We start from the raw sequence: 55247 nt of genomic DNA, 5'->3' as shown, positions 1-55247 counted from the left end.
ACACATTCCCCAAGGTGGGGCGAGGCATGGGGATGCTTCGCTCCACCGCCCACCCCTTGTCGCGACAGGAATCGAAGCGCGACACGCCCGGGTTTGCGTAAGTGAAATCAGGCATGGCAGAATAGACAGGTTCCACATTCCGCTGGTGCACTATGTGCGCTCGACGGATCACCATCATGGCAGTGCATAGGCGGCGTCCTCTCCTCGGAGAAGGATGCAGGGTTCTAGGCCGCGGGTGGCAGAACAGCTACCACCTCCTCACGGAGGTGCTGTCGTGCGTTGAAAGACGTGCGAAAGGCGTGAACAGCGCCGTCATGCGTCCAATGCCCCTGAGTCACCCGGCCCAGGTTGGTAAGACGCTTTATAGAGAGTGAACAGACAATGGCGGGACAGAAAATCCGCATTCGCCTGAAGTCGTATGACCATGAGGTCATCGACTCGTCGGCACGCAAGATCGTCGACACCGTGACCCGTGCGGGCGCGACTGTCGTCGGACCAGTGCCGCTGCCGACCGAGAAGAACGTCGTGTGCGTTATTCGGTCGCCCCACAAGTACAAGGACAGCCGCGAGCACTTCGAGATGCGCACCCACAAGCGTCTGATCGACATCGTCGACCCGACGCCCAAGGCTGTCGACTCGCTGATGCGTCTCGACCTTCCTGCTGACGTCAACATCGAGATCAAGCTCTAAGGATCGACATGGCTGACATCAACGCAAAGATTTCCAAGGGACTGCTGGGCACCAAGCTCGGCATGACCCAGGTGTGGAACGCGGATGGCAAGATCATCCCCGTCACCGTCATCGAGCTGGCACCCAACGTGGTCACTCAGATCCGTACCCCCGAGAAGGACGGCTACAACGCTGTTCAGATCGCGGCTGGTCAGATCGACCCCCGCAAGGTGAACAAGCCGCTCTCCGCTCACTTCGAGGCTGCCGGCGTTACGCCGCGCCGCCACCTCACCGAGATCCGCACGTCGGATGCTGCTGAGTACTCGCTTGGTCAGGAGCTCACAGTTGACGGTGTGTTCGAAGCAGGCCAGCTGGTCGACGTAGTCGGCACCAGCAAGGGCAAGGGCTTCGCCGGTGTCATGAAGCGTCACAACTTCAAGGGCGCCCCGGCATCGCACGGTGCACACCGCAACCACCGTAAGCCCGGCTCCATCGGCGCATCGTCGACTCCGAGCCGCGTCTTCAAGGGCATGCGCATGGCTGGCCGTATGGGTGGCGAGCGCGTGACCGTCCTCAACCTGACGGTGCACGCCATCGACGCCGAGAAGGGACTCATGCTCGTCAAGGGCGCCGTCCCCGGTGCTCGTGGCCGCCTCGTCTACGTCCGCAACGCAGTGAAGGGTGCCTGAACATGGCTGACTCGACTCTCGCGCTCGACGTTGTCTCGATCGATGGCAAGAAGGCTGGCTCCATCGAGCTGCCCGCCTCGATCTTCGACGTCAAGACGAACATCCCGCTGATCCACCAGGTCGTCGTCGCGCAGCTCGCGGCGGCTCGCCAGGGAACCCACTCGACCAAGCGTCGCGGTGAGGTCTCCGGTGCAGGCCGCAAGCCCTTCAAGCAGAAGGGCACGGGTAACGCCCGTCAGGGTTCTATCCGCGCGCCGCACATGACCGGTGGTGGCATTGTCCACGGCCCGAAGCCTCGCGACTACTCGCAGCGCACACCCAAGAAGATGATCGCCGCAGCCCTCCGGGGTTCGCTCAGCGACCGCTTCCGCGGTGACCGCCTGCACGTCATCGAGTCGTTCGGCATCGACGGCGCACCTTCGACCAAGAACGCCGCGAAGTTCCTCGCGACCGTTGTTACGTCCAAGCGCGTCCTCATCGTGATCGCACGCGATGACAACACGACGGTCAAGAGCATTCGCAACCTTGACCACGTGCACGTCATCACGTACGACCAGCTCAACGCGTACGACGTTCTCGTCTCTGACGACATCGTCTTCATCCAGGCCGCACTCGAGGGCTTCATCGCCTCGAAGACCGGTACAACCGAGGAGGTCTCGGCATGACCGAGCAGGCAAGCGCCCTCCAGCCGGCGTTCAACAAGGACCCCCGCGACATCATCCTGAAGCCGGTCGTCTCTGAGAAGAGCTACTCGCTGATCGACGAAGGCAAGTACACCTTCCTCGTCGACCCGCGTGCTACGAAGACCGAGATCAAGCTCGCCATCGAGAAGATCTTCGGCGTCAAGGTTGCGGGTGTCAACACGATCAACCGCGTCGGCAAGACCCGTCGCACCCGCTTCGGCACGGGAAAGCGCAAGGACACCAAGCGCGCCATCGTGACCCTGAAGACGGGCACAATCGACATCTTCACGGCAATCGGCTGATCCGGGGGATAAGGACAATAATGGCTATTCGCAAGTACAAGCCCACGACCCCCGGTCGCCGTGGCTCGTCAGTGGCTGACTTCGCTGAGATCACACGATCGACGCCTGAGAAGTCGCTGCTGCGCCCACTGTCAAAGACCGGTGGCCGTAACAACCAGGGCCGCATCACGACCCGTCACATCGGTGGTGGCCACAAGCGCCAGTACCGTGTCATTGACTTCAAGCGCAATGACAAGGACGGCGTCAACGCCAAGGTCGCTCACATCGAGTACGACCCCAACCGCACCGCACGCATCGCACTGCTGCACTACTTCGACGGCGAGAAGCGATACATCATCGCGCCGAACAAGCTGAACCAGGGCGATGTCATCGAGTCGGGTGCTGGCGCTGACATCAAGCCCGGCAACAACCTGCCTCTGAAGAACATCCCGACCGGAACGGTGATCCACGCGATCGAACTCCGTCCCGGTGGCGGTGCCAAGATGGCTCGTTCTGCTGGTGCATCCGTTCGTCTCGTTGCCAAGGAAGGCATCTACGCGCAGCTTCGTCTGCCGTCTGGTGAAATCCGCAACGTCGACGCACGCTGCCGCGCAACGATCGGCGAGGTCGGCAACGCCGAGCAGTCGAACATCAACTGGGGCAAGGCTGGCCGTAACCGCTGGAAGGGCATCCGCCCGACCGTCCGTGGTGTCGCCATGAACCCGGTTGATCACCCGCACGGTGGTGGTGAGGGTAAGACCTCCGGTGGACGTCACCCTGTTTCCCCTTGGGGTCAGGCAGAGGGTCGTACCCGTCACGCCAACAAGGAAAGCGACAAGTACATCGTTCGTCGTCGCACCGCGTCTAAGAAGCGTAAGTAGGAGTAGAGAAGATGCCACGGAGTCTCAAGAAGGGCCCCTTCGTCGACGAGCACCTGCTTCGCAAGGTTGTCGTGCAGAACGAAGCTGGTTCCAAGAACGTCATCAAGACCTGGTCACGTCGGTCCATGATCATCCCGGCCATGCTGGGTCACACGATCGCGGTCCACGACGGTCGCAAGCACATCCCCGTGTTTGTCACCGAGACCATGGTCGGTCACAAACTGGGCGAGTTCTCGCCCACCCGCACCTTCCGCGGCCATGAGAAGGACGACAAGAAGGGCCGTCGCCGCTAACGCGGGGACGATAGAGGAGAGAGAAATGGTGGAGTCCATCGCACGCGTGCGACACATCCGCGTGACCCCTCAGAAGGCTCGTCGTGTCGTCGCGCTCATCAAGGGAAAGCAGGCCGAAGAGGCCCTCGCAATCCTGAAGTTCGCAGCGCAGAGCGCCAGCGAGCCGATCTACAAGCTTGTCGCGTCGGCCATGGCCAACGCACAGGTGAAGGCAGATCGTGACGGCGAGTACCTCGACGCGGCCGACCTGTACGTGGCTAACGCTTACGTAGACGAGGGTGCAACGCTCAAGCGTTTCCGCCCCCGTGCACAGGGTCGCGCTTTCCAGATCAAGAAGCGCACGAGCCACATCACGGTCGTGCTCTCGACCCCGGAGGTTGCTACGGCAACCGAGGGCGACAGCAAGAAGAAGGCGAGCAAGTAATGGGACAGAAGGTAAACCCGTACGGCTTCCGCCTCGGAATCACTACGGATCACGTGTCACGTTGGTTCTCAGATTCGACGAAGAAGGGCCAGCGCTACTCTGACTACGTCGCAGAAGACATCAAGATTCGTCTTCTGCTGCAGAAGCAGCTTGACCGCGCCGGCGTTTCGAACATCGAGATCGAGCGCACCCGTGACCGCGTCCGCGTCGACATTCACACCGCCCGTCCGGGCATCGTGATCGGTCGTCGTGGCGCCGAAGCAGAGCGCATCCGTACTGACCTCGAGAAGCTCTCAGGTAAGCAGATCCAGCTGAACATCCTCGAGGTCAAGAACCCCGAGGCTGACGCTCAGCTCGTCGCACAGGGCATCGCCGAGCAGCTTTCTGCTCGTGTGGCGTTCCGTCGTGCGATGCGCAAGGGCCTCCAGGGCGCACAGCGCGCTGGAGTCAAGGGCATCCGTATCCAGGTCTCCGGCCGCCTCGGCGGCGCCGAGATGAGCCGTTCGGAGTTCTACCGCGAAGGCCGTGTGCCGCTGCACACGCTTCGTGCGAACATCGACTACGGCTTCTACGAGGCAAAGACCACCTTCGGCCGCATCGGCGTGAAGGTCTGGATCTACAAGGGTGACCTCACCGCTAAGGAGCTTGCTCGCGAGCAGGCTAACGCACCGAAGTCCCGTGGCCGCGATGACCGTGGCGGCGACCGCCGTCGCGCTCCGCGCAACGAGGCTCCTGTTGCAGAAGGAGCGTCGGCATAATGCTCATCCCCCGTAAGGTCAAGTTCCGCAAGCAGCATCACCCGGGTCGTTCCGGTCAGGCTACTGGTGGCACGAAGGTCTCCTTCGGAGAGTTCGGCATCCAGGCACTGACTCCGGCTTATGTGACCAACCGTCAGATCGAGGCAGCTCGTATCGCGGTTACCCGTCACATGAAGCGCGGTGGAAAGGTGTGGATCAACATCTACCCGGACCGTCCGCTCACGAAGAAGCCTGCTGAAACCCGCATGGGTTCCGGTAAGGGTTCGCCCGAGTGGTGGGTCTCGAACGTCAAGCCGGGCCGCGTCCTCTTCGAGGTCGCCGGTGTCTCCGAGGAAATCGCTCGCGAGGCTCTGACCCGAGCAATTCACAAACTGCCGCTCAAGGCACGAATCATCAAGCGCGAGGAGGGCGACGCGTAATGGCGATCGGAACCAAAGAGCTCGCTCCTACGGAGCTAGACACGTATGAAGACCAGCGCCTCGTTGAGGAGCTGCGCAAGGCCAAGGAGGAGCTTTTCAACCTCCGTTTCCAGTCGGCCACCGGCCAGCTGGAAAGCCACGGCCGCATTCGCGCCGTCAAGCGCGACATCGCACGCCTGTACACCGTGATCCGCGAACGTGAGCTGGGCATCCGTGCGACGCCTGCTCCGGTCGAGGCCCCGGCCAAGAAGGCGTCCAAGTCGAAGGCGAAGAAGACCGAGGATGCCTCGGCTGACGCTGAAGGGAAGGCTGAGTAATGGCCACCAAGAAGGAAGCGGAAGCTCCCGTCTCGCACGATGTGCGCGATGAGAACGCTCGCGGTTACCGCAAGACGCAGCGTGGCTACGTCACCAGCGACAAGATGGACAAGACCATCGTCGTTGAGGTCGAAGACCGCGTAAAGCACCCCCTGTACGGCAAGGTCATCCGCCGCACAGAGAAGCGCAAGGTGCACGACGAGACCAACTCGGCGGGCATTGGCGACCTCGTTGTCATCACCGAGACTCGTCCGCTCAGCGCCACGAAGCGCTGGCGTCTGGTCGAAATCGTCGAGAAGGCCAAGTAAGCCTCCCGGCTTACTTAAGGAGCAATAGTGATTCAGCAAGAATCCCGCGTCAAGGTCGCCGACAACACCGGTGCGAAGGAACTCCTCACGATCCGCGTTCTCGGTGGCTCACGCCGCCGTTACGCAGGTCTGGGTGACACCATCGTGGCCACGGTCAAGGACGCGATCCCCGGCGGAAACGTGAAGAAGGGCGACGTCGTCAAGGCGGTCATCGTCCGTACCAAGAAGGAAGTTCGTCGTGCGGACGGCTCCTACATCAAGTTCGACGAGAACGCTGCCGTCCTTCTGAAGACTGACGGGGAGCCTCGCGGCACCCGCATCTTCGGACCGGTCTGCCGCGAACTTCGTGACAAGAAGTTCATGAAGATCGTCTCGCTGGCGCCGGAGGTTATTTAATTATGGCGAACATCAAGAAGGGTGACCTGGTTCAGGTCATCACTGGCCGTAAGCAGGCCAAGGGCGGAGACCGGGGCAAGCAGGGCAAGGTCCTCGAGATCTTCTCTGACCGCAACCGCGTCATCGTCGAAGGCGTGAACTACGTCACCAAGCACAGCCGCGTCGGCCAGACGCAGCGCGGCACCAAGACGGGTGGCATCGAGACGATCGAAGCCCCCATCCACATCTCGAATGTCGCACTTGTCGACCCTTCGACCAAGAAGCCGACTCGCGTCGGTCACCGGGTCGAGGAGCAGACCAAGGACGGCGTCAAGCGCACCGTCCGCGTGCGTTACGCGAAGACGTCAGGTAAGGACCTCTGATGAGCACCGACACTGCCGCGCCGGCTGGCAAGATCCAGCCGCGCTTGAAGCAGAAGTACCGGGCCGAAATCCTGCAGAAGATGCAGGAAGAATTCGGCTACACCAACGTGATGCAGATCCCCCGGCTGGTCAAGGTCGTCGTCAACACCGGTGTCGGTGAAGCGGCTCGCGACAGCAAGGTGATCGACGGCGCGGTTGAGGATCTCACGAAGATCACCGGCCAGAAGCCGATCGTTACGAAGGCCCGCAAGTCCATCGCGCAGTTCAAGCTGCGTGAAGGTCAGCCCATCGGTGCGCACGTCACCCTCCGTGGAGATCGTGCGTGGGAGTTCATCGACCGCCTTGTCTCGCTCGCACTGCCCCGTATCCGCGACTTCCGCGGTCTTTCGGGCACGCAGTTCGACGGTCACGGTAACTACACCTTCGGTATCCAGGAGCAGAGCGTGTTCCACGAGATCGATCAGGACAAGATCGACCGCGTTCGCGGCTTCGACATCACCGTCGTCACCACGGCCAAGACGGATGACGAGGGTCGTGCACTTCTGCGTCACCTCGGCTTCCCGTTCAAGCCCGAAGACGCCAAGGCGTGACACTGTGGACCCCCGCCCGTCGGGCGGGGGTCCCGTGTGCGCTTACAATTGAAGATTGCATCTCATAGAAGGTCGTCTGTCGTGTAACGGCAGCCGAAACCTCGTGAACAAAGGAAAATAAATATGACAATGACAGACCCGGTCGCAGATATGCTGACCCGTCTGCGCAACGCGAACTCGGCACACCACGATTCCGTGTCCCTGCCGTCGAGCAAGCTCAAGACGCACATCGCTCAGATCCTCGAGCAGCAGGGTTTCATCGCCGGCTACGAGGTCACCGACGCTCGCGTCGGTGAGACGCTGACCATCACGCTGAAGTACGGCCCCACCCGCGAGCGTTCGATCGTGGGCATCAAGCGCGTATCGAAGCCCGGACTGCGCGTTTACGCAAAGTCCACGGAGCTCCCCACGGTCCTTGGCGGCCTTGGCGTGGCCATCCTGTCCACTTCCTCCGGACTCCTCACGGACCGTCAGGCTTCGCAGAAGGGCGTAGGCGGAGAAGTTCTCGCCTACGTGTGGTAATTCGAAATGTCGCGTATTGGACGACTTCCCATCGAGATTCCTGCGGGCGTGACCATTGCGGTCAACGGCCGTGCAGTCGCGGTGAAGGGCCCCAAGGGTGAGCTCACCCTGAACCTGGCCAGCCCCATCGAGGTCGCGGTCGAGGACAACCAGGTGGTTGTTTCCCGTCCCGACGACGAGCGTGAGTCACGGTCGCTTCACGGCCTGACCCGCACGCTCATCAACAACAACATCATCGGCGTGACCCAGGGTTACACCAAGGGCCTTGAGGTCGTTGGTACCGGTTACCGCGTGCAGCAGAAGGGCGGCTCGGTTGAGTTCGCGCTTGGCTTCTCGCACCCGGTTGTCGTTGCGCCGCCCGCCGGCATCACTTTCGCGGTCGAGGGCAACAACAAGCTCGTCGTGAGTGGTATCGACAAGCAGGCTGTCGGTGAGGCAGCTGCCAACATCCGCAAGATTCGTAAGCCTGAGCCGTACAAGGGCAAGGGTGTGCGTTACGCCGGCGAGATCGTGCGTCGCAAGGCCGGAAAGAGTGGTAAGTAACCATGGCTGTCAAAACAAAATCTGACGCCCGCGCGCGTCGTCACGCCCGCCTTCGCAAGAAGGTCGTCGGCACTGAGGCGCGTCCGCGTCTGGTCGTCAACCGTTCGGCCCGCCACGTCTTCGTCCAGCTGGTCGACGACAGCAAGGGTCTCACCGTTGCATCGGCATCCACACTCGAGACCGAGCTGCGCTCGTTCGACGGTGACAAGACCGCTAAGGCCCGCAAGGTTGGCGAGCTTCTCGCAGACCGTGCGAAGGCTGCCGGATTCTCAGAGGTCGTCTTCGACCGCGGTGGCAACCGTTATGCAGGTCGCGTTGCGGCCATCGCAGACGGCGCCCGCGAAGGAGGGCTCGCACTGTGAGTGACAACAAGGAGAAAGAAGTGACCGAAACGGCTACTGCCGCTCCCGAAACGGCTGCTGCTGAGGTTGCCGCTGTCGTCTCCGAGACGGCTGCCGGCACGACCCAGGCAGAGCCCGCGCGCGAAAACCGCCGCGGCGGTGGCCGTGGCGATGGACGCAACCAGGGTGGACGCGACCGCAACTCGCGCGACCGTGGCGAGAACCAGTTCATGGAGCGCGTTGTCACCATCAACCGCGTCTCGAAGGTCGTGAAGGGTGGTCGTCGCTTCAGCTTCACCGCTCTCGTGGTCGTCGGTGACGGCAACGGTCTGGTTGGCGTTGGCTACGGCAAGGCTCGTGAGGTGCCCCTGGCTATCGCCAAGGGTGTCGAAGAGGCCAAGCGGAACTTCTTCCGCGTGCCCCGCGTCGCCACCACGATCCCGCACCCCGTGCAGGGTGAGGCCGCTGCTGGCGTCGTTCTGCTGCGTCCGGCTGCTGCCGGTACCGGTGTTATCGCCGGTGGTCCGGTTCGCGCCGTACTCGAGTGCGCTGGCATCCACGATGTCCTCTCGAAGTCGCTGGGCTCGTCGAACACGATCAACATCGTGCACGCGACCGTTGCGGCGCTCAAGAGCCTCGAAGAGCCTCGTGCAGTCGCGGCTCGCCGCGGCCTGCCGTACGACGCCGTTGTTCCGGACATCATCCTCCGTAACGAGGCAAAGGCCGCAGCTGCGGCTGCTGCGAAGGTAGGTGCCTGATGGCCGCGCGTCTGAAGGTCACCCAGATCAAGTCCAAGGTGAGCGAGAAGCAGAACCAGCGTGACACGCTGCGCAGCCTCGGTCTGAAGCGGATCGGCGACAGCACCGTCCGCCCCGACGACGCGCAGGTGCGCGGCTACGTCAAGACCGTCGCACACCTCGTCCAGGTTGAGGAGATCGACTAATGGCTGAGAAGAACGACACCGTCGAGGCTGAAAAGGCCCCGAAGAAGGTTGCCGCTCCCAAGGCTGCTGCCGCGAAGAAGGCTCCGGCTAAGGCCGCTGACAAGGCTCCGGCCAAGGCAGCTGCGAAGAAGCCGGCCGCCAAGAAGGCTGCTCCGAAGGCGGATGCTCCGGCATCCCGTCCCGGTGTGCTCAAGGTCCACCACCTGCGTCCGACCCCCGGCGCCAACACTGCGAAGACTCGTGTCGGTCGCGGTGAAGGTTCCAAGGGTAAGACTGCTGGTCGCGGTACCAAGGGTACGAGGGCACGCAACACAGTTCGCGTCGGCTTTGAGGGTGGGCAGATGCCTCTGCACATGCGCACCCCGAAGCTGCGCGGGTTCAAGAACCCGTTCCGCGTCGAGTACCAGGTTGTGAACCTGGAAAAGCTCGCGGAACTGTACCCCTCGGGCGGCGACGTCACCATTGTCGACTTGGTCGCCAAGGGTGCTGTTCGCAAGAACGAGAAGGTCAAGGTTCTCGGAAACGGCGACATCGCCGTGAAGCTCACCGTCACGGTTGACAAGGTCTCTGGCTCTGCCGAGCAGAAGATCGTGGCTGCGGGCGGATCCGTCAAGTAACCACGTCAGAGAGGGGTCGGAGATTCTCCGGCCCCTCTCTGCGTTACGCTGGTCTTTCGGCCGCCCATTGCGGGTTGGCAACCCTTTTCAGGAGGAACGCCCTTGTTTAGCGCTATCGCGCGGATCTTCCGCACACCCGACCTGCGTCGGAAGATCGGTTTTACACTGGCGATCATCGCCATTTACCGGCTTGGTTCGCATGTCCCGTCTCCGTTCGTGCATTTTCCGAACGTCGAGGAGTGTCTGCGCGTCAGCGCGGGTACCGACGGACTACTGAGTCTGGTCAACCTGTTCTCAGGTGGAGCCCTGCTTCAGCTCTCGATCTTCGCGCTGGGCGTCATGCCCTACATCACCGCGACGATCATCACCCAGCTGCTGCGCGTGGTCATCCCGCACTTTGAGGCGCTGCACAAGGAGGGCCAGGCCGGTCAGGGCAAGCTCACCCAGTACACGCGGTACCTCACCATCGCTCTCGCGCTGCTGCAGTCGACGACGCTCGTCACCGTGGCACGCAGCGGTCAACTCTTCGGCACCACAGATGTCGCGGCCTGCCAGCAGCTGCTGACCAATGACGTCTGGTGGGCGCAGCTGCTCATCATCATGACGATGACAGCCGGCACCGGCCTGATCATGTGGTTCGCCGAGCTCGTCACCGAGCGTGGCATCGGCAACGGCATGTCGCTGCTGATCTTCACGTCCATCGCTGCGACGTTCCCGTCGGCAATGTGGGCCATCTTCGAGTCGAACGGCTTCGAAGTGTTCCTCTTGGTCCTCGCGGTCGGCATCGTCGTCACTGGGCTCGTGGTCTTCGTTGAGCAATCGCAGCGACGTGTCCCCGTGCAGTACGCCAAGCGCATGGTTGGCAGGCGCACCTACGGTGGCACGAACACCTACATCCCGATCAAGGTGAACATGGCGGGTGTGATCCCGATCATCTTCGCGTCGTCGCTGCTGTACATCCCGATGCTCATCGCGCAGTTCAACACTCCGCAGGACGGCTCAACGCCGGCCGCATGGGTCGTCTGGGTCTCGCAGAACCTCACCACCGGTGACCAGCCGCTCTACATGGCGATCTACTTCCTGCTGATCGTCGGCTTCACCTACTTCTACGTCGCGATCACGTTCAACCCTGTTGAGGTCGCCGACAACATGAAGAAGTACGGCGGGTTCATCCCCGGTATCCGTGCCGGGCGTCCGACGGCCGAGTACCTCGATTTCGTCATCACCCGCATCACGTTCCCAGGGTCCATCTACCTGGGTCTGGTTGCGCTCATCCCGCTCATCGCTCTCGCGACTGTCGGAGCGAACCAGAACTTCCCGTTCGGTGGCGCCTCAATCCTCATCATCGTCGGTGTGGGTCTTGAGACCGTCAAGCAGATCGACGCACAGCTTCAGCAACGTCACTACGAAGGGCTTCTCCGTTGACAGCATCCGCACGACTTCTCATCGTTGGCCCGCAGGGCTCCGGCAAAGGCACGCAGGGCGTGCGCATTGCTTCGGCCTTCGGCATCCCGGTGGTTTCCACCGGTGACATCTTCCGCGCGAACATCAAGGGCGGCACGGAACTGGGCCGCCAGGTCACCGAGATCCTCGATCGCGGCGACCTCGTGCCGGACGAGCTGACGAGTGAGATCGTGCGCGACCGGCTGTCGCAGGACGATGCGGCGAAGGGCTTCCTGCTCGACGGGTACCCGCGTAACGCTGTCCAGGTCGGACACCTCGACGAGTTCCTCACCGCTCGCGGTGAGGCTCTGGATGCAGTCATCCTGCTGGATGTTCCGCGTGCGGAGAGCATGACGCGTCTGACGCTGCGTGCCGAGGAGCAGGGCCGCTCGGACGACACCGAGGAAGCCATCGCGCACCGCCTCGACATCTACGAGAACGAGACCGCACCGATCCTCGCTGTGTACCGTGAGCGTGGCATCGTCGATGCCGTCAACGGTGTGGGCTCGCTCGACGAGATCACCGTGCGCATCTCCGCGGCGCTGGGCGCCCGCGGACTGCACGCTGCGCTCTGACATGTTCCGCCGCTCTATCTACAAGACGCCAGCGCAGCTGCGGTCGATGGTCGAACCCGGCCTCATCACCGCTGCATCGTTGGATGCTGCTGCCGCTGTCATTCGGGCTGGAGTGACCACCGCCGAGGTGGATGCTGCGGCATTCGCCGCTGTGGTTGCTCGCGGCGCGGAGTCGAACTTCAAGCTCGTGCGTGGATACCACCACACCACCTGCATCTCCGTAAACGACGAGGTTGTCCACGGCATCCCCGGCTCCCGCGTGCTGGAGGCCGGGGACATTGTCTCGGTCGACAGTGGTGCGCAGTTCCAGGGGTGGAACGGCGACAGCGCTCGGACATTTATTGTGCCTGGTTCTGACTCTGTCGATTCTGTGGTTCTCGCGCGGCGCGAGGAGCTTTCGCGAGTGACCGAGGGTTCGATGTGGGCGGGAATTGCCGCCATGGCATCCGTTGGTTATATCGGCGATATCGGCGCAGCGATCCAGGAGTACATCGAAGCGCAGGGCCCCTCTGAGGTTTCTGGGCAGCACTACGGCATCCTGCGTGAGTACGTCGGCCACGGCATCGGACGCAAGATGCACGAGGCCCCCAGCGTCTTCAACTACCGCACTCCCGACCCGGGCGCCGCAGTCAAGGCAGGTCTGGTGCTCGCGATCGAGCCGATGGTCACCGCCGGGGGAGAAGAGACCCTGGTCGAGGACGACGACTGGACCGTTTCGACGGTCGACGGCACCGACGGCTCGCACTGGGAGCACAGCGTCGCCCGCCACGAGGGTGGCATCTGGGTTCTCACTGCGCCGGATGGCGGCGCCGCCGGCCTCGCCCCCTTCGGCGTGACCCCCGTCCCCCTGGCTTAGGCCCGCCCCGGTCGGCCTAGCCCCTTCGGACTAGGCCCTTCGGCCTGGGCCCTCCGGACCCTTCGGCCTAACTCCTCCGGCCCCTTCGGTCTAACTCCTCCGGCCCGCCCGGCCCCTCTGAGTTCCGGCATCCGCTCGCGCGACACCTTCGTCGTGAGACAACATGCCCGGTGCCCGGCATCCGCTCGCGCGACATGTTCGTCGTGAGACACCATGCTGGGCTTGGTGTCTCACGCTGAGCATGTCGCGGACGCGTGAGCGGTGACTCAGGGGCGGGATGTTGGAGGCGGAACAGCGCGCGGATTGATTGAGAGCGTCTTGAGCATTCGCATCTGAGGGGGCGCGATGCGGCGGACCTTCGCCGCGAGCAGTGCCTCCACCAGCGGCTTCACCTTTCGCGCGCCGGCGAACTCCCATCTGGCGAATGGATGCCCGTTGCGCCGGAGCCGATCCTCTCGTCGTTTCTCATCGGCGAGTAACACTGCAGCCTTCTTGGGATCCTTCAGCTGATATTTCTCCCACCCGTCGGCCTCGCCGATCGCGCCATTTGAGGGGAAGAAGAAATCGGTACGATCGAGCTCGCCCTCATAGTGGAACTTCCGCTGCAGTTCGGGCTGCTCGAACCCGCTCCACTCGATCACGGCGCGACTCACACTCTCGGACGGCGACTCCGACAGGCCATCTGCACGAGCCCACACCCAACGCAGCAGCGACCGTCCCCGCCGATTCTCCTGAGTCTCGGATTCCGCGCGCAACTGGTCGAGAGTGAGCAGCCCTCCCTGCACCGGGGAGATCGCACTGTCCGCGATGGTCAACGCATGCGCGGGCGGAAGCACACGGCATAGATCGATCACGGTATCCAGGAAGCTGGTGGTGAGAACCCCGCCGATCCGACCGACCTCCCTCTGCTCGATGCTGGTGTGCACGAAGACGTCGCCGAACTTCCGAGATCTCGAGCGGTGAGGATCATAGACATGGATGTACTCCGTCTGTCCGAAATGCGGCAAGCCGTGCGGGACTGCCGCAGACTCCAGGCAGAGGGCGGCGTCGGGATGAAGCCGAGCGAAGGCATGGACGCGAACGGAATACTTCGTCCACGGCAGGAGCTTCTCGTACGCCGCGCGGTTGACGTAGATGCCTCGACGCAGGCGACGCCAGACCGTCGGCGTCAGTACGATATGGAGCATCCGCGCCTCGGCGGTGGTGACGAGAGCGAGAGGCGAGACGACGACGGCGCGATCTTTGAGGAGCAGAGGCATTCCAGCATCCTTGCGCAGCGACACCCGCGATTACGCGTTCGGTGGATAGCATCCGTTTTGGCGTACCTGTGCAGAACAAGTCGGGGGCCGGAGGAAGGTGGACACCACCCGCAGCCGCCCGCGAGGCACCACCCGCCGCCCGCGACACGTTCGGCCGATGGCGACACGCTCAGCGTGAGCCACCATCGCCAGCGTGATGTCTCACGCAGAAGATGGTCGGGCACGCGAAAGTGGATGCCTCATACCTCGGGGCGGCGTGCTCACAACGGGCGCATAGAAAAAACCGGCAGGATTGATCAAGTACGGGTGCGCACAGCACCCCTCATACTCCCGGACTCGCGCGCGACGTGAGCCTCGATAGATCGGAATGAAATGGCTGCTGCTGCCAAGAGCAACACCAACTGGTTCGCCGTCGGAATCTCGATTGCGGTTGTTGTCGTCCTCGTCGTTCTCGGCGGCCTGGTCGTGTTCCTGAACAACCAGGCCAGTGCTCCCGGTACCGCGCCGGAGAGCAGCGCACTGGTCAATGACGAGACTGGGGCGATCAGCTTCGGTGAGGGCGAGACCGAGGTCGACGTCTTCGTCGATTTCATCTGCCCCATCTGCGGCGACTTCGAGGACATGCACGGCGGCGCACTGCAGGAGGCCGCAGCGGCTGACGAGATCACGCTGAACATTCACCCGATCTCTATCCTGAACCGCTACTCGACGACGCAGGAGTACTCCTCCCTCGCTGCTGGCGCCATGTACTGTGTCGCTTCCGAGGCTCCGGACTCCGCGCTGAACTTCTTCAACTCGCTGTTCGAGAACCAGCCGGCGGAGAACACTGCGGGCCTCAGCGTCGAAGAGCTCACCGCCATGGCGGAGGAGGTTGGTGCGGGATCCGCGGCCGACTGCATCGCCGACGGCACCTACATGAAGTACTCCGAATCGCAGGCCGATGCGCACGAGATCCAGGGCACCCCGACGCTCGAGATCGATGGCACGCGCGTCGAGAACGCGTTCACGGGCCCGGAAATCACGGCACTGATCGCAGGGCTGAAGGGCTGACACTTCGGCTGATACTTCAGCTCCAGAAAGCGGGTCGTTCCTTCGGGAGCGGCCCGCTTTCGCGCTCAAGTTGCCGGATGGCATCCGGGCGGATAAGATAGAGCGTTGGTGCCTCTGTGCCCGGTTTCGGCGTGTCCGTCCGGTGCGGCACCGCAATCATCTATCCACCGCAGATCGACCGGTCTGCAAAAGCGTCAGCGAGGCTATGGCTAAGAAAGACGGTGTCATCGAGATCGAGGGCGTGATCTCGGAGGCTTTGCCCAACGCGATGTTCCGCGTTGAGCTCAGCAACGGGCACAAAGTCCTGGCAACGATCTCCGGCAAGATGCGGCAGAACTACATCCGCATCATCCCCGAAGACCGCGTGGTCGTGGAGCTCAGCCCCTACGACCTGACTCGCGGCCGTATCGTCTACCGCTACCGCTGATCGGTCGAGAAGTAACGATCGTCTTCGTCCATTGACTTGTTCAGCGGGCGAAGAAGACACGAAGACAGCGAACAGGAAACATCATGAAGGTCAAGCCCAGCGTCAAGGCCATGTGCGATCACTGCAAGGTGATCCGTCGTCACGGCCGCGTCATGGTGATCTGCAAGAGCAACCCGCGCCACAAGCAGCGCCAGGGCTGAACCCCCGGCGTCAGGGCCATTCTTCAGGTCTGACTCACAACTCAATACGCAACTAGGCAGGATCAAGAACCCACGTACGTGGGGGACACCTCGGGACTGAGGCCCGGGTCCACATCCTGCTCCACACCTCTACTCATCCAGGAGAAACCGCATGGCACGTCTTGCCGGCGTTGACATCCCGCGCGATAAGCGCGTGGTGATCGCCCTTACCTACATTTACGGCGTTGGCCGTACCCGCTCTGTCGAGATCCTCAAGGCGGCCGAGATCGACGAGTCGATCCGCGTCAAGGACCTCAGCGACGAGCAGCTGATCATCCTTCGTGACTACATCGAAGGCAACTACAAGGTGGAGGGTGACCTGCGCCGCGAGGTTGCAGCCGACATCCGCCGCAAGGTTGAGATTGGCTCCTACCAGGGCATCCGCCACCGTCGCGGCCTGCCCGTGCACGGTCAGCGCACCAAGACCAACGCACGTACCCGCAAGGGCCCGAAGCGCACCGTCGCCGGCAAGAAGAAGGCCCGCTAAGTAGCGGCCAGGAAATAGGAGAAGAATTTCATGGCTGCACCTAAGGCCGCCGCGCGCAAGCCGCGCCGCAAGGAAAAGAAGAACATCGCATTGGGCCAGGCCCACATTAAGTCGACGTTCAACAACACGATCGTCTCGATCACCGACCCGTCTGGCGCTGTCATCAGCTGGGCATCCTCCGGTGGCGTGGGCTTCAAGGGCTCGCGCAAGTCGACCCCGTACGCCGCTGGTATGGCTGCCGAGTCGGCCGCCCGCCAGGCTCAGGAGCACGGTGTCAAGAAGGTTGACGTCTTCGTGAAGGGTCCGGGCTCCGGCCGCGAGACCGCGATCCGCTCACTCACGGCCGCTGGCCTCGAGGTGGGTTCGATTCAGGACGTCACTCCGCAGGCGCACAACGGATGCCGCCCGCCGAAGCGCCGTCGCGTCTGATCTGGCTGCTGCGAGGGATGCTTCGGCATCCCTCGCTCCGCCCGTTACCGGGCACCTGACTTCCAAAACTCAAAACCTCACCCACCACATGTCATATAGCGGATATGTGATCGAAAGGAACACAGAGTGCTTATTGCACAGCGTCCCACACTGACCGAGGAAAAGATCGCCGAGGACCGCAGCCGGTTCATCATCGAGCCGCTCGAGCCCGGTTTCGGTTACACGATCGGTAACTCGCTGCGTCGTAGCCTGCTCTCGTCGATTCCCGGCGCTGCTGTCACCAGCATCCGCCTCGACGGTGTGCTGCACGAATTCAGCACCATCCCCGGTGTGAAGGAGGATGTCACTGAGATCATCCTTAACATCAAGAAGCTTGTCGTCTCGAGCGAGCGCGACGAGCCCATCACCGCTTACCTGCGTAAGACCGGTGCGGGCGAAGTGACCGCCGCTGACATTTCGGCTCCGGCCGGTGTCGAGGTGCACAACCCCGAGCTCGTCATCGCAACGCTCAACGACACCGCCAAGTTCGAGCTCGAGCTCACCATCGAGCGTGGACGTGGCTACGTGTCTGCGACCCAGAACCGTAACGAGTACGCCGAGGCCGGTCAGATTCCTGTCGACTCGATCTACTCGCCGGTCCTCAAGGTCAGCTACCGCGTCGAGGCAACTCGTGCCGGTGAGCGTACCGACTTCGACAAGCTCATTCTCGACGTCGAGACGAAGAACAACATCGCCCCGCGCGATGCTGTCGCTTCGGCTGCGAAGACCCTGATCGAGCTGTTCGGCCTCGCACACGAGCTGAACGTCGAAGCAGAGGGCATCGAGATCGGCCCGGCACCTGTGGAGCCTGTGCTCTCCAGTGAGCTGTCCATGCCGATCGAGGACCTCGACCTGTCGGTTCGTTCCTACAACTGCCTGAAGCGCGAGGGCATCAACTCGGTGTCTGAGCTCGTGGCACTGTCGGAGACGCAGCTCATGAACATCCGTAACTTCGGCCAGAAGTCGGTCGACGAGGTGCGCGACAAGCTCATCTCGCTCGGTCTGTCGCTCAAGGATTCGGTGCCCGGTTTTGATGGCGCCCACTTCTACAGCGGCAACGAAGACGAGTCCTTCTGACCTCCCCGAAATTCTGACCAGGAGTTAGATCAATATGCCTAAGCCCACTAAGGGTCCCCGCCTCGGAGGCGGCCCCGCACACGAGCGTCTGATGCTTGCCAACCTGGCAGCATCGCTCTTCACCCACAAGTCGATCAAGACGACGGAGACCAAGGCCAAGCGCCTGCGTCCCTACGCCGAGCGACTGGTTACCTTCGCCAAGCGCGGAGACCTGCACGCGCGTCGTCGCGTTCTGGCCGTCATCGGTGACAAGAGTGTCGTGCACACTCTGTTCACTGAGATTGCCCCGCTGGTCGCCGAGCGTGAGGGTGGCTACACCCGCATCACGAAGGTCGGCTTCCGTAAGGGCGACAACGCCCCGATGGCAGTGATCGAGCTCGTTCTCGAGCCCGTCACGCCGAAGGTCAAGAAGTCTGCCAAGGCTGCTCCGGCCGCCGAGAAGGCTGCCCCGGCTACCGAGGCTGCCGATGTCGAGTCGCAGGAGGAGGGTGCAGCTGTTGAGGCTGCCGCCCCCGCTGCACTCGTCGACGGCGACTTCGGTGCGGATTCCGCTGCTCCCAACGAGGACGGCTCCGCACCCGAGGGCTTCGACATCAAGGGCAACAAGGACTCGATGAAGTTCCACCGTCCCGATGGCCAGTGGTACGACGCGACCGTTGCTGAGGTCTGGTTCCGCACCGCTGAAGCCGCTGAAGCCGCAGGCTTCGTCGAGGCCGGCAAGTAATACCGCTTAAAAGAAGGCCCGCCATCCCGATTTAGGGAGGGCGGGCCTTCTTCGTGCGCTAGAGTTGGTCCGTAGATGGGACACTGTCCCAAACTACGGGACACATACTTTTCCATCACCCTCACACTGGAGTCCAAAGGTGAACTCAAAATCTGCAACTGTGACACCGCAGCAGCGCAACACCGTCTTCGCGAGCGTTTTCGGGTCGGTGATCGAGTGGTACGACTTCTTCCTCTACGCCACCATGGCCGCGCTCGTCTTCAACTCGCAGTTCTTCCCGGAGTTCGACCCGCTGATGGGTACTCTCGTGGCGTTCGGTACGTTCGCAGCCGGCTTCATCACCCGCCCCATCGGCGGTCTCATCTTCGGCCACTTCGGTGACCGTATCGGCCGCAAGAAGATCCTGGTCATCACGATGCTCATCATGGGCATCTCGACATTCCTGATGGGCTGCCTGCCTACCTACGAGCAGATCGGCGTCGCGGCGCCCATCCTGCTCCTGATCCTCCGGATGCTGCAGGGCATCGGTCTCGGCGGAGAGTGGGGCGGCGCTGCCATCCTCACCTTCGAGCACGCGCCACGCGGCAAGCGCGGCCTGTTCTCCTCCTGGCCGCAGACCGGCGTGCCCTTGGGTCTGCTGCTGTCGACCGTCGCGGTCAACCTCGCCTCGATGCCCGGCGATGACGCTCTGCTGGCATGGACCTGGCGCATCCCGTTCCTCGCCAGCATCCTGCTCGTCGTCGTTGGCCTCATCGTGCGTCTGCAGGTCAGCGAGCCGAAGGCATTCACTGACATGGTCAAGACCGGTGAGCGCGTCAAGGTTCCTGTATTCGAGGTCATCCGCCACTACCCGAAGCAGATCCTCATCGGCATCGGCGCGCGTTTCAGCGAGAGCATCACCTTCAACGTCTACAACGCGTTCATCCTCACCTACACGACCACGGTGCTCGGCCTGTCCAGTACTTACGCGCTCAATGGTCTGCTCGTCTCCAGCGTGATCGGATTCTTCGTGATCCCCTTCGCCGGGAAGCTCTCCGACAAGTACGGTCGCCGTCCGGTCTTCGCTGCCGGTGCGGCCGTGGCCTTCGTCACCGCCTTCCCCGTGTTCGCACTGATCGACAGCGGTGTGGAGCAGCTCATTTGGCTCGCGATCATGCTGGGCTGGGCGCTCGGCGCCTGCACGATGTTCGGTGCAGAGGCCGCGTTCTTCGCAGAGCTCTTCCCCGCTCGCATCCGCTACACGGGCATGTCGCTCGTCTACCAGCTCGGCGTGCTGCCCTCCGGTGCGATCGCGCCGATCATCGCGATCTGGCTGGTGTCGATCTCCGGATCCTCGTGGCCGGTCGCCGTCTACATCATGGTCGCCGCGGCCATCGCCCTGGTGTCGTTGTACTTCGCCAAAGAGACCGCCCACGATGACGTCGATGCCGACCTGCGCGAGCGCGCTGAGCGCGCTGAGCGTGCCGAGCGGCAGACCGAAACCGTTTCGCAATGACGAACGACTCAGAACCGGAAGAGAAGATCATGACCAGCCCCGCACCCACTGCCCCGAACGTCGTCCTCGTCCTCGTCGACGACATGGGATTCTCTGACATCGGATGCTTCGGCGGAGAAGTCCAGACGCCGAACATCGACGCTCTCGCCGGTGGGGGAGCGACGCTCACCCAGTTCTACAACACCGCGCGGTGCAGCCCGTCGCGCGCGTCGCTGCTGACCGGACTGCACCCGCATCAGACCGGCATCGGCATCCTGAACTACGACGACTCACCCGAGGGTTATGCGGGCAACCTCAACAAGGACTGCCTGACCATCGCCGAGGCACTCAAGCCCGCCGGGTACCGCAGCTACATCTCCGGCAAGTGGCACATGGCCGGCAGCATCCATCACCCCACGGATGCCTGGCCTACGCGCCGCGGATTCGACGAGTTCTTCGGCACGCTGGAGGGGGCGGGCAGCTTCTTCCAGCCGCGCACGCTGACCCGCGGTGAGGAGAACGTCGAGGCCGAGACCGAGGCGGAAGACTTCTACTACACCGACGCGATCAGCGATAACGCCGTTACGTTCCTGCAGGATCACCACCGCGATCACGAGGACGACCCGTTCTTCCTCTACGTCGCATACACCGCACCGCACTGGCCGCTGCATGCCCTCGAAGAGGACATCGCCAAGTACGCCGGACGCTTCGACGCCGGCTGGGACACGCTGCGCGCCGAGCGGCTGGCTCGCCTCGTGGCATCCGGCATCATCGACGGCCAGTGGGCACTCACCGAACGTGACGCACGCATCCCGGCATGGGACGACGTCACCGACAAGGAGTGGGAAGCCATGCGCATGGCGGTATATGCCGCACAGATCGATCGCATGGACCAGGGCGTCGGCCGGGTCGTCGACGAGCTCAAGCGTCAGGGCACGTTCGATGACACCCTCGTCATCTTCCTCTCCGACAACGGCGGATGCGCAGAGGAGATGCCGTTGGAGACGGCGAAGGAGTTCGTCACGACGTACGTCACCTTCGACGCCATCACCCGTGACGGCCGAGAGGTGCGCCCCGGCAATGACCCGAGCATCTTCCCCGGAGGCGAGGACACCTATGCGACTTACGGACGGGCCTGGGCGAACCTGTCCAACACGCCGTTCCGGGAGTACAAGCACTGGATCCACGAGGGCGGGATCTCCACTCCGCTGATCGTCAGCTGGCCGAACTCGATCGATGCGGGCGTCATGCGCACGCAGCCGCACCAGCTGACCGACGTCATGTCGACCGTGCTGGAGGCAGCCGGCGTTGAATACCCGGACACCTACACGGACCGCACGCCGCTGCCGCTGGAAGGTACGAGCATGCTGTCCACGCTGCGCGACGACGCGAAGGACGAGCAGCGCTTCCTGTACTGGGAGCACGAGGGCAACTGCGGTGTGCGCCGCGGCAAGTGGAAACTGGTGAAGAAGTACAGCCAGCAGTGGGAACTGTACGACATGGTCGCAGACCGCACCGAGCTGCACGATGTTGCGGCGGACCATCCCCGGCTGGTTGAGACGCTGTCCGCGGCATACGACGACTGGGCGATTCGCTGCGGCGTGATTCCCCGCGAACGTGTGCTCGCGCTGTATGAAGCGCGCGGCAAGGGCCTGCCGTCCGAATGAGCGGTGCTGAGGGCGGTAGTCTGACGTGATGGAGGGAACTCAGGACAACGCCATTTCCAAGGCGATCCAGATTCTCTCCGCCCTCCGCGCGAGTGGTGACGGGGCGAGCGCGCGAGAGCTCGCCCCCACCACCGGCTTCGCTCGCAGTACGGTGCAGCGCATCCTCGCGACGCTCTCCGCGAGCGGGATGGTGATCCAGGATCCCGCGACGCAGAGATACCGGATCGGCCCGCAGGCGCTGGTGATCGGCCTCGGCTACAACGGCGGCAACGTGCTCGTGAATGAGGCGCGGCCGTACATGTTCACGCTGCGTGACGAGAGTCTCGAGACGGTCGGGTTGTCCGTTGCCGTCGGGAACGCCCGCGTGTTCCTCGAAGAAGTGCAGAGCAACGCGCAGATCCGATTCGCTTCCGAGATGGGCCGGCTGTACCCCCTCTGGTCGGGTGCCAACGGTCGCGTACTCATGAGCGGTCTTACGGATGCCGAAATCGATCGCGTGCTCGCCGATCACGAGCACGATGCGACTTTGCACGAATCGTTGACACCGGATGAGATCAGAACGCGTATCTCCGAAGTGCGAGCGCACACCTTCGCCATGGCATCCAATGAGACGATCGCGAACGTGAGTTCGGTCGCGGTTGGAGTGCGTGACGGATCGGGGCAGACCGTGGCGGCATTGTCGGTGTCGGGGCCTGCCGATCGGTTCACCTCCGCGCGCATGGACGAAGTGGTGCCACGACTGCAAGACGCCGCATCGGCGATCAGCGCGCGACTGGGCGCGAGACGAGGAACGAAGTGACAGACTCCGCCACTGCGAGGATCCGCGGCCCGCGGGCCTACGTGACCTTCGTTCTCATCGGTCTCATCGCAGGCCTGCTCTCTGGACTCTTCGGTGTCGGCGGCGGAACGGTCATCGTGCCCCTGCTCGTCCTGCTGCTCAGCTTTGACCAGCGCATCTCCGCCGGAACCTCGCTCGCGGCGATCGTTCCGACCGCGAGCGTCGGCGTGATCTCGTATGCCGTCTCCGGAGCGGTGGCGTGGATCCCCGCGATCATCCTCGCCGCCGGCGCGGTGATCGGCGCGCAGATCGGTACGCGACTGCTGCCGAAGATCTCACAGAGCGCGCTGCGCTGGGGTTTCGTCGGCTTCCTCGTCATCGTGATCGTCACACTGTTCCTCGTGGTGCCTTCACGCACGGCAGAGCTTGAACTCGGATGGCTGAACGGCACGGGCCTGGCACTGGTCGGCGTCGGCACCGGCATCATTGCCGGGCTCATCGGCGTCGGCGGCGGAGTCATCATCGTCCCGGTGCTGATGCTCGTCTTCGGTACCAGCGACCTCGAAGCCAAGGGCACGTCGCTGATGATGATGATTCCGACGGCGATCTCCGGCACGATCGGAAACCTCCGCCATCGCAACGTCGATCTGCTCGCCGCCGGCATCATCGGCCTCTCGGCCTGCACAATGACCGCGCTCGGAGCGTGGCTGGCCACGCTCATCGACCCATTCCTCGGCAACATGCTGTTCGCCGCATATCTCGTCGTGATCGCCGTGCAGATGGCTATCAAGGCGCTGCGGTCGCACAAACGCCGAGGGTGAGGCATCCGGTCGGTAGACTCGACGGGTGCCTGTGAACTCCGAATTGGTCGGCCGGGAATTCCCGCCGACGCCGCCATACCTGGTCGGCCGAGAGAAGGTGCGCGAGTTCGCGCGTGCCGTCTTCGCCGATGCTCCGCTGCATGTCGATGTGGATGCTGCCCGTGCTCTGGGCTACGCCGATGTCGTGGCGCCGCCGACGTTCGCGATGGTCATCCAAGACCTCACGCTGCAGCAGTTGCTCGGCGAGCCGGACTCCGGCATCGTGCTGGCCCGCACCATCCACGCCGAGCAGCGCTTCGCGTATACCCGCCCCATCGTCGCGGGCGATGAGCTCACCGCGCGGCTCAAGGTCACCAGCATCCGCATGATGGCAGGCAACGCGATGATCAACAGCGAAGCCGAGATCACGGATGCTTCGGGCAGCCACGTCGTCACCGCGACGAGCGTGCTGCTGGTCGGCTCAGACGAGGAGGATGCAGCATGACCGGTTTCTCTGACCTCTCCGCCCTGTCAGTCGGCGACGTGATCGCCGAGCGCACCATCCACCTCACCCGCGAATCGCTGGTCCGCTATGCGGGAGCTTCCGGCGACTTCAACCCGATCCATTACCGTGATGATGTCGCGGCATCCGTCGGCCTTCCCGGCGTTCTCGCGCACGGCATGCTCACGATGGGAATCGCCTCGTCGGTCGTCGTATCGGCGCTCGGTGACGTCGCGAAGATCACCGACTACGGCGTGCGCTTCACGCGGCCCGTCCTGGTCGACCCCGAGACCGGAGCGGATGTATCCGTGCTGGCGAAGGTCGGCGCGGTCGACGAGACCACTGTGCGCATCGACCTCACCGTGAAGCACACGGACGCGACCGTGCTCGTCAAGGCGCAGCTGCGCGCCGCGCTCTGAGTGCGCATGACTGAGATCACCCCGATCCCGCTCGCGCAACTGACGACGCTGCGCACCGGCGCCGCCCCCGAGCGGATGCTGGATGCCACGACCACACCGGAGCTCATCGACGCACTGCGCGAGACGTGGGCTCGAGGAGACGAGTGGTTCGTGCTCGGCGGCGGATCGAACCTGTTTGTCGGCGACGAGCCGTTCGAAGGCGCAGTCATCCGCGTGCTGACCTCGGGAATCTCGCTGATCCCGTCACCGCACCCGGGGCGCATGCGCGTGCGGGTGCAAGCTGGCCACAACTGGGATGACCTGGTCGCATACACGGTCGAGCACGGGCTTGCCGGCATCGAGGCGATGAGCGGTATTCCCGGAACGGTCGGCGCTGCCCCGGTGCAGAACGTCGGCGCGTACGGTCAGGAGATCCAGGAGACGCTGGTCGAAGTCGAGTTGATCGACGAGTCCACCGGCGAGGTCTCCACGGTTCCGGCATCCGAACTCGGACTCGGTTTCCGCACCTCCGTGCTCAAGCATCACTATGACGGTGTGCCGCTGCGTCGCGGCGTCATCCTGTCGGTCACCCTTGATCTCGCCGAGGTCGGCGAAGCCGGACGCGTGGTGCGTGGCGAGCAGCTACGCCGTGCGTTGGCTCTCACCGGCGAGGATGCTGTGCCGATGAGCTGGGTGCGTGAGCAGATCCTCCGCATCCGAGCATCCAAGGGCATGCTGCTGGACCCGTCGGATCACGACACCCACAGCGCTGGCTCGTTCTTCCAGAACCTGATCGTGCCGGAATCGGTGGCGCTGCAGCTGCCGCCGGAGTGCCCGCGGTGGCAGGTCGCGCCCGACCTCGACACGGTGACGGTCATTCCGCTTGCGACATATGACGGCTACGTGCCGCAGACGCCCACCGTGCGGCCGGAGGTCAAGGTCAGCGCGGGGTGGCTCATCGAGCATGCCGGAATCTCAAAGGGATTCAAGCTGCCGCGATCGCGTGCCGGAATTTCGACCAAACACGCCCTGGCCCTCACGAACAGGGGAGGGGCGACCGCGACTGAGCTGGCCGAGCTCGCCCGGTACATCCAGGCGCGTGTGCACTCCGAATTCGGCTTGTTGCTGCAGCCGGAGCCGGTGTTGGTGGGCGTCGGGCTGTAGGCGGGCTCTGATTCGGCTCTGATTCACCCGCCCGAAATCAGGACCTTGTCCTCAGCGCAGGAGGAATCTCAGCATCCGTCCTGATCTGGGGACGTCCTCCTGTTTTCGGACGGTGCGCTGGAGTACACTCGCTCGCATGTCTGGACTCGTCCCATACCTGTTCTTCCCTGGCAACGCCGCTGAGGCGCTGACCTTCTACAGCGGTGTCTTCGGCGGTGAGCTGACGCTGTTCACGTACGAGCAGTTCAGCCGCACCGACGGGCCGGGCGATGCGATCGCGCACGGCATGGTTTCCGGCGCGGTCGAGCTTTTCGGCGCGGATGCCGGACCGAATCAGGATGCCGTGCACATCGTCGGTGCGACCTTCTCGCTGCTCGGCACGGCCGAGCCGGACGTGTTGCGGGAATGGTTCGATGCGCTCGCTGTCGGGGGTCGCATCGTCGATCCGCTGCAAAAGCGCCCATGGGGCGACTTCGACGGCCAGGTCACTGACCGCTATGGCATCCGCTGGCTGATCGGGTACCAGGAACCCGCCGACTGAGCGCGCGCCCAGCGTGCCGAAATCAGGACGTTGCCCCCAGATCAGGACGGATGCTGAGATTCCTCCTGCCCTGGGGACAGGTTCCTGATTTCGGGCGGGCGGGCGGGCGGGCGGGCGGGCGGGCAGGCGGGTGGGGCAGGCTGCGCGCGCCGACCTAGCCGAACAGGCGCTGCAGCCGCTGCACGCCCTCGAGCAGCTGGTCATCGCCCAGCGCGTACGACAGGCGCAGGTAGCCGGAGGGGCCGAAGGCCTCGCCAGGAACCACTGCGACCTCGGCCTCGTCCAGGATGAAGTCCGCGAGCTCAAGCGACGTCGTCGGAGTGAAGCCGCCCCCTGCTCGAGTGGGCCAGGTGCGGCCGAGCAGGCCCTGCACATCGGGGTACACATAGAAGGCGCCGAGCGGGTTCGGTACCCGCACGCCGTCGATCTTCGACAATTCGGACACGATCAGGCGGCGACGACGGTCGAAGGCCTCGCGGAACTGCTCCGACTCGGTCTGCGGTCCGGTGAGGGCGGCGATCGCCCCGTACTGCGCGACGTTGTTCACGTTGCTCGACAGGTGCGACTGCAGGTTGCCGGCGACCTTGATGGCGTCGGCGGGGCCGACCATCCAGCCCACGCGCCAGCCGGTCATGGCATAGGTCTTGGCGACACCGTTGACGAGGATCGTCTGGCCCGCGAGTGCCGGAACGGCCTCGACGATCGAGGTTGCCTTGACGCCCTCGTAGGTCAGGTTCTGGTAGATCTCATCCGAGATGACCCAGATTCCGTGCTCGAGCGCCCATTCGCCGATGGCCTTGGTCTCCTCGAGCGTGTACACCGAGCCGGTCGGGTTGGAGGGTGAGACGAAGACCAGGGTCGTCGTGCGCGCGGTGCGCGCGGCCTCGAGCTGTTCGACGGTGACCTTGTAGTCCTGGTCTGCGTCGGCGAACACCTCGACCGGGACGCCGTCGGCAAGAGCGATCGCTTCCGGATAAGTGGTCCAATATGGCGCGGGCAGCAGCACCTCGTCGCCGGGATTCAGCACAGTCTGGAACGCCTGGTACACGGCCTGCTTGCCACCGTTGGTCACGATGATCTGGCTCGGTGACACCTCAAGACCCGAGTCACGGAGCGTCTTCGTCGCAATCGCCTCGCGCAGCGCCGGGAGTCCGGCCGCCGGCGTGTAGCGGTAGTTGGCGGGGTTGGCGAGAGCCTCGGCCGCGGCATCCACGACGAACTGCGGGGTCGCGAAATCGGGCTCACCAGCGGCATACGAGATGACGGGTTTGCCCGCGGCCTTCAGCGCCTTGGCCTTGGCGTCGACCTTGAGGGTCGCCGATTCGGCAATGGCGGACAACTTGCGAGAGAGAGGAGCGCGTTCGGTCACGCCTCAAATGCTACTCGGCTGCGTCACGCTCCGTAACTCGACGGCAAAGTCACGCTTCGTAACTCGACGGCAATGTCACGCTTCGTAACTCGATGGCAACGCGCAGTAGTCCGCGAAGCGCCGCGTCGGGTTCGCGGGATCCGTGACATCCACCAGATCGGATGCCGCGGCGTGCGGCGGCTCGTCGCCGGCGAGCTGCCACAGCGTGAAGTGCCACATTCCGCGGGCGCTCTTGCTGAGTAGTTCTGCGGGACCTGACACCACCAGTACGGCATCCGTTGCCGCAGCCGCCCGAAAAGGCGCGATGACCGCGTCACGCAGTTCGCCCTCATCGCCATCGGCGCTGTGCGCACGTTCGACTGTTTCCCCGGCATCCGTCAGCGCGATCGCGAGGGAATCGGCGACCTGACGGGAGCGCTCGGCATCTACCCCGGCGACGGCCAGCAGCCGGCGGCCCTTCTTGTAGTGCTGCAGGAACTGCTCGGCGATGTCATCCCAGACTCCGGTCATGCCCACAGCGTACGCCCGGTCAGTCGAAGGCACAGCGCGCAGACTCTAGTCGTGGCACTCAGTCTCAGATATGATGACTCGGAGTGTCTAACCTTCGGGAGTGAATGATGTCTGCTGCAGTTCCTTACACGCCGCCCGTCGCGGACTACGCCTTCCTCTACGGTGAGGTCTTCGGCCGCGATATCGTCGCCACGGCATCCGACGGAGCGCTCAGCGCCGAAGATGCCGCCGAGATCCTCGCCGGCGCTGGTGAGTTCGCAGCCGAAGTGCTCGCGCCTCTCGATCGTGTGGGCGACGAGGTCGGCGCGCGACTCATCGACGGGCAGGTCCACCTTCCCGAGGGCTTCGCCGACGCGTACCAGGCGCTGGTCGAAGCGGGCTGGGTGAGCGCGACCGCTCCGGAATCCGCCGGTGGCGACGGCTTGCCCGAGTCCGTTGCCGCGGGACTCGGTGAGATCTGGAACGCCTCGAATGCGGCGTTCGCGCTGTGCTGGATGCTCGGATCCGGCGCCATCCACGCGCTCGATGCCGCGGCATCCGATGAGCTGCGCGAGACGTACCTGACCAAACTTGTCAGTGGTGAGTGGACCGGCACGATGAACCTCACGGAGCCGGAGGCCGGCACCGATCTCGGCGCGATCCGCACGATGGCGACTCCGCGCGAGGACGGCACGTACGCGATTCGCGGTCAGAAGATCTTCATCACCTGGGGTGACCACGACGTCGCGGAGAACATCGTGCATCTCGTGCTCGCCCGCACTCCGGATGCTCCGGACGGGGCCAAGGGGCTGTCGCTGTTTGTCGCGCCGCGCCTGCTGGTCGGCGCCGACGGATCGCTGGGGCAGCGCAACCAGATTGAAACTGTCGCGATCGAGCACAAGCTTGGCATCCACGCCAGCCCCACCTGCGTGCTCTCTTATGAGGACGCGACCGGATACCTCGTCGGCGAGCTGCACGGTGGCCTCGCCGGCATGTTCGTCATGATGAATTCCGCCCGCGTCGGCATGGGCCATCAGTCCACCGGCATCTCGGACCGCGCCTACCAGGGTGCCGCTTCGTATGCAGCCGGACGCCTGCAGGGACGCGTTCTTGACCACCCCGCAGGCGCGTCGATCGCGGAGCATCCCGATGTGCGTCGCATCCTGCGCTCCATGTCGAGCCAGGTCTTTGCGATGCGTGCGCTGTCGGTGTACGTCGGCGACCTGTTCGACCGCGCGTCCGCCGACGCAGAGGCGCTGCGGATGGCGGAGCTTTTCGTCCCGATCCTCAAAGGCTGGGCGAGCGAAGAGGCGCTGCGCGTCACGAGTGACGGCATCCAGGTCTATGGCGGCATGGGCTTCATTGAAGAGACCGGCGCAGCCCAGCACTACCGAGACGCCCGCATCGTGCCGATCTATGAGGGAACGACGGCGATTCAGTCGAACGACCTCATCGGACGCAAGGTGCTGCGCGATCGGGGCGCGACCGTCGCCGAGCTGTTCACGCAGATCGAGCAGACCGTCGCAGTGCTCGGGGCCGTCGACTCGGACGTCGCCGCGGACGTCGCCGCGCGCATGGCGGACCGGCTGACCCGCGCGATTGCCGCTGCGCGCAGTGCGACCGACAGCATCCTCGGCTTCGCTGATTCGGCACGTGACGCCTATGCCGTCAGCGTTCCTTATCTCATGCTGCTCGGTACGCTCGCCGGCGGCTGGATGCACGCGCTCGCCGTGGTCGCGGTGTCCGCACATGCCGCGCCGGCAGAGGCGGATGCCGCGCGTCTGACTGACGCCGACTTCTACACCGCCCACCACCTGCCCCGCGTGCAAGCACTGTCCGAGACGGTGTCAGCCGGCGAGATCGCCTGAGCCACTCCTCTTCCAGCCACGAGAAAGGTCCTGCCGCATGAAACACATGCGGGCAGGACCTTTCTCATGCAAGAAAGCAATTCTCGCGGCTAGTCGGCCTCAACCAAGAACTTCGAGTACGCCGACAGGGTCAGGAAGGCCGGGAACTCTTTACCCAGCGACACCTCGCGGAACACCTCGGCCGCATCGTCGAAGCGGTCGCCCGCGGAACGGGTGGCCTGGGCCAGCACCTCGCCGATCAGGCGTTCGATGTACTCGGCTGTGATGCGGGTGCCATCCTCGGTGGAGCGATCCTGGTGGATCCACTGCCACACCTGCGAACGCGAGATCTCGGCGGTCGCGGCATCCTCCATCAGGTTGTCGATGGCCACCGCGCCGAGCCCACGCAGCCAGGCTTCGATGTAGCGAATCGCGACCGACACGTTGCCGCGTACGCCGGCCGCGGTGATCGGGCGTCCGATGCGCAGATCGAGCAGGTCGCTTGCGCTCACGTTCACGTCGTCGCGCTGACGGTCGATCTGGTTGGGTCGGTCGCCCAGCACCGCGTCGAACTCTGCCTGAGCCGTGGGGATCAGGTCGGGGTGCGCCACCCAGGTGCCGTCGAATCCGTCTCCGGCCTCGCGCTTCTTGTCTGCGGAGACCTTCTCGATCGCGGCCGCCGTCACCTCTGGATCGCGGCGGCTCGGGATGAACGCGCTCATGCCGCCGATCGCGAAAGCGCCGCGCTTGTGGCACGTCTTGACGAGCAACTCGGTGTACGACCGCATGAACGGGACGGTCATCGTGATCTCGCTGCGGTCCGGCAGCACGAAGCGTGCGCCGCGGCCGCGGTAGTTCTTGATGATCGAGAAGATGTAGTCCCAGCGTCCGGCGTTGAGTCCTGCGCAGTGATCGCGCAGCTCGTACAGGATCTCGTCCATCTCGAACGCGGCAGGCAGCGTCTCGATGAGGACGGTCGCGCGGATCGTGCCGTGTTCGATGCCGATGTAGTCCTCGGAGAAGGTGAACACGTCGTCCCACAGCTTCGCCTCTTCGCTCGATTCGAGCTTGGCGATGTAGAAGTAGGGGCCACGACCGTTCTCGATGAGGGCCTGGGCGTTGTGGAAGAAGTAGAGCCCGAAGTCCACCAGCGATGCGGATGCCGCCATGCTGCGGCCCGTGCGATCGACGAAGGTCAGGTGCTTCTCGACGAGGTGCCACCCGCGCGGACGCATCACGATCGTCGGGGTCTGCTCTGCAGTGACCTCGTAGCGCTTTCCCTCGGGGGAGGTGAAGCTGAGCTCGCCGCGGATGGCGTCGCGCAGTGACAGCTGGCCGCCGATCACGTTCTGCCAGGTGGGGCTCGTGGCATCCTCTTGGTCGGCGAGCCAGACCTTCGCACCGGAGTTCAGCGCGTTGATGGTCATCTTCGGGTCGGTCGGTCCGGTGATCTCGACGCGGCGGTCTTCGAGGCCGGGACCGGCGCCGGCAACGCGCCAGTCGGCGTCGTCGCGGATGTGCCGGGTGTCGTCGCGGAAGCTCGGATCGTGGCCGCTGCCGATCTCGAAGCGGCGACGCATGCGGTCGGCGAGCCGGTCGTGGCGGCGTGAGGCGAAGCGGTGGTGCAACTCGGTGAGGAACGCGATCGCCTCGGGAGTGAGGATCTCATCGAACCGTTCGCGCACAGGCCCGGTGACGTGAAGGGCCGGCCCCTGCTGGATTGTCTGGGTGGGTGCGGTGGTAGGTGTTGATGTGTTCACGATGAGGTCCTTTCTTGAGGTGCGTCTCGGAAGAGGCGGGTGCGGCTGGAGCGGAGCCGCGTGGTGTGCTGCGTGGCTTGACACCTACTCTGCGTGAAGTTCTGGCATCCAACCGAACATTCTTGGGGTGAAGAAGCGCTGAACTTCTGTTTTTGTGACAGAATCGGCCGAATGAGCACCACTGACGTTGCAGAAGACACCGACGCTCTCACAATCGGACGGCGCATCCGCCAGCTCCGCACGGCCCGAGGGATGACGCTCGAAGACCTGGCGACTGCCGTCGATCGCGCACCCAGCCAGCTGTCGATGATCGAGACCGGCAAGCGCGAGCCGAAGCTCACGCAGCTGCAGGCCATCGCGAAGGCGCTCGGTACCGGCATCGATGCGCTGCTGGAGGGCGAGCCGCTCGATGAGCGCAGCGCCGTCGAGATCGCACTGGAGCGTGCCATGAAGGGGCAGACTTTTCAGGCGCTCGGCATCGACCCGTTCCGCATCGCGAAGAGTGTGCCGACGGATGCTCTGAAAGCTCTTCTCGCGCTGCACGGTGAGATCGACCGGCTGAAAGACGAGCGGGCTGCGACGCCGGAGGAAGCCCGTCGCGCAAACGTCGAATTGCGACACCTCATGCGCCGGCAGGACAATCACTTCGCAGATCTCGAGGCGAAGGCGGCCGAGATTCTCGCGGCGGTCGGGCATCCTGGTGGTCCGCTGACTCAGCGCACGGCATCCGAGATCGCCGCCTATCTGGGATTCACGCTGCACTACGCGCCAGACCTGCCGCAGACCACGCGCAGCGTCGCCGATCTCGCGAATGGCCGGCTGTATCTGTCGAGTCGCGTGCCGGCCAAGGGGGATGCGCGAACCGCCGTGCTGCAGGCACTTTCTTCTCGGATGCTCGGGCACGCCGAGCCGCGCAGCTATGCCGAGTTCCTGCGCCAGCGGGTGGAGACGAACTACCTGACCGGCGCGCTGCTCATTCCTGAGGCGCACATCGTGCCGGCGCTGAAGGCCGCGAAGGAGCGGCGGGCGATCTCGATCGAAGACCTGCGCGATGCGTACTCGGTGTCATACGAGACCGCGGCGCACCGGTTCACGAACCTCGCGACCCGGCATCTGGATATTCCGGTGCACTTTCTCAAGGTGCATGAGTCGGGAACGATCACCAAGGCGTACGAGAACGATGACGTGAACTTTCCGACCGACCGGCTCGGCTCGATCGAGGGGCAGATGTGTTGCCGCCGGTGGACGAGTCGCGTCGTGTTCGATGAGGATGACCGATTCAATCCGTACTACCAGTACACCGACACCGGCAATGGCACCTATTGGTGCACGGCCAGGGTGGAGTCCTCGAGCGAGGGGCTGCACTCGGTGAGCGTCGGCGTGCGCTTCGACGACACGAAATGGTTCGTCGGGCGCGACACGACGAACCGTGGCGTGTCGAAGCACTCGGTGGAGACGTGCTGCCGTCGCGCGCCCGCCGGCCTGGAGGAGCGCTGGCGCGAGCACTCCTGGCCGAACGTGAAGACTCCGCGCACGCTGCTCGCGACCCTGCCGACCGGCGCGTTCCCCGGGGTGGACACGACGGATGTGTACGAATTCCTGGAGGCGCACGCGCCGCGGTGAGGCTGGCCCTGCCGGATGGCGCTCCGCGCGCCGAGAATGGATTTGCCGCACGAGGCTGGCGCTGCGCGGGCCATTCTCATGCGGGAAAGCCATTCTCGACGGCTGGGGCCGAGCCCGCGCGGCCGGGGCCGACCCCGACCCCGGCTCCGGACCCCCGCCCCGCGTTAGGTCACGCGGCCGGGATCCAGGATGCGGCGGTGGCGGCGCAGCGCCGTGATGATCAATGCCATGCCGACAGCAGCATGGACTCCGCCGATCACGAGCCAGGAGAGCGCAGCATCCACCTGTGGAAGCCCGATCACCGCGGCCGCATAGCCGAGATGAAAGCCACCGTGCACGCCGATGGCTGCCCAGAGCGACTGCGTCCACAGCAGCATCCCCATCGCCAGCAGTGAGAATCCGAAGGGGAGTGCGAGATAGAGCACGTACTCGAGCGGAGACTGCTGCCCGCCGTTGGAAATGAGGTGGATGACGGTGAACACGAGTGTCGTCACGGCGATCGCCAGCACGGGGCGGGCGCGCAGTGCTGACAGCAGCCACCCGCGAAATAGCAGTTCCTCCGGGATCGCCTGCAACAGGAATGCCTGACACAGCAGCGCGACGATGCTGAACCAGACCGGTGCCGTGGACCCGAGATCGGCCTCGGTGAGGTTGGGGCCGGTTGACGGCAGCACAGCGACCGCCGCGAATACCAGGCCGCCCGACACAACGATCGACAGCGTCAACCAGAGGGCCGACCACCTGGTCCACACCCAGCCGGCATCGCGCAGGCGTCGGCCTTCGACGAACCGCATCCAGAGCCAGACGGCCATGACGACGAAAGCGAGCATTGCCCCCTGCAGGAGGATGAACACGATCAGCGACGTGAGGTCAGCGCCGTTCATCAACTCGGATCCACCCGGCACGAGCATTAGCAACGCAGAAAGCGCGCCAACGAGCAGGTTGCCGCCCATCAGGATCGCGACGGCGATGACGGCGCGTATTGCGATGCCCAGCGGGCCGAGGCCCAAACGAGACCGCGAGGCAGAGGCAGTGCCATCGGCAGAGGCAGGCGAATGAGGCTGTTTGGTATGCATACTTCGCAGATTATGTTCGCGAGCACGAGAGATCGGCACGCCAGAGTAATCGGATGCGGTGACCGCAGTCACTGTGTCAGGTGGAGAGACATGACCCGAGTCACGTCTCTCGTGGCGGGATGATGAATACGCTGGAGGCATGCCCGATTCTTCTTCTCGTCGTGCCGCGTTGATGGACTGGGCGGCCATCGTCGGGCTGGCCGGTCCCGTTCTCGTGTTGTTGTCGTCGTTCTTCGAACGCCCCGCCGCGATCACATGGGCGTTGTGTGCAGCGCTCGCATTCAGCATCGCGGCGTGGATGGTGTGGCGATGGATGCCGCGATTCGCTCGCACAGCCGCTGTCGTGTTTGCCTTCGGAGCATCCGCCGTCATCTTCTTCGGTGATGGACCGCTCACATTCGGTGCCGCGTGGGTGGCGTGCCTCGTCCTCGCGCGAGTGTTCCGCGCTGCCGTGACGGTGGCGTACGCGGTGCTGCTCTGCCTGATGGCGGCAGGCATCCACCTCATCGCCGGAAACGGGTGGGAGATTGCAGCGATGGAATCGGTGAGCACCGCAGTTCTCGCCGGGTTTGGTGCTGCGTTCGCACTGCTGATGAAGGATGCTGATCGCGTCGATGCCGAGCGGGCGCAGCTGAGTGAAATCCAGAGTGACACGCTGGCGCAGCTTTCTGAAGCCAACGGCGAGTTGCAGCGCCGGCTCGGTTCCGAACAGGATCTTGTGCTCGCCGAGGAGCGCGCACGCGTCGCGCGTGAATTGCACGACGAACTGGGGCATCGCCTCACTGTCATCGGCCTGTCCCTGGATTACGTCGAGCGGATGCGGGGCAGAGACGCACAACGTGCTGACGCGGAGCTCGTCCGGGCGCGCTCCACCGTGAGCGATGCGCTCGCGGCCATGCGCAAGGTCGTGCGGGCGATGCATCCGGTGGAACTGGGATCCCTGCGCGGTGCGGCGGCATTCCTCGCGGTCGCGGAGGCATTCCGATCGACGGGACTCGATGTCAGAGTCGACGTCGACGGCGGCGAGGAACTCTCCCACGAGCACTCGTTGCTGATCCTGCGGTTTGTGCAGGAAGGTCTGACCAACGTCGTGCGTCATGCCGACGCGACCCGGGTCAATATGTGCATCCGCACCGGTAACCAGGGGGTTCGCGCAGTGATCGAGGATGTCGGCGGCGCAGGTGGCGTGTCGATCGTGGAGGGGTTCGGGCTGCGGTCGCTGCGCGCTCGTGCGGAGTCGGTCGGTGGGTCGCTCGTGGGCGAAGCGGTGCCGCGAGGCTTTCGGCTGGAGATCGTGCTTCCACTCGACGCGCGGGTGGCGGCATGAGCGATATTCGGGTACTGATCGTCGATGATCAGGAGCTGCTGCGCCGGGGACTGCGCATGCTGTTGGAGACGGAAGACGGCATCGAAGTCGTCGGAGAGGCGGATCACGGGGCGCATGCGCTCGCCCTCATTCCGCAGGCGAAACCGGACGTCGTTCTGGCGGATGCGCGGATGCCGGTGCTGGATGGACTGGGGCTGGTCGAGCGCTGCCGGCGTGAGCATCCGACGCTTCCCGTGTTGGTGCTCACCACGTTCGATGACGCGCTTCTCGTGCGGTCATTGCTCGACGCGGGAGCAGCCGGCTTCCTGCTGAAGGACATCTCCACGGACGCGCTCAGCGAAGCCATCCGACAGGTCACGGCGGGCGGGCTCGTCATCGATCCGAGAATCGCGCGGCAGGCCGTCACCGCCGTGGCGCAGATTTCGGAAGCGCCCACACTGTCGGATGCGGAGACCGCCGTGGCCGAGCTGGTCGCAGACGGTTTCACGAACGCAGAGATCGCTGCGCGGCTGATGCTCGCGCACGGGACGGTGAAGAACACGGTGTCTGCGCTGCTGCGCAAGTTCGCAGTGCGCGACCGCACGGCCCTCGCTCTGCGCCTCATTCGTTAGGCCGGCCGCCCTCGAGATTGGCGCTTCCACATGAGACGGATGCTCGGCTGCCACCGCTGTGCGTGAACCACCATCTAGGGCATGGTGTCTCACGTAGCGGATGTCGCGGGATGGCCGGGATGATGCCTAGCGGTAACCTGACGCCATGATGGCGACGGATACCGAGCGGGACAAGACCTGGCTCGGGATGCGCATGTCGGATCGGGTGCTGCTCGTGGCATCCGTCCTGATCGGCGCATTGTCGCTGGTGCTGGCGGCGCAATCCCCGGACAGCGGCGCATGGTTCTGGATGACGATGTTCGCCCCGGCGATCTTCGCCGTATGGTGTGCGCTCGCGGCAATCTGGCGGCTGCGTGAGGAGCGCAACCCTGTGGCGATCATGGTGTTCAGCGCGCTCATCGCTCCCGCCTTCGTCGCCGTGCCGCTTGGGGTCGTTGCAATGTTCCTCCGGCCGACGCGCGCCGTCGGGATCTGGGAGGACGGCACGCTCCTCGCATCCATCGGCGTCGTCACCGGCGGATGGGGATACGGGATGCTCGTCGCGCTGGTGGTCTGGATCGTGATCGTGATGCCGGGGACCTGGTTCGTGTCCCGGGGAATGCATTCCCGGTAGCCTGGCTGCGGATTGGGGAGGGGCATATGACGGAACTGAGCGACGACGCAGTTGACGATGCGCGTCTGTGGCGTGGCGAAATCCGGTCGCTGGTCAGCGGGGCGAACCTGGTGGTGCTGATCGCGGCGATCGCTCTGGGAGTCTGGGGCGTCTTCGATTCGATGACGGATGCTGATGGCGACCGCGTGTGGGGGACTTCAGTGGTCGTCGCACCGGGCATCTATGCGGGATGGTGCATGCTCGAGGCTTCGTGGCGCAGCGGCGATATGACCTCGCTGCTGCTGAGGCTCGTCTCTGCGTGCTTGATCGCTCCGCTGATCGCGCTCATCCCCATCGCCGTCGTCCAGGCGATCGCCGTGGCATTCCCCGGCGTGCGCGACACGATCGCGCAGGCAGCCGCGCAGAACAACGGCTTCCACTATTTCTGGGATGAGGGTGTGGTCAGCCAGCTGTATCTGGTGCCCATCGCTGGCTATGCGATCGGGGCCGGCATCGGCTTGGGCGTCGCACTGATCATCACGCTTCCCATCCTCTCGATCCGCAGCCCAGGTGTGGTGAGCGCCGGCTCGCACATCGAAAAGGTCGACGGGGCCAGGCGCAGCTCGACCACAGCCTTCGTCTTCGTCGGACTCGGCATCACAGTGCTCGGCATCGCACTGTGGGCCTTCGGCGAAGGTGGCAGCATCCTCGAATTTCCGGAGGACTTCGGGCGCCTGATGAACACGCTTTCACACGGGTACTTCCACTGGGATCAGGCGATGTGGCTGATCGGGGCGGTCCTCGTCGTCGCCGGCGTGCTGGCGATGGGCTGGGGCTGCGTGCGGGTGCTCACGGCGAGGGTCCGCGAGAATGGGCCTACAGCATGAGGCGGCGCAGGGGAGTCCTGCGACGTACGCCGCCGCGAGAATGGCTTTGCAGCATGAGACAAGGGTTGTGAAGGTCCGTCTCATACGGGAAACGCATTCTCGTGGCTTAGTGGCTGGCTGCGCGTAGCAGCGCCCACAGTTCCGCTCGGGCCGGGAAGGTGCTCAGGTCCATCTCTAGCAGCTTCGATGCCTGCGCTACGCGCGAGCGGAGCGTATGGCGATGGATGCCGAGAGCCGACGCGGCGGATTCGAACCGGGCGTCGTGCTCCAGCCAGACCCGCAGCGACTGTTCGAGATCCGCATCGCCCGAGCGCAGCGGTGCGAGCCGTGACTCGGCGATCAGGCGCGCATCATCGGTGGTGAGGGCAGACAGGATGCCGGATGCCGCCGTCTCGGCGAAGCGAATTGCCCCACCCGCACCACTCGCAACCGCACCACTCACGCCGGCACCACTCCCACCCGCGCCACCCGCAACCGCACCTCGACGCAGCGCACTGAGCGCTTGCGCATGCGCGCGGGAGAACGCCGAGTACGAGGTCGCTTCCGAGACCCCGATGCGGATGCCGAAGCGTTCCGCGGCTTCGTCGAGCAGCACAGCATCCGCCTCTGGCAGGCAGATCACCATGCCGTTCGTAGAGCCCGACCCCTCATCCGACACCGCGAGGAACGACCGCGATCCGCGCTCTGCGCGCCGTCGCTCCCACCATTCCTCGAGCGCTTCGGGGAGGGCATCTACTGCCACCGCCACGATGACCTGCCCGGTCGGCAGCGACGACAGCACGCGCTGGGCCAGCGTCTCATCGTCGAGCAAGAGGGACTGAAGCAGCTGTGCGTGCAGGCGGCGACGTTCGCTGACGAGCCGATCGGTCTGCTCGAGGGCCAGCCCCGCCATCGCGATGACCGACGTGACAACGGCGCGCGCCTCGGCATCCAGCGAAGCCGCGGCGATCGCGATGACGCCACGCAGTCCTCGCCGCCGGCCGAGCGTGAACAGCTGCATCGTCTGCTCGTCGACCACGATCGAGCGACCGGTCTCTGCTCCTCGTGTCAGCACTTCCGCGACGTGCCCTGCAACGACCTCTCGCGTCGTGGCGGAGACCCCGCCCGGCGGATGCTCGATTGTGAGTGTGCCGGATGCATCGAACATCGCCACCCACGCGTCGAGCCGGCGACCGAGTTCGCTGATGATCGCGGCCAGCCCGTGCCGGCGAAGGGCCGCCACGGCCAGTGCCCGCTGTGTGTCCAGCGCCCAGCTCCGTCGGGCATATGCCTGCGCAGCAATCGCCTCGGCATGCGCACGGGCAACGGCGATGAACGGTGTGCGGTACGGCACCTCGAACAGCGGCAGCCCCGCCTCGTCGCACGCGGCGACCAGGTCGGACGGAAGCTCAGGATGCTGAACCCCCGTGCCGAACCCGAGGCCGACAACACCCCGCGCAGTCAACTGCGCGACATACGCAGATGCCGTGACCGATCCGTCGAGCTGGCTTCCGGTCGTCAGCAGCGCCAAATCGTCGGCGAGGAAGGGCGTCGGATCGGCGAGGTCGGTGGAGTGCACCCAGCGCAGCGGGCGCTCCAGAGCATCCGGAGGTCCCGAGACCAATCGCAACCCAAGCTCTGGATTGCGCAGCAGTCCGCGCAGCGTCGGCTGATCCATCGGCCTCCTCATCGAGCTGTTATACGAACCGGTTAAGTCGTATCAAAGATTGTACGAGCAGGCGAATGCTTTCCGCACGTCACAGGCATACGCTCACGAGCATGACCCTCATCGATGTCACCCCTCTCGGCGGACCCGCCCTCGCCCAGGAGCGACGCCTCATCACGGCGCTGCCCGGCCCCCGCTCGTCAGAGATCCTCGCGCGTAAGGCTGAAGCAGTGCCCACGGGCGTCGCACACACCGTGCCGATCGCCGCCGTTGCCGCGGGCGGGGGAGTAGTGGTGGATGCCGACGGCAACTCCCTCATCGACCTGGGCAGTGGCATCGCCGTCACGACGATCGGCAACGCGCATCCGAAGGTTGCAGCGGCGATCGCCGCCCAGGCCGCGCGCTTCACGCACACGTGTTTCATGATCTCCCCGTATGAGGAGTACATCGCCGTCGCCGAGGCACTCAACCGCCTCACACCCGGAAGCTTCGCGAAGAAGACCGCGCTGTTCAACTCCGGCGCCGAGGCAGTCGAGAACGCCGTCAAGATCGCCCGTAAGCACACCGGACGCCCCGCCATCATCGCCTTCGAGCACGGCTACCACGGCCGCACCAACCTGACGATGGCGCTCACGGCGAAGGCTATGCCGTACAAGAGCGGCTTCGGCCCGTTCGCCCCCGAGGTCTACCGTGCGCCCCTGTCGTACCCGTTCCGCGACGGACTCTCCGGTGCTGAGGCCGCCGCCCGCGCGATCGCCGTGATCGAGAAGCAGGTGGGCGCCGACAGCACTGCTGCCGTACTGATCGAGCCGATCCAGGGGGAGGGCGGCTTCATCGTCCCCGCAGACGGATTCCTGAACGCCATCGTCGAATGGTGCCGCGCGAACGGCGTCGTCTTCATCGCCGACGAGGTGCAGACCGGCTTCGCCCGCACCGGCACGATGTTCGCCAGCGAGCAGTTCGGCATCGAACCAGACCTCATCGCCACCGCGAAGGGCATCGCGGGTGGACTCCCGCTCGCCGCCGTCACCGGGCGTGCCGAGATCATGGATGCCACCCACGCCGGCGGACTCGGCGGCACCTACGGCGGCAACCCGATCGCGTGCGCTGCTGCCCTTGCCGCGATCGACGTCTTCGAAAACGACGGGATGCTACAACGCGCACAGCAGATCGGCACACTGCTGCACCTGCGACTGAACGCCCTCCAGGTTACGGACCCCCGAATCGGCGACGTCCGCGGACGCGGGGCAATGACGGCGATCGAGTTCGTCGATCCCGCCACGAATGCCCCGGATGCCGCACTCACCGCCGCTATCGCGAAGGCGTGCATTGCCGAGGGCGTGATCGTCCTCACCTGCGGGACCTTCGGCAACGTCATCCGCTTCCTTCCCCCACTGTCCATCGGCGATGACCTGCTGAACGAGGGCCTTGACGTCGTCGCCGCCGTGCTCGCCGCACACTGAAGACACACCGCCCCACCCGAGGAGTGATCATGAGTACCATCGCACCGAATGAGCACGCTTTGCTCGACAGCATCCCGACCGGCCTCTTCATCGGCGGAGAGTGGGTCGAAGCCGAAGGTGGTCGCACCTTCGACGTGCACGACCCGGCGACCAATGCCGTGATTCGCTCGATCGCCGATGCGACCCCTGCCGACGGCATCCGCGCCCTTGACGCAGCGGTCGCCGCTCAAGAGGCGTGGGCGCAAACCCCGGCGCGGGAGCGCAGCAACATCCTGCGTCGCGCCTTCGATCTTGTGCAGGCCCACAAGGAAGACCTCGCCCTGCTGATGACGCTCGAGATGGGCAAGCCGCTCGCCGAGGCGCGCGGAGAAGTTGTCTACGGTGGCGAGTTCCTGCGCTGGTTCAGTGAAGAGGCCGTGCGCATCTCGGGCCGCTACGGCAGCAACCCGGAGGGCACGGGGCAGATGATCGTCTCGCAGCGTCCGGTCGGGCCGTCGTTCTTCATCACGCCGTGGAACTTTCCCTTCGCGATGGCGACGCGCAAGATCGCACCCGCGCTCGCCGCCGGCTGCACCGTCGTGATCAAGCCGCCGGCGCTCACGCCGCTGACGACGATCTTCTTCACCAAGCTGCTCCAAGAGGCGGGGCTCCCCAAGGGCGTCGTCAATGTCGTGCAGACCTCGACGTCGTCGAAGGTGTCGGCGCCGATCATCGCCGACCCGCGGCTGCGCAAGCTCTCATTCACCGGATCGACCGAGGTCGGGCGCAAATTGATCGCGCAGGCGGCCGAGGGCGTGCTGCGCGTCTCGATGGAGCTCGGCGGCAACGCGCCGTTCGTTGTCTTTGAGGACGCCGATCTCGACAAGGCAGTCGACGGCGCCATGGCGGCGAAGTTCCGCAATATCGGCCAGGCCTGCACGGCCGCGAACCGCTTCATCGTGCACGCATCGGTCGCCGCGGAGTTTGCGGATCGGGTCTCCGAACGGGTCAAGGCGATGACGATCGGACGCGGCACTGAGGACGGTGTCACGATCGGTCCGCTGATCGATGCGGATGCTGTGGCCAAGGCATCCGCTCTTGTGGATGACGCTGTCAAGCGGGGTGCCCGCCTGCTTGCCGGCGGATATGCCATCGAGGGAGAAGGCACCTTCTTCCAGCCGACCGTGATCACCGATGTCGTCGCGGGCAGTGACATCCTGCGCGAGGAGATTTTCGGCCCGGTGCTGGCGATCGCCACCTTCGAGACCGAAGAGGAAGGTGTGCGCCTGGCGAATGACACCGAGTATGGCCTGGTCTCGTACGTCTTCACCGAGGATCTCGCCCGCGGTCACCGCATGATCGACGCGCTCGAGACCGGCATGATGGGCCTCAACGTCGGGGTCGTCTCGAACGCGGCCGCGCCCTTCGGCGGGGTCAAGCAATCGGGCATCGGCCGCGAGGGCGGTGCCGAGGGCATCCACGAGTACCTGTCCACGAAGTACACGCTCATCCCGAACAGCTGAGGGAGAACGCCATGACCGAATACGCCGTTGTGAATCCGGCGACGGGGGAGACCCTCGCCACGTATGACACCTTCTCGGATGCTCAGATTGAGGATGCTGTCGCGCGCGCGCATGCGGCAGCATCCGTCTGGGGTGCCAGGTCGCCCGCAGAGCGCGCCGTCGTGATTCGTCGGATCTCCGCGCTGCACCGCGAACGCAGCGCGGAGCTCTCCGCAATCATCGTGCGCGAGATGGGCAAGCCCATTGCCGCGGCCGAGGGCGAGGTCGACTTCGCCGCCGACATCATCGAGTACTACGCCGACAACATCGAGCAGATCACTGCCGATCAGCCGCTGCAGATCCTCGGCGATGGCACGGCGGTGATCCGCCGCTCGCCGCTGGGCGCGCTGCTGGGCATCATGCCGTGGAACTTCCCGGCCTACCAGGTCGCACGCTTTGCGGCACCGAACCTCGCGCTCGGCAACACGATCATCCTCAAGCATGCGCCGCAGTGCCCGGAGTCGTCGGCCGCGCTCGAGGCGATCTATCGGGATGCCGGTCTCCCCGACGGTGCCTACATCAACGTCTACGCGAGCAACGAGCAGGCGGCGACGATCATCGCTGACCCGCGCGTGCGAGGAGTGTCGGTCACCGGATCCGAGCGCGCCGGCGCCGCCGTCGCCGAGGTCGCCGGACGCCACCTGAAGAAGGTCGCGCTCGAACTCGGCGGGTCAGACCCGTTCATCCTGCTTTCCACAGACGATCTGGATGCCGTGGTGCAAGCCGCCGTGGATGCGCGCCTCGACAACAACGGACAGTCCTGCAACGGTGCCAAGCGCTTCATCATCATCGACGGGCTATATGACGCCTTCGTGGAAAAGTTCGTCGCCGCGCTCGCCGCAGTGCGCCCCTCGGACCCGATGGAGGAAGACACCGTGCTCGGTCCGCTGTCGTCGCTTGCCGCGGCCGAACGGTTGCAGTCGCAGATCGGTCGTGCGCTCGTGCAGGGAGCGACGTTGCTCACCGGCGGCACCCGCAGGGGTGCGTTCTTCGACCCGACCGTGATCGCAGATGTCACGCCCGAGATGGACGTGTATCGCGAGGAGCTGTTCGGCCCCGCGGGCGTCGTATATCGCGCGGCAGATGAGGACGCGGCCGTCGCGATCGCGAACGACACGCCCTTCGGGCTCGGCTCCTACGTCTTCACGACCGACGCCGCACAGGCCGAGCGCGTGGCAGATCGCATCGAGGCGGGCATGGTCTACGTCAACCTCGTGCTCGCCGACAGCCCGGAACTGCCCTTCGGCGGCGTGAAGCGCAGCGGCACCTCGCGTGAGCTGGGGATGCTGGCCGCCGACGAGTTCGTCAACAAGAAGCTCATCCGCACGGCGTGAGCTCCTGAAACCTGAAACCTGAAACCTGAAACCTGCACACTTGCAGGGCGATCGAACGGATGCAGGGCCAAAACGCGGCGTGTCGCCCTGCATCCGTGCATCCGCCCTGCAAGTGTGCGGCGCGCGAGAACCCCGCCCACCGCGCTACCTTGGATGCATGAAGCCCGAACGCGTCTCCCGCACGCAGTCCGTCGTGGACGGCTTGCTCGATGCGATCATCGCCGGGCGCCTCGTGGCGGGTGAAACGCTGCCCGCCGAAGCAGACCTCGCCACCCTGCTCGGGGTCTCGCGGCTGACGCTCCGCGAAGGCGTGCGGCTGCTACAGGCACAGGGCGTCATTGTGCCAGTGCCCGGCAGTCGGCACCGGGTAGCTCCGGTGGATGAATGGACAGGGCTCGAAGCCGTCGTCCGGTATTCGCGCAGCGGGGGAGCACGTCGGCGCTCCTCGCTCGACCTCATCGACATGCGCGTGATGTTCGAGACAGGCGCAGCCGAGCTCGCCGCGCCCAAGTGCACTCCCGCCCACCTCGCACAGTTGACGACCCACCTGGAGAAGATGCGCTCGGCGCACGCGCACGGCGATGTCCCCGGATTCGTTGACGCCGACCTCGCCTTTCACGACGTGATCTTCGCGGCCGCAGACAACCGCATCCTTGTGGCATCCGTTCGTCCGCTAACCGCGATGCTGGAGGACTCGCGCAGCGAGACCAGTTCGGTGCGCGATATCCGCGAGCACGCGATCGTCGAGCACGCCGCCGTGTTGGACGCCATGCGCACCGGTTCTGCGGATGCTGCGCGCGAGGCGATGGTCAGCCACATGCGCCAGACCAGGGCTGACCTGCTGCACTACGTACTCGGCGAGTAGAAGGCGAACCGCCGAAGTGTCAGGCGAACAGCCAGGCGCGCCCGGTTGCCAGGGAACAGATTTAGGCGTAACCTCGTTATCTGATATCGGATAGCCCCGCCGAATCCGGCCAAATCCGGCCAAATCTCGTCGAATCCCGCCGAATCCCGCCGAATCATCAGAATCATCTCTGAACGAAGGAGTTCCTGTGCACGTCGATGCGCTTCTCGCCTCGCTGCCGGCACCTGTCGAAATCGACGCCGCCGAGGTGCGCGCTTCTCTTGATCCGCGCGGAGTGCTCGTCGTCCTGGACGATGACCCCACCGGCACGCAGTCGGTCGCGAATCTCCCGGTGCTCACCCGCTGGGAACACGAGGACCTCGCCGGCGCATTCGCCACGAGCGCTCCCGCCGTCTACGTGCTCACCAACACTCGCTCCCTTGATGAGGAGACTGCCGCACAGCGCAACCGCGAGGTCGTCGCCGTCGCGCTGGCCGCGGCATCCGAAGCGGGGCGAAACGTGACCTTCGTTTCGCGGGGTGACTCGACGCTGCGCGGTCACTTCCCGCTCGAGACCGACGTCCTCTCGGCAGAGATCGTCGCCCACGGCGGCGCCGCCCCCGAGCTCACGCTGATCGTCCCCGCCTTCCCCGACGCCGGTCGCATCACGGTCGACTCCGTGCACTACTGGGTAGTGGACGGTGAGGCGACGCCGGTAGGGGAGACCCCGTTCGCAAAGGATGCGACCTTCGGTTTCGCATCGTCCAACCTGCGTGATTGGGTCGAGGAGAAGACCGGAGGGCGCATACCGGCAGATCAGGTCGCCGCCCTCACGATCGACATCATCCGTGCCGGCGTCGACGCCGTGGCATCCTTTCTGCGAAACGTGCCGTCCGGCTCCGTCATCGCGGTCGATGTCGTGGAGGAATCCGACATGCGTGTCGTCGCCCTCGCGCTGCACCGGATGCAGGATCGCGCAGTGCTGCTGCGCGTGGGCCCGCCGTACGTGCGTGCCCACATCGGCCAGGACATCGCCGAGCCAGTGCGAGCTGAGGACATCCCGTTCGCCTACGACCGCGGCGGACTCGTCGTGGTCGGCAGCCACGTGCCGCTCACCACCCAGCAGCTCGATGAGCTGCGCCGGCAGCGCCCGGACACGGCGACGATCGAACTCGACGTGCGCAGCCTCATCGACGACCGTCGTGAGGCACATCTCGATGCACAGGCGGATGCCGTCGCGGCAGCCCTCGCGAACGGATCGGTCATCGTGCACACCACGCGCGAACTCGTGACCGGCGCCGATGGTGATGAGAGCCTCGAGATCGCCCGCAAGGTCTCCAGCGGTGTCGTCGAACTGGTCCGCCGCGTGCTGGCGATCGCGCCGCCGCGGTTCGTGATCGCCAAGGGCGGTATCACTTCGAGTGATGTCGCCAGTGAGGCGCTCGAGATCCGCCGTGCCACCGTGCTCGGCCCGATGCTCCCCGGTCTCGTCTCGCTCTGGCAGCCCCAGACCGGACCTGCCGTCGGCATCCCGTACATCGTCTTTGCCGGCAACGTCGGCGATCCTGACTCGTTGGCCCGCGTCGTCGCGACGCTCGCCGACGCCAAGTGAGAATCGCCAAGTGAGAATCGCGAACTGAGAATCGCGAACCGAAGAATTGAAAGGAACTGAAATGACCTCTACTGTCGCCGTTATCGGCCTCGGAGCCATGGGCCTGCCGATGGCAACCCGCCTCGCCGAGCGCTTTGAGGTGCGCGGTTTCGACATCGCAGCCGAGCGCATCACTCTCGCCGCTGAGAAGGGCGTGAAGCCGGCGTCATCTGCAGCCGAAGCCGTGGCAGACGCCCAGGCAGTGCTCGTCGCCGTGCGCAACGGGTCGCAGCTGAATGATCTGCTCTTCGGCGAGACAGCACTCGCTTCGCACCTTGCGGAGGGTGCAGTGGTCATCCTCACCAGCACCGTCGGCACCGACGGCATCGGCGAGATCGCCGATCGCCTCGCCGAGCATGGCGCCGAGCTGGTGGATGCTCCGCTTTCCGGCGGTCCCGTACGCGCTGGTGAAGGCGACCTGCTGATCGTGGTCGGCGCGACCCCGGCAGCCCTCGCGGTTGCACGCCCGGTGCTCGACCAGCTCGCCTCGACGCTGTCGATCGTGGGCGAGAAGCCGGGCGACGGCCAGGCGCTGAAGACCGTCAACCAGCTGCTGTGCGGTGTGCACATCGCCGCCGCAGCCGAGGCGCTTGCCCTCGCAGATGCTCTCGGCCTTGACCGTGAGAAGACCCTCGAGGCGCTCACCGCGGGTGCGGCGAACTCGTTCATGCTCGGCAACCGTGGCCCGCGCTCCCTGCAGGCCTACGACGAAGAAGGTGCCGAGGTGCTCAGCCGCCTGGACATCTTCGTCAAGGACATGGGCATCGTCGGAAACGCGGCACGCGCCGCGCACCTGTCGACTCCTGTCGCAAACGCCGCCGAGCAGCTGTTCCTGCTCGGTGAGGCCCAGGGCCTCGGCGCATACGATGACTCCGCTGTGATCCGCGTGATCGCCCCCAACCGTCTTTCCTGAACCAACCCGACCCTGGCGCGACCGCGCCACAGACAAACTCGGCGCACTCACGCCGGATTAACTGAAAGAAGAGACCCAGTGACGCTCCCTCTTCCCGCGCTGATCGCGATCGGAATCGCAGGCCTTGCCCTGCTGCTCCTGCTGATCATCCGCTTCAAGATGCAGGCCTTCTACGCCCTGATCCTCGTCTCGATCGTGGTCGGCCTCGCAGCCGGTCTGCCGATGACGACGATCGCCGCGACGGAAAGCGACCCCGAACAGCTCGGCATCATCCAGGCGATCATCGCCGGTGTTGGCGGAACGCTCGGCTCTGTCGCCGTGCTCGTCGCTCTCGGTTCGATGCTCGGCAAGATCATCGAACTCTCCGGCGGCGCAGACTCGCTCGCCGGCAAGTTCACGAAGTGGCTGGGCCCGAAGCGGGTCGGTGTTGCGCTCGTCGCAGCCGCCGCCATCCTGGCGATCCCGGTGTTCTTCGATGCCGGATTCATCATCCTCGTGCCGATCATCTTCGCCTTCTCGAAGGTTGCGGGGCTCAACCCGATCAAGTTCGGCCTCCCCGTGGCCGGCATCATGCTCGCCGTGCACGTGGCTGTGCCGCCGCACCCCGGCATTGTGGGAGGCGCAACGATCCTCGGCGCCGACGTCGGCTGGGTCACGATCTTCTCGCTGCTGATCTCAATCCCGCTCGCCGTGCTGGCGTTCTGGGCTGGCAAGTTCCTCAACCGTCGCGAGTTCGCGATGATCGAGGCGACGAAGGAGATGTTCGACAACTTCGGTACCGAGAAGACCTCCGTCAACGCCGGTCTCCGCGACGGTGAGAAGGCGCCGAGTGCCTACACCGTGCTCGCGCTCATTCTGCTGCCGCTCGTGCTGATCATGCTCGGTACTGCCGTCGCCCCGGTGTTCGAGTCGGGCACCTTCTGGAACAGCTTCCTGTCGATGATCGGTCAGCCGATCTTCGCGCTCATGGTTGCCATCGCCGCCGCGATGTTCTTCCTCGGTGTTCGTCGTGGCTGGTCCACGGCAAAGCTCGGCGAGGTCATGGAGTCGGCGCTGCCCGCAGCTGCCGTCATCATCCTGATCACGGGTGCCGGTGGAGCCTTCGGCAAGATCCTCACCGAGACTGGGATCGGCGGCGCTGTTGCGCAGCTGCTCGCCGGTAGTGGGATGCCGCTGCTGCTCGCCGCGTTCCTCATCTCGCTCATCATGCGCGCAGCTCAGGGCTCGGCGACCGTGGCCATCACGACCACCGCGGGCCTGCTGCTGCCGTCTGTTGCGGTGCTCGGCCTTGACACGATCCACGTCGCGCTCGTCGCGATCGCCATCGGTTACGGCGCGCTGGGTCTCAGCCACGTGAACGACTCCGGCTTCTGGGTGGTCACCCGGTACCTCGGACTGTCGGTCAAGGACGGCCTGCGCACCTGGACGCCGCTGACGACCGTGCTCGGCATCGCCGGGTTCGTGATCACCTGGATCCTGTACGCAGCGATCCCGATGAGCTGACACCACCCCGACCCGAGAGGCCCCGGCATCCGCCCCAGACGGATGTCGGGGTCTCTCGCTCTTTTTCAGGGTCGAGTCCGCGGGTTGTCGCTGAGACGACCCGTGCCGATGTGGTCGAGGGTAGCCTCGAGGCATGGTCACCGTTGCCGAGAACATCGTCCATACTCTTCGCGCCAACAACATCGATCGGGTCTACGGTCTCCCCGGTGATTCCCTGAACGGGTTCACCGACGCTCTCCGTAAGGACGGCACCATCCGATGGCTGCATGTGCGGCACGAGGAATCAGCCGCGTTCGCGGCGGCAGCGGATGCGGCGATCACCGGCGACCTCGCCGTCGTCGCCGGCTCCTGCGGCCCCGGAAACCTGCACCTGATCAACGGCCTGTTCGACGCCAATCGCTCCCGCGTTCCTGTGCTGGCGATCGCCGCGCACATCCCGACGCAGGAGATCGGCACCGGCTACTTCCAGGAGACTCACCCGCAGGAGCTGTTCCGCGAGTGCAGCGTGTACGTCGAGTTCGTGTCCGACCCCATTCAGATGCCGCGCATCCTGGAGATCGCGATGCGCGCAGCCATCGAGCAGCGCGGCGTCGCCGTGATCGTGATCCCCGGCGAAGTCGCCCTCGCCGAGGTGCCGGTCGATCGCGCATCGGTGATCCGGCGCACTCAACCCGTGGTCGTGCCCAGTGGCGCGGAACTGGACGAAGCCGCGCAGTTGCTGAATGCGGCGAAGAAGATCACGATCCTCGCCGGTGCGGGCGTCGAAGGCGCGCACGACGAAGTGCTCGCTTTGGCAGACCGGCTCGGCGCGCCGATCGTGCATTCTCTCCGCGGCAAGGAGTTCATCGAGCACGACAACCCCTTTGACGTCGGGATGACTGGGCTTTTGGGCTTCGCCTCCGGCTATCGCGCGATGGAGGCCGCGGACACCGTGCTGCTGCTGGGCACCGACTTCCCCTATGCGCAGTTCTATCCCGATCACGCCACCACCATCCAGGTTGATATCCGCGGATCGCAGCTCGGCAGGCGGCATCCGCTCGATCTCGGCCTCGTTGGAGATGTGAAGGCGACCGCAGCGGCCCTGCTCCCGCGTCTCGCGGAGAAGAGCGATCGCGCACATCTCGATGACGCAGTGGCGCACTACCGGAAGACGCGCACCAAGCTCGATGAGCTGGCTGTGCCTTCCAGGGGGAAGAACCCGATCCATCCGCAGTATCTCGCGCGCCTGCTCGACGAAGCAGCGAGCGATGACGCGATCTTCACTGCGGATGTCGGCTCGCCGACGGTATGGGCCGCGCGCTATCTCACCATGAATGGTCGGCGCCGACTGATCGGCTCCTTCGTACACGGATCGATGGCGAACGCGCTCATGCACGGGATCGGCGCGCAGACGGCGCAGCCGGACCGTCAGGTGGTCGCATTGGCCGGGGATGGCGGCCTGTCGATGATGCTGGGCGAGCTCATCACACTGACGCAGAACAAGCTGCCGGTGAAGACGATCGTGGTGAATAACTCCTCGCTCAACTTCGTCGAGCTCGAGATGAAGGCGGCCGGGTTCGTCACCTACGCGACAGACCTCGATAACCCCAACTTCGCGGCGGTGGCCGAGGCGCTCGGCATCTTCGCCAGGAGAGTGGAGCGCAGTGAGGATCTGCCGGATGCCGTGCGCGAGGTGCTCGCCCACGATGGCCCGGCGCTACTCGACGTCGTCACCGAACGGCAGGAGCTCTCGATGCCGCCAGCGATCACGGCCGAGCAGGTCAAGGGCTTCGCCCTGTTCGCCATTCGCACGGTGATGTCCGGCCGTGGCGATGAGCTTGTCGATCTTGCCAAAGCCAACTGGCGCCAGCTGTTCTGACCCGCGGCGCCCCGTGTGAAGCCTGCTTTGTTCGCCGGGGCGCGCGGCATGCCCTACACTGGAGGAGCAGTTATCTGCATTTTTTTCCTGTGCCTTTGGGTGCGGGGCTGATGCAGATCCAGGGGCCCCAGGTCTCTAGGGCGGTAGCTCAATTGGCAGAGCAGCGGTCTCCAAAACCGCAGGTTGCAGGTTCGATTCCTGTCCGCCCTGCGCGTCAGCGCAAAGCTGACACACGAAAGGTACATTCAGGATGGATCAGGACGACCCGCGCGGCGATATCGTCGCGTCAGGCGGTGCCGCAGGCGTGAAGAGGCTTGGCTTCTTCGGCCGGCTCGCGCTGTTCTTCCGTCAGGTCATGGGCGAGCTGCGCAAGGTCGTCACACCCACACGCAAGGAACTGTTCAAGTTCACCCTGGTCGTGTTGGTGTTCGTGGCTATCATGATGGCCATGGTCTACGGCCTCGACGCCGCCTTCTCGTGGCTGACAGCTCAGGTCTTCGGAGTGCCGCAGTAAGCGTCTCTCCCGCGGGTTACACCGCAATGAATGGAAAGAAATAACGTGTCTGAACGATATTCCGACGACGCCGACATGGCGACCGCCGCGGAGCAGTCCAGCGAGGACGACGAAGCTCAGGAAGGCAACATGCTTGCCGCCGAGGAGCAGTCGTCTGCGCCGGCCGAGCAGGTCGCGCTGCACATCGAAGGCGACGCGGATGACGCGGACGAAGAAGGCACGGAAGACATCGACATCGACGACCCGGAGGCTGACGCGATCGTGAACGACGCTCTCAACCTGGACGAGGCTGCAGAAACTGAAGCTGCCGCTGAGGTCCTCAACGACGCAGTGGCAGAAGAAACTGCTGACCTCGAGGCTGCAGCCGCACATGAAGTGGCTCCCTACGACGGCCCAGACGTGAACGGCGATGAGGATGCCGCGACCGACGAGGACGCCGACGACGAGGACGAAGAAGAAGAAGACCCGTATGAGGCCTTCCGTATGGATCTGCGGATGCTCCCGGGCAAGTGGTACGTCATCCACTCCTACGCTGGGTTCGAGCGCAAGGTGAAGGCCAACATCGAGCAGCGCAAGTCGACGCTCGAGGTCGAGGACGACATCTACCAGATCGAGGTCCCGATGGAGGACGTCGTCGAGATCAAGAACGGTCAGCGCAAGATGGTCACGCGCGTCCGGATCCCCGGCTACGTGCTTGTGCGCATGGAACTCACCGAGGACACCTGGTCCGTCGTTCGTCACACTCCTGGCGTCACCGGCTTCGTGGGCAACGCCCACAACCCGACGCCGCTGCGCTTCGAAGAGGCGTTCAACATGCTGAAGGCACTCGTCGAGGTCAAGGACATCCCGACCGCGAAGAACGTGCAGTCCAAGGGTGGCATGGCTATTGCACGCTCGCTCCCGGCTGAGGTCGACTTCGAGGTCGGCGAGACCATCACTATCAAGGAAGGCTCGTTCGCTGGCCTTCCCGGTTCGATCAGCGAGATCAAGCCGGAGAGCGGCAAGCTCACCGTGCTCGTCTCCCTCTTCGAGCGCGAGACCCCGGTTGAACTGTCGTTCGAACAGGTCACAAAGATGCTCTGAGACCGATTACGGTCTCCACGCATAGTCGTCAAAGACGCCCCGCTCGGCTCCAGCCGGCGGGGCGTCTTTGTCGTTGGTCTCAGCGCTTGCTCTGGCCTGCGTGCTTGCTCGCCCAATGCGGGCTCTGGATCAGCCCGATCAGGTTCCCGAACGGGTCGCTCACGGATGCTGACCACCAGCCTTCACCGCGCTGGGTCACCGGGTCGAAGGTGCTGGCGCCGAGCGCGAGCAGGCGGGCGAAGGACGTTTCGACGTCGTCGACGTGCAGATTGACCAATGCACCTCCCGGTTGTGCGAGCGCGGGGCGGAACCGGGCATCCATGAGTGCCAGCTCGTCCTCGTCATCCCCGAAGCGCCACTCTGCATATTGGGCGGGCCCGCCTTCCGGTCGGGTGAAGTACGGCGGCGTTCCCATGACCGTTGAGTACCAGTCGATGGCTGCTGGCATGTCGTCGGCGACGAGATTGAGATTCGCGATTCCGCGGAACATGTGGATCCTCTCCTGTTGGATGGCTTCCTCTATGCTTCTGCGTGAAGTGATCACCTACTGATCACTTTAGAAAAGAGTTCGGAAATCCGCGCAGATCGACTCATTCAGGCTCTGCTGCTGCTCCAGGGTCGACCTCGGATCACGGCCGCGGAGCTCGCCGCTGCGCTCGAGGTCTCGGTTCCCACCGCGCGACGAGACCTTGAGGCACTGTCGGCGTCGGGTGTTCCGGTGTATCCATCTCGGGGAAAGGGTGGCGGCTGGAGCCTGGTCGGAGGATCGCGCACAGACCTCACCGGACTCAACGCATCTGAAGTGACGGCGCTGTTGGCAAGTCTCACCCAGAGCAGTGGATCCTCGCCCGTACGTGAGGCTGCTATGAGCAAGGTGCTGCGCGCGATGCCGCAACCGTTCCGGGAGAGCGCACAGCGGATCGTGTCGGCCACGATGCGGGGTGCCGCGTGGGGGATCGCCGACCTAGCAGAAATTCCGGATGCTGTTGAGGCGCTGCAACGAGCGATCGCAGAAGACCGCCGCATCACCGTCACGTACGCCGGACGTCTCGGCGACAGCACCTCCGAACTCGTGCCGTTGATCATCGGGAGCAGAGGGGAGCGGTGGTACTTGATCGCCGCGCCGACTCTCGATGGCCAGGACACCGCAGACCCCGTGCGGGTGCGTACCTATCGCGTCGATCGTATTCTCGCCGTGGAGGTGCTTCGCGCTCGAGGAGTGGCGCCGGACGAGTTCGACCGGACACAGGTGTGGGCCCAGATGGTGGCTCGGGTGGAGGACAAGCGCGGGGCCGCGCGCGCCGTTGTGCGGGTGGCAACCTCTTCGGCCGCCGCGATGCAGGACAGGTTTGGCACTCTGTGCCGCGTGGTTGATAGCGATGTTGTGATTGATGGCGATGTTGTGATTGATGGCGAGATCAGCGTTGACCGCGCCCCGGGGGATGGAACGATCCGACTCGAAGTGCGCGCGCAGAACATCGGCGCTCTCGCGGAGCAGCTGGCCGGATGGTCGAATGTCGCCGAGGTGATCGAACCGCCCGAGCTCCGCAGCGCACTGCGCGAGCTGGGAGCAGTGATCACCGCCACCTACGCGGACGACAGCGGTGAAAGAGAGCAGCAGTCGGATGAGGTAGACTGACGTGGTTTGTGCGCGCTTTTGCGTGCGCAGAACACACCACAGTCCGGAATCGCCGGATTCGTGGGAGAACACTGCTGGTCCCTGATGCACTCGACATGCTCAGTGTGTCAAAGGTCCAGCATCCGTTCGATGAAAGGAAGAGGAAATGGCACCTAAGAAGAAGGTGACCGGCCTGATCAAGCTTCAGATCAACGCCGGCGCAGCCAACCCAGCACCGCCGATCGGCCCCGCGCTCGGTCAGCACGGCGTGAACATCATGGAGTTCTGCAAGGCGTACAACGCCGCGACCGAGTCGCAGCGCGGCAACGTCGTCCCCGTCGAGATCACTGTCTACGAGGACCGCAGCTTCACGTTCATCCTGAAGACTCCGCCGGCAGCAGAGCTCATCAAGAAGGCGGCAGGCGTCGCCAAGGGCTCGGCTACACCGCACACGGTCAAGGTCGCAAAGATCACCAAGGACCAGGTCCGCCAGATCGCTGAGACCAAGCAGGCTGACCTGAACGCGAACGACATCGAGGCTGCCTCGAAGATCATCGCCGGAACAGCCCGCTCCATGGGCATCACGGTCGAGGGCTAAGGGGAATAATCATGGCAAAGTCCAAGGCTTACAAGGCTGCTGTCGACAAGATCGAGGCAGACCGTTTCTACACTCCGACCGAGGCTGTTGCTCTCGCGAAGGAGACCGGCTCGGCGAAGTTCAACTCGACCGTTGAGGTCGCGCTGAAGCTCGCTGTTGACCCGCGCAAGGCGGACCAGATGGTGCGTGGCACCGTCATCCTCCCGCACGGCACCGGCAAGACCGCTCGCGTCATCGTGTTCGCCACGGGCCCCGCGGCTGAGGCAGCAATTGCCGCAGGTGCAGATGAGGTCGGCGGCGCCGAGCTCATCGAGAAGGTCGCCGCAGGTTGGACCGACTTCGACTCCGCTGTCTCGACCCCTGAGCTCATGGGCCAGGTTGGTCGTCTCGGTAAGGTTCTTGGCCCCCGTGGCCTTATGCCGAACCCGAAGACCGGCACTGTGACTCCGAACACGGCTAAGGCCGTCGAGGAGATCAAGGGCGGCAAGATCGAGTTCCGCGTCGACAAGCACTCCAACGTGCACTTCGTCGTCGGCAAGGCCTCCTTCACCGCTGAGCAGCTGGATGAGAACATCAGCACAGCTCTCGAGGAGATCGTTCGCCTCAAGCCGTCGAGTGCAAAGGGTCGCTACATCCAGAAGGGTGCAGTGTCGACCACGTTCGGCCCCGGCATCCCGCTGGACGTCAACGCCATCTGAGCATGACTCGAGAAGGGCCCCTGCCGTTGCGGCAGGGGCCCTTCTGCGTACCCAGGGGGCGGCGCAGACCGTGCGACACGCCAGGGATACCGGCCCGATTTGCCCCTCTCCCGGATCCCGCGTAAGTTATTACTTGTTCGCCCCACAGGGAAGCGGAAAGGCCGAAAAGCCTTACCCCCCTCAAGCGGAGAAACACCTCGAATCTCTCACTTGAGAGACCTGGTCGCTTGCGACTAGGCTGAGGATCCCACCTCGTGGATGCAGTTATCGGCTGCACATCGGATCTTAGATCCGAAAGCGCCGATTTGACAGCCTCTGCGGGAGGGATATACTAGAGAAGTTGTCCTGAAGCTTTCTAAGCTTCGAACAATTACTCGAATTTGGGTCTGACGGCGTGTCGGTTTGACATGCTGAATGGCTCAGGTAAGATAGAGAAGT

Annotated in this window: 64 protein-coding genes and 1 tRNA gene; 58 read left to right on the top strand and 7 right to left on the bottom strand. The window is 64.6% G+C overall.

Annotated elements, in window-relative coordinates; genetic code table 11:
* Window positions 1–381 precede the first annotated feature (381 nt).
* The 23 genes from rpsJ to map all read left to right on the top strand — a co-directional run bounded on the left by rpsJ (window position 382) and on the right by map (window position 12910).
* Window positions 382–690 (top strand): 30S ribosomal protein S10, encoded by a 309-nt coding sequence (gene rpsJ, locus ACSU04_RS10760; protein ID WP_030147986.1) that lies wholly within the window; start codon window positions 382–384, stop codon window positions 688–690.
* A gap of 8 nt (window positions 691–698) precedes the next feature.
* Window positions 699–1358, top strand: coding sequence for a 50S ribosomal protein L3 (gene rplC / locus ACSU04_RS10755; RefSeq protein ID WP_439285989.1), 660 nt, complete (start codon window positions 699–701; stop codon window positions 1356–1358).
* 2 nt (window positions 1359–1360) lie between these two features.
* Window positions 1361–2023 carry a 50S ribosomal protein L4 gene (rplD, locus tag ACSU04_RS10750; protein ID WP_439285988.1) on the top strand — a complete coding sequence of 221 codons (663 nt, stop codon included), beginning with the start codon at window positions 1361–1363 and terminating at the stop codon, window positions 2021–2023.
* Window positions 2020–2343, top strand: coding sequence for a 50S ribosomal protein L23 (rplW, locus tag ACSU04_RS10745; protein WP_439285987.1), 324 nt, complete (start codon window positions 2020–2022; stop codon window positions 2341–2343). The genes rplD and rplW overlap by 4 nt, the downstream gene beginning before the upstream one ends.
* Window positions 2344–2363: 20 nt before the next feature.
* Entirely contained in the window at window positions 2364–3203 is an 840-nt protein-coding gene (gene rplB, locus ACSU04_RS10740) for a 50S ribosomal protein L2 (protein ID WP_439285986.1), read from the top strand.
* Between the two features lie 11 nt (window positions 3204–3214).
* The gene (rpsS, locus tag ACSU04_RS10735; protein ID WP_439285984.1) at window positions 3215–3496 is read left to right on the top strand and encodes a 30S ribosomal protein S19; all 282 of its coding nucleotides are present in this window, start codon (window positions 3215–3217) and stop codon (window positions 3494–3496) included.
* A 25-nt stretch (window positions 3497–3521) separates the two neighbouring features.
* On the top strand, window positions 3522–3920 hold the full coding sequence (rplV, locus tag ACSU04_RS10730) for a 50S ribosomal protein L22 (protein WP_439285982.1): 399 nt from the start codon (window positions 3522–3524) through the stop codon (window positions 3918–3920).
* Window positions 3920–4678, top strand: a complete 759-nt coding sequence (gene rpsC / locus ACSU04_RS10725; RefSeq protein WP_439285980.1) for a 30S ribosomal protein S3 — start codon at window positions 3920–3922, stop codon at window positions 4676–4678. Before rplV ends, rpsC begins: the two co-directional genes overlap by 1 nt.
* Window positions 4678–5097, top strand: a complete 420-nt coding sequence (rplP, locus tag ACSU04_RS10720; protein WP_439285978.1) for a 50S ribosomal protein L16 — start codon at window positions 4678–4680, stop codon at window positions 5095–5097. The genes rpsC and rplP overlap by 1 nt, the downstream gene beginning before the upstream one ends.
* The gene (rpmC, locus tag ACSU04_RS10715) at window positions 5097–5414 is read left to right on the top strand and encodes a 50S ribosomal protein L29 (RefSeq protein WP_439285976.1); all 318 of its coding nucleotides are present in this window, start codon (window positions 5097–5099) and stop codon (window positions 5412–5414) included. Before rplP ends, rpmC begins: the two co-directional genes overlap by 1 nt.
* Entirely contained in the window at window positions 5414–5722 is a 309-nt protein-coding gene (gene rpsQ, locus ACSU04_RS10710) for a 30S ribosomal protein S17 (RefSeq protein ID WP_439285974.1), read from the top strand. Before rpmC ends, rpsQ begins: the two co-directional genes overlap by 1 nt.
* A gap of 27 nt (window positions 5723–5749) precedes the next feature.
* Window positions 5750–6118 (top strand): 50S ribosomal protein L14, encoded by a 369-nt coding sequence (gene rplN, locus ACSU04_RS10705; protein WP_439285972.1) that lies wholly within the window; start codon window positions 5750–5752, stop codon window positions 6116–6118.
* A 2-nt stretch (window positions 6119–6120) separates the two neighbouring features.
* On the top strand, window positions 6121–6480 hold the full coding sequence (gene rplX / locus ACSU04_RS10700) for a 50S ribosomal protein L24 (RefSeq protein ID WP_439285970.1): 360 nt from the start codon (window positions 6121–6123) through the stop codon (window positions 6478–6480).
* Window positions 6480–7070, top strand: a complete 591-nt coding sequence (gene rplE, locus ACSU04_RS10695) for a 50S ribosomal protein L5 (protein WP_439285968.1) — start codon at window positions 6480–6482, stop codon at window positions 7068–7070. Before rplX ends, rplE begins: the two co-directional genes overlap by 1 nt.
* A 123-nt stretch (window positions 7071–7193) precedes the next feature.
* A complete protein-coding gene (gene rpsH / locus ACSU04_RS10690) occupies window positions 7194–7592 on the top strand; it encodes a 30S ribosomal protein S8 (protein WP_439285966.1) in 399 nt (132 codons plus the stop codon).
* A gap of 6 nt (window positions 7593–7598) precedes the next feature.
* Window positions 7599–8135, top strand: coding sequence for a 50S ribosomal protein L6 (gene rplF / locus ACSU04_RS10685; protein WP_439285964.1), 537 nt, complete (start codon window positions 7599–7601; stop codon window positions 8133–8135).
* A gap of 2 nt (window positions 8136–8137) precedes the next feature.
* On the top strand, window positions 8138–8497 hold the full coding sequence (gene rplR, locus ACSU04_RS10680) for a 50S ribosomal protein L18 (RefSeq protein ID WP_439285962.1): 360 nt from the start codon (window positions 8138–8140) through the stop codon (window positions 8495–8497).
* A complete protein-coding gene (gene rpsE / locus ACSU04_RS10675) occupies window positions 8494–9234 on the top strand; it encodes a 30S ribosomal protein S5 (RefSeq protein WP_439285960.1) in 741 nt (246 codons plus the stop codon). Before rplR ends, rpsE begins: the two co-directional genes overlap by 4 nt.
* On the top strand, window positions 9234–9419 hold the full coding sequence (gene rpmD, locus ACSU04_RS10670) for a 50S ribosomal protein L30 (RefSeq protein ID WP_439285958.1): 186 nt from the start codon (window positions 9234–9236) through the stop codon (window positions 9417–9419). The genes rpsE and rpmD overlap by 1 nt, the downstream gene beginning before the upstream one ends.
* Window positions 9419–10036, top strand: a complete 618-nt coding sequence (gene rplO, locus ACSU04_RS10665; RefSeq protein ID WP_439285956.1) for a 50S ribosomal protein L15 — start codon at window positions 9419–9421, stop codon at window positions 10034–10036. Before rpmD ends, rplO begins: the two co-directional genes overlap by 1 nt.
* Window positions 10037–10138: 102 nt before the next feature.
* A complete protein-coding gene (gene secY / locus ACSU04_RS10660) occupies window positions 10139–11461 on the top strand; it encodes a preprotein translocase subunit SecY (protein WP_439285954.1) in 1323 nt (440 codons plus the stop codon).
* A complete protein-coding gene (locus ACSU04_RS10655; RefSeq protein ID WP_439285952.1) occupies window positions 11458–12054 on the top strand; it encodes an adenylate kinase in 597 nt (198 codons plus the stop codon). The genes secY and ACSU04_RS10655 overlap by 4 nt, the downstream gene beginning before the upstream one ends.
* A gap of 1 nt (window position 12055) precedes the next feature.
* A complete protein-coding gene (map, locus tag ACSU04_RS10650; protein WP_439285950.1) occupies window positions 12056–12910 on the top strand; it encodes a type I methionyl aminopeptidase in 855 nt (284 codons plus the stop codon).
* A gap of 266 nt (window positions 12911–13176) precedes the next feature.
* On the opposite strand, the gene ACSU04_RS10645 is transcribed toward map, so the two are convergent.
* On the bottom strand, window positions 13177–14169 hold the full coding sequence (locus ACSU04_RS10645) for a hypothetical protein (protein WP_439289477.1): 993 nt from the start codon (window positions 14167–14169) through the stop codon (window positions 13177–13179).
* A gap of 372 nt (window positions 14170–14541) precedes the next feature.
* On the opposite strand from ACSU04_RS10645, the gene ACSU04_RS10640 reads away from it, so the two are divergent.
* The 15 genes from ACSU04_RS10640 (at window position 14542) to ACSU04_RS10570 (ending at window position 25965) form a co-directional block, all read left to right on the top strand.
* Window positions 14542–15219 (top strand): DsbA family protein, encoded by a 678-nt coding sequence (locus ACSU04_RS10640; RefSeq protein ID WP_439289476.1) that lies wholly within the window; start codon window positions 14542–14544, stop codon window positions 15217–15219.
* 205 nt (window positions 15220–15424) lie between these two features.
* A complete protein-coding gene (infA, locus tag ACSU04_RS10635; RefSeq protein ID WP_017201569.1) occupies window positions 15425–15646 on the top strand; it encodes a translation initiation factor IF-1 in 222 nt (73 codons plus the stop codon).
* Window positions 15647–15729: 83 nt separating this feature from the next.
* Window positions 15730–15846 (top strand): 50S ribosomal protein L36, encoded by a 117-nt coding sequence (gene rpmJ / locus ACSU04_RS10630; RefSeq protein ID WP_439285944.1) that lies wholly within the window; start codon window positions 15730–15732, stop codon window positions 15844–15846.
* A gap of 151 nt (window positions 15847–15997) precedes the next feature.
* On the top strand, window positions 15998–16372 hold the full coding sequence (rpsM, locus tag ACSU04_RS10625) for a 30S ribosomal protein S13 (RefSeq protein ID WP_439289475.1): 375 nt from the start codon (window positions 15998–16000) through the stop codon (window positions 16370–16372).
* A gap of 30 nt (window positions 16373–16402) precedes the next feature.
* Window positions 16403–16801: a 30S ribosomal protein S11 gene (gene rpsK / locus ACSU04_RS10620; RefSeq protein ID WP_033106075.1), complete on the top strand. Its 399-nt coding sequence runs from the start codon at window positions 16403–16405 to the stop codon at window positions 16799–16801.
* A 126-nt stretch (window positions 16802–16927) separates the two neighbouring features.
* A complete protein-coding gene (locus ACSU04_RS10615) occupies window positions 16928–17917 on the top strand; it encodes a DNA-directed RNA polymerase subunit alpha (RefSeq protein ID WP_439285939.1) in 990 nt (329 codons plus the stop codon).
* 34 nt (window positions 17918–17951) lie between these two features.
* Complete coding sequence (gene rplQ / locus ACSU04_RS10610) at window positions 17952–18641, top strand: 50S ribosomal protein L17, sunset domain variant (RefSeq protein ID WP_439289474.1); 690 nt, start codon at window positions 17952–17954, stop codon at window positions 18639–18641.
* Between the two features lie 139 nt (window positions 18642–18780).
* Window positions 18781–20136, top strand: coding sequence for an MFS transporter (locus ACSU04_RS10605; RefSeq protein WP_439289473.1), 1356 nt, complete (start codon window positions 18781–18783; stop codon window positions 20134–20136).
* Window positions 20133–21782: an arylsulfatase gene (locus ACSU04_RS10600; protein ID WP_439289471.1), complete on the top strand. Its 1650-nt coding sequence runs from the start codon at window positions 20133–20135 to the stop codon at window positions 21780–21782. Before ACSU04_RS10605 ends, ACSU04_RS10600 begins: the two co-directional genes overlap by 4 nt.
* 28 nt (window positions 21783–21810) lie before the next feature.
* Window positions 21811–22581 (top strand): IclR family transcriptional regulator, encoded by a 771-nt coding sequence (locus ACSU04_RS10595; RefSeq protein ID WP_439289470.1) that lies wholly within the window; start codon window positions 21811–21813, stop codon window positions 22579–22581.
* Window positions 22578–23381 (top strand): sulfite exporter TauE/SafE family protein, encoded by an 804-nt coding sequence (locus tag ACSU04_RS10590; RefSeq protein WP_439289469.1) that lies wholly within the window; start codon window positions 22578–22580, stop codon window positions 23379–23381. The genes ACSU04_RS10595 and ACSU04_RS10590 overlap by 4 nt, the downstream gene beginning before the upstream one ends.
* Window positions 23382–23406: 25 nt before the next feature.
* Complete coding sequence (locus ACSU04_RS10585) at window positions 23407–23865, top strand: FAS1-like dehydratase domain-containing protein (protein ID WP_439285928.1); 459 nt, start codon at window positions 23407–23409, stop codon at window positions 23863–23865.
* The gene (locus ACSU04_RS10580; RefSeq protein WP_439289468.1) at window positions 23862–24281 is read left to right on the top strand and encodes a MaoC/PaaZ C-terminal domain-containing protein; all 420 of its coding nucleotides are present in this window, start codon (window positions 23862–23864) and stop codon (window positions 24279–24281) included. The genes ACSU04_RS10585 and ACSU04_RS10580 overlap by 4 nt, the downstream gene beginning before the upstream one ends.
* Window positions 24282–24287: 6 nt before the next feature.
* Window positions 24288–25424 carry a UDP-N-acetylmuramate dehydrogenase gene (locus ACSU04_RS10575; RefSeq protein ID WP_439289467.1) on the top strand — a complete coding sequence of 379 codons (1137 nt, stop codon included), beginning with the start codon at window positions 24288–24290 and terminating at the stop codon, window positions 25422–25424.
* A 136-nt stretch (window positions 25425–25560) separates the two neighbouring features.
* Window positions 25561–25965 carry a VOC family protein gene (locus ACSU04_RS10570; protein WP_439285922.1) on the top strand — a complete coding sequence of 135 codons (405 nt, stop codon included), beginning with the start codon at window positions 25561–25563 and terminating at the stop codon, window positions 25963–25965.
* Window positions 25966–26119: 154 nt separating this feature from the next.
* Here the strand turns inward: ACSU04_RS10570 and ACSU04_RS10565 are convergent, their stop codons facing one another.
* Window positions 26120–27334 carry a pyridoxal phosphate-dependent aminotransferase gene (locus ACSU04_RS10565; RefSeq protein WP_439289466.1) on the bottom strand — a complete coding sequence of 405 codons (1215 nt, stop codon included), beginning with the start codon at window positions 27332–27334 and terminating at the stop codon, window positions 26120–26122.
* A 75-nt stretch (window positions 27335–27409) separates the two neighbouring features.
* On the bottom strand, window positions 27410–27844 hold the full coding sequence (locus ACSU04_RS10560; RefSeq protein WP_439289465.1) for a hypothetical protein: 435 nt from the start codon (window positions 27842–27844) through the stop codon (window positions 27410–27412).
* Window positions 27845–27951: 107 nt separating this feature from the next.
* Here ACSU04_RS10560 and ACSU04_RS10555 point away from each other — a divergent pair, with 107 nt between their 5' ends.
* Entirely contained in the window at window positions 27952–29691 is a 1740-nt protein-coding gene (locus ACSU04_RS10555) for an acyl-CoA dehydrogenase (protein ID WP_439289464.1), read from the top strand.
* Between the two features lie 89 nt (window positions 29692–29780).
* Here the strand turns inward: ACSU04_RS10555 and aceB are convergent, their stop codons facing one another.
* Window positions 29781–31433: a malate synthase A gene (gene aceB, locus ACSU04_RS10550; protein ID WP_439289760.1), complete on the bottom strand. Its 1653-nt coding sequence runs from the start codon at window positions 31431–31433 to the stop codon at window positions 29781–29783.
* A 168-nt stretch (window positions 31434–31601) separates the two neighbouring features.
* On the opposite strand from aceB, the gene ACSU04_RS10545 reads away from it, so the two are divergent.
* Window positions 31602–33053, top strand: a complete 1452-nt coding sequence (locus ACSU04_RS10545; protein WP_439289463.1) for a helix-turn-helix domain-containing protein — start codon at window positions 31602–31604, stop codon at window positions 33051–33053.
* A 164-nt stretch (window positions 33054–33217) separates the two neighbouring features.
* On the opposite strand, the gene ACSU04_RS10540 is transcribed toward ACSU04_RS10545, so the two are convergent.
* A complete protein-coding gene (locus ACSU04_RS10540; RefSeq protein ID WP_439289462.1) occupies window positions 33218–34129 on the bottom strand; it encodes a lysostaphin resistance A-like protein in 912 nt (303 codons plus the stop codon).
* Between the two features lie 139 nt (window positions 34130–34268).
* Here ACSU04_RS10540 and ACSU04_RS10535 point away from each other — a divergent pair, with 139 nt between their 5' ends.
* The 4 genes from ACSU04_RS10535 (at window position 34269) to ACSU04_RS10520 (ending at window position 37546) form a co-directional block, all read left to right on the top strand.
* Entirely contained in the window at window positions 34269–35456 is a 1188-nt protein-coding gene (locus ACSU04_RS10535; protein ID WP_439289461.1) for a sensor histidine kinase, read from the top strand.
* Window positions 35453–36067, top strand: a complete 615-nt coding sequence (locus ACSU04_RS10530) for a response regulator (protein WP_439289460.1) — start codon at window positions 35453–35455, stop codon at window positions 36065–36067. The genes ACSU04_RS10535 and ACSU04_RS10530 overlap by 4 nt, the downstream gene beginning before the upstream one ends.
* 145 nt (window positions 36068–36212) lie before the next feature.
* Window positions 36213–36680 carry a hypothetical protein gene (locus tag ACSU04_RS10525; protein ID WP_439285908.1) on the top strand — a complete coding sequence of 156 codons (468 nt, stop codon included), beginning with the start codon at window positions 36213–36215 and terminating at the stop codon, window positions 36678–36680.
* Window positions 36681–36706: 26 nt separating this feature from the next.
* Window positions 36707–37546 carry a hypothetical protein gene (locus ACSU04_RS10520; protein WP_439289459.1) on the top strand — a complete coding sequence of 280 codons (840 nt, stop codon included), beginning with the start codon at window positions 36707–36709 and terminating at the stop codon, window positions 37544–37546.
* Window positions 37547–37652: 106 nt separating this feature from the next.
* Here ACSU04_RS10520 and ACSU04_RS10515 read toward each other — a convergent pair whose 3' ends face one another.
* Window positions 37653–39203 (bottom strand): PucR family transcriptional regulator ligand-binding domain-containing protein, encoded by a 1551-nt coding sequence (locus ACSU04_RS10515; protein WP_439289458.1) that lies wholly within the window; start codon window positions 39201–39203, stop codon window positions 37653–37655.
* A 101-nt stretch (window positions 39204–39304) separates the two neighbouring features.
* Between ACSU04_RS10515 and gabT the strand changes: the two genes are divergently transcribed.
* The 11 genes from gabT to nusG all read left to right on the top strand — a co-directional run bounded on the left by gabT (window position 39305) and on the right by nusG (window position 51895).
* Entirely contained in the window at window positions 39305–40654 is a 1350-nt protein-coding gene (gene gabT / locus ACSU04_RS10510) for a 4-aminobutyrate--2-oxoglutarate transaminase (protein WP_439289457.1), read from the top strand.
* A gap of 29 nt (window positions 40655–40683) precedes the next feature.
* On the top strand, window positions 40684–42156 hold the full coding sequence (locus ACSU04_RS10505) for an NAD-dependent succinate-semialdehyde dehydrogenase (RefSeq protein ID WP_439289456.1): 1473 nt from the start codon (window positions 40684–40686) through the stop codon (window positions 42154–42156).
* 11 nt (window positions 42157–42167) lie between these two features.
* The gene (locus ACSU04_RS10500) at window positions 42168–43529 is read left to right on the top strand and encodes an NAD-dependent succinate-semialdehyde dehydrogenase (protein WP_439289455.1); all 1362 of its coding nucleotides are present in this window, start codon (window positions 42168–42170) and stop codon (window positions 43527–43529) included.
* A 157-nt stretch (window positions 43530–43686) separates the two neighbouring features.
* Window positions 43687–44394, top strand: coding sequence for a FadR/GntR family transcriptional regulator (locus tag ACSU04_RS10495; protein WP_439289454.1), 708 nt, complete (start codon window positions 43687–43689; stop codon window positions 44392–44394).
* Window positions 44395–44581: 187 nt separating this feature from the next.
* Window positions 44582–45985 carry a four-carbon acid sugar kinase family protein gene (locus tag ACSU04_RS10490; RefSeq protein WP_439289453.1) on the top strand — a complete coding sequence of 468 codons (1404 nt, stop codon included), beginning with the start codon at window positions 44582–44584 and terminating at the stop codon, window positions 45983–45985.
* 61 nt (window positions 45986–46046) lie between these two features.
* Entirely contained in the window at window positions 46047–46937 is an 891-nt protein-coding gene (locus ACSU04_RS10485; RefSeq protein ID WP_439285893.1) for an NAD(P)-dependent oxidoreductase, read from the top strand.
* Window positions 46938–47015: 78 nt separating this feature from the next.
* On the top strand, window positions 47016–48440 hold the full coding sequence (locus ACSU04_RS10480) for a GntP family transporter (RefSeq protein ID WP_439289452.1): 1425 nt from the start codon (window positions 47016–47018) through the stop codon (window positions 48438–48440).
* 133 nt (window positions 48441–48573) lie between these two features.
* On the top strand, window positions 48574–50298 hold the full coding sequence (gene poxB / locus ACSU04_RS10475) for a ubiquinone-dependent pyruvate dehydrogenase (RefSeq protein WP_439289451.1): 1725 nt from the start codon (window positions 48574–48576) through the stop codon (window positions 50296–50298).
* Between the two features lie 137 nt (window positions 50299–50435).
* Window positions 50436–50508 (top strand) — tRNA-Trp (locus ACSU04_RS10470).
* A 40-nt stretch (window positions 50509–50548) separates the two neighbouring features.
* The gene (gene secE / locus ACSU04_RS10465) at window positions 50549–50812 is read left to right on the top strand and encodes a preprotein translocase subunit SecE (protein WP_439285888.1); all 264 of its coding nucleotides are present in this window, start codon (window positions 50549–50551) and stop codon (window positions 50810–50812) included.
* Between the two features lie 45 nt (window positions 50813–50857).
* A complete protein-coding gene (gene nusG / locus ACSU04_RS10460) occupies window positions 50858–51895 on the top strand; it encodes a transcription termination/antitermination protein NusG (protein ID WP_439289449.1) in 1038 nt (345 codons plus the stop codon).
* Window positions 51896–51974: 79 nt separating this feature from the next.
* Here nusG and ACSU04_RS10455 read toward each other — a convergent pair whose 3' ends face one another.
* Window positions 51975–52385 carry a VOC family protein gene (locus ACSU04_RS10455; RefSeq protein ID WP_439285884.1) on the bottom strand — a complete coding sequence of 137 codons (411 nt, stop codon included), beginning with the start codon at window positions 52383–52385 and terminating at the stop codon, window positions 51975–51977.
* 57 nt (window positions 52386–52442) lie between these two features.
* Here ACSU04_RS10455 and ACSU04_RS10450 point away from each other — a divergent pair, with 57 nt between their 5' ends.
* From ACSU04_RS10450 to rplA, 3 genes are all read left to right on the top strand, one after another.
* Window positions 52443–53534 carry a helix-turn-helix transcriptional regulator gene (locus ACSU04_RS10450; RefSeq protein WP_439289759.1) on the top strand — a complete coding sequence of 364 codons (1092 nt, stop codon included), beginning with the start codon at window positions 52443–52445 and terminating at the stop codon, window positions 53532–53534.
* A gap of 145 nt (window positions 53535–53679) precedes the next feature.
* Window positions 53680–54111, top strand: a complete 432-nt coding sequence (rplK, locus tag ACSU04_RS10445; RefSeq protein ID WP_439285883.1) for a 50S ribosomal protein L11 — start codon at window positions 53680–53682, stop codon at window positions 54109–54111.
* Window positions 54112–54119: 8 nt separating this feature from the next.
* The gene (rplA, locus tag ACSU04_RS10440) at window positions 54120–54809 is read left to right on the top strand and encodes a 50S ribosomal protein L1 (RefSeq protein ID WP_439286038.1); all 690 of its coding nucleotides are present in this window, start codon (window positions 54120–54122) and stop codon (window positions 54807–54809) included.
* Window positions 54810–55247: the final 438 nt, after the last annotated feature.

Origin of the sequence: Microbacterium sp. A84 (assembly GCF_051842815.1) — a bacterium.
Classification (GTDB): Bacteria; Actinomycetota; Actinomycetes; order Actinomycetales; family Microbacteriaceae; genus Microbacterium.
Note: the sequence above shows the minus strand (reverse complement) of the source record. Positions and strands in the feature narration are given on the sequence as shown.

Coding starts and splice junctions, on each gene's coding strand:
- rplK (WP_439285883.1), top strand. CDS start 53,680: ATGGCACCTAAGAAGAAGGTGACCGGCCTGATCAAGCTTCAGATCAAC.
- rplP (WP_439285978.1), top strand. CDS start 4,678: ATGCTCATCCCCCGTAAGGTCAAGTTCCGCAAGCAGCATCACCCGGGT.
- rpmC (WP_439285976.1), top strand. CDS start 5,097: ATGGCGATCGGAACCAAAGAGCTCGCTCCTACGGAGCTAGACACGTAT.
- ACSU04_RS10505 (WP_439289456.1), top strand. CDS start 40,684: ATGAGTACCATCGCACCGAATGAGCACGCTTTGCTCGACAGCATCCCG.
- ACSU04_RS10555 (WP_439289464.1), top strand. CDS start 27,952: ATGTCTGCTGCAGTTCCTTACACGCCGCCCGTCGCGGACTACGCCTTC.
- gabT (WP_439289457.1), top strand. CDS start 39,305: ATGACCCTCATCGATGTCACCCCTCTCGGCGGACCCGCCCTCGCCCAG.
- ACSU04_RS10485 (WP_439285893.1), top strand. CDS start 46,047: ATGACCTCTACTGTCGCCGTTATCGGCCTCGGAGCCATGGGCCTGCCG.
- map (WP_439285950.1), top strand. CDS start 12,056: ATGTTCCGCCGCTCTATCTACAAGACGCCAGCGCAGCTGCGGTCGATG.
- rplD (WP_439285988.1), top strand. CDS start 1,361: ATGGCTGACTCGACTCTCGCGCTCGACGTTGTCTCGATCGATGGCAAG.
- rplE (WP_439285968.1), top strand. CDS start 6,480: ATGAGCACCGACACTGCCGCGCCGGCTGGCAAGATCCAGCCGCGCTTG.
- ACSU04_RS10525 (WP_439285908.1), top strand. CDS start 36,213: ATGATGGCGACGGATACCGAGCGGGACAAGACCTGGCTCGGGATGCGC.
- ACSU04_RS10535 (WP_439289461.1), top strand. CDS start 34,269: ATGCCCGATTCTTCTTCTCGTCGTGCCGCGTTGATGGACTGGGCGGCC.
- rplR (WP_439285962.1), top strand. CDS start 8,138: ATGGCTGTCAAAACAAAATCTGACGCCCGCGCGCGTCGTCACGCCCGC.
- ACSU04_RS10500 (WP_439289455.1), top strand. CDS start 42,168: ATGACCGAATACGCCGTTGTGAATCCGGCGACGGGGGAGACCCTCGCC.
- rpsH (WP_439285966.1), top strand. CDS start 7,194: ATGACAATGACAGACCCGGTCGCAGATATGCTGACCCGTCTGCGCAAC.
- ACSU04_RS10530 (WP_439289460.1), top strand. CDS start 35,453: ATGAGCGATATTCGGGTACTGATCGTCGATGATCAGGAGCTGCTGCGC.
- rpsS (WP_439285984.1), top strand. CDS start 3,215: ATGCCACGGAGTCTCAAGAAGGGCCCCTTCGTCGACGAGCACCTGCTT.
- rpmJ (WP_439285944.1), top strand. CDS start 15,730: ATGAAGGTCAAGCCCAGCGTCAAGGCCATGTGCGATCACTGCAAGGTG.
- rpsM (WP_439289475.1), top strand. CDS start 15,998: ATGGCACGTCTTGCCGGCGTTGACATCCCGCGCGATAAGCGCGTGGTG.
- secE (WP_439285888.1), top strand. CDS start 50,549: ATGGATCAGGACGACCCGCGCGGCGATATCGTCGCGTCAGGCGGTGCC.
- rplQ (WP_439289474.1), top strand. CDS start 17,952: ATGCCTAAGCCCACTAAGGGTCCCCGCCTCGGAGGCGGCCCCGCACAC.
- rpmD (WP_439285958.1), top strand. CDS start 9,234: ATGGCCGCGCGTCTGAAGGTCACCCAGATCAAGTCCAAGGTGAGCGAG.
- ACSU04_RS10455 (WP_439285884.1), bottom strand. CDS start 52,385: ATGTTCCGCGGAATCGCGAATCTCAATCTCGTCGCCGACGACATGCCA.
- rpsK (WP_033106075.1), top strand. CDS start 16,403: ATGGCTGCACCTAAGGCCGCCGCGCGCAAGCCGCGCCGCAAGGAAAAG.
- rplX (WP_439285970.1), top strand. CDS start 6,121: ATGGCGAACATCAAGAAGGGTGACCTGGTTCAGGTCATCACTGGCCGT.
- ACSU04_RS10595 (WP_439289470.1), top strand. CDS start 21,811: ATGGAGGGAACTCAGGACAACGCCATTTCCAAGGCGATCCAGATTCTC.
- ACSU04_RS10515 (WP_439289458.1), bottom strand. CDS start 39,203: ATGGATCAGCCGACGCTGCGCGGACTGCTGCGCAATCCAGAGCTTGGG.
- rpsC (WP_439285980.1), top strand. CDS start 3,920: ATGGGACAGAAGGTAAACCCGTACGGCTTCCGCCTCGGAATCACTACG.
- ACSU04_RS10645 (WP_439289477.1), bottom strand. CDS start 14,169: ATGCCTCTGCTCCTCAAAGATCGCGCCGTCGTCGTCTCGCCTCTCGCT.
- poxB (WP_439289451.1), top strand. CDS start 48,574: ATGGTCACCGTTGCCGAGAACATCGTCCATACTCTTCGCGCCAACAAC.
- rplC (WP_439285989.1), top strand. CDS start 699: ATGGCTGACATCAACGCAAAGATTTCCAAGGGACTGCTGGGCACCAAG.
- rplF (WP_439285964.1), top strand. CDS start 7,599: ATGTCGCGTATTGGACGACTTCCCATCGAGATTCCTGCGGGCGTGACC.
- rplO (WP_439285956.1), top strand. CDS start 9,419: ATGGCTGAGAAGAACGACACCGTCGAGGCTGAAAAGGCCCCGAAGAAG.
- rpsQ (WP_439285974.1), top strand. CDS start 5,414: ATGGCCACCAAGAAGGAAGCGGAAGCTCCCGTCTCGCACGATGTGCGC.
- ACSU04_RS10570 (WP_439285922.1), top strand. CDS start 25,561: ATGTCTGGACTCGTCCCATACCTGTTCTTCCCTGGCAACGCCGCTGAG.
- rpsJ (WP_030147986.1), top strand. CDS start 382: ATGGCGGGACAGAAAATCCGCATTCGCCTGAAGTCGTATGACCATGAG.
- ACSU04_RS10540 (WP_439289462.1), bottom strand. CDS start 34,129: ATGCATACCAAACAGCCTCATTCGCCTGCCTCTGCCGATGGCACTGCC.
- ACSU04_RS10560 (WP_439289465.1), bottom strand. CDS start 27,844: ATGACCGGAGTCTGGGATGACATCGCCGAGCAGTTCCTGCAGCACTAC.
- rplB (WP_439285986.1), top strand. CDS start 2,364: ATGGCTATTCGCAAGTACAAGCCCACGACCCCCGGTCGCCGTGGCTCG.
- ACSU04_RS10520 (WP_439289459.1), top strand. CDS start 36,707: ATGACGGAACTGAGCGACGACGCAGTTGACGATGCGCGTCTGTGGCGT.
- ACSU04_RS10575 (WP_439289467.1), top strand. CDS start 24,288: ATGACTGAGATCACCCCGATCCCGCTCGCGCAACTGACGACGCTGCGC.
- ACSU04_RS10640 (WP_439289476.1), top strand. CDS start 14,542: ATGGCTGCTGCTGCCAAGAGCAACACCAACTGGTTCGCCGTCGGAATC.
- ACSU04_RS10495 (WP_439289454.1), top strand. CDS start 43,687: ATGAAGCCCGAACGCGTCTCCCGCACGCAGTCCGTCGTGGACGGCTTG.
- rplV (WP_439285982.1), top strand. CDS start 3,522: ATGGTGGAGTCCATCGCACGCGTGCGACACATCCGCGTGACCCCTCAG.
- ACSU04_RS10600 (WP_439289471.1), top strand. CDS start 20,133: ATGACGAACGACTCAGAACCGGAAGAGAAGATCATGACCAGCCCCGCA.
- infA (WP_017201569.1), top strand. CDS start 15,425: ATGGCTAAGAAAGACGGTGTCATCGAGATCGAGGGCGTGATCTCGGAG.
- ACSU04_RS10580 (WP_439289468.1), top strand. CDS start 23,862: ATGACCGGTTTCTCTGACCTCTCCGCCCTGTCAGTCGGCGACGTGATC.
- ACSU04_RS10545 (WP_439289463.1), top strand. CDS start 31,602: ATGAGCACCACTGACGTTGCAGAAGACACCGACGCTCTCACAATCGGA.
- rplW (WP_439285987.1), top strand. CDS start 2,020: ATGACCGAGCAGGCAAGCGCCCTCCAGCCGGCGTTCAACAAGGACCCC.